Source organism: Acidobacteriota bacterium (genome assembly GCA_026707545.1).
Classification (GTDB): Bacteria; Acidobacteriota; Thermoanaerobaculia; order Multivoradales; family Multivoraceae; genus Multivorans.
On the sequence record JAPOWR010000002.1, the window covers coordinates 115,343 to 173,013 of the forward strand.

Below are 57,671 nucleotides of genomic sequence, written 5' to 3' on the forward strand. Positions count from 1 at the left end.
CCGAAGGAGAACGACAAGGACCTCGAGGAAGTGCCCGAGGAGGTCCGGAACGAGATGACCTTCCATCTCGTCGAGTCGATGGACGAGGTGCTGGAAGCCGTCTTCGACGGCCCTGTCCGCCGGGTGCCGGAGGTACCGGCCGACTTCCAGAAGCCGGCGGATGAGGCGCCGCCGGCGAACGTCGCCCACTGAAGCCGGGAGGAACAGGACCGTGAAGGTCCGCAGCGCGCGCTTCGTCGTTTCGGCCGTGCGGGCCGCCGACCTGCCCAGGGACGGTTTCCCTCAGATCGTCTTCGCCGGGCGGTCGAACGTCGGCAAGTCAAGCCTGATCAACCGGATGCTCGGGCGCAAGGACCTTGCGCGCACGAGTTCCAAGCCGGGGCGTACGAGGACGGTCAACTTCTTCCTGATCGACGAGTCGTGGTACGTGGTCGATCTGCCGGGCTACGGCTACGCGCGGGTTTCGAAGCGTGAGCGGGAGGCCTGGGGCCGGAGCGTGGAACGGTATCTACGGTCGGCTGCCGGTCTGGCCAGGGTGGTTCTGCTGGTGGATGGTAAGGTCGCCGGGACACCACTCGACTCCGAAGCGTACGCGTACCTTCGCAGTCTGAAGTTCGATCCCGTGGTCGCGGTGACCAAGATCGACCGCATTGGGCGCGGGGCTCGGGCGCGAACCCTTGCCGAGGTTGCAGAGCTGTTGGGAATGCCGTCCGCGGCGGCGCTGTTTCCCGTGTCGTCTCGAACTGGTGAGGGCGTGGCGCGGCTGCTCGGAGTGTTGCTGAACCCGGAGTTCAGCCCTGGTGGCACACCACAGAACCCAAGGACCTGAGAAGATGACGACGAACGGAGCCCGGGAAGCGACGAGTAGTGGTGGCGGCGCGCGGGCGGCTGTCAGCGCCGACCTGGCCTTCGACCTGAAGGCCCTCAAGGAGCTGAGCAACCGCGACCTTCTGAAGCTGGCGCGCGAGCTGGATGTGGTCGGGGCCGCCGGCCTGGCCAGGCAGGAGTTGAGCTTCAAGATCCTGGAGGCGCAGACGGAGAAGAGCGGGCTGCTCTTCGGCGAGGGCGTTCTCGAGTGCCTGAGCGACGGCTACGGGTTCCTGCGAGCCCCGGAGTACAGCTACCTGCCGGGACCGGATGACATCTACGTCTCCCGCAGCCAGATCCGGCGTTTCGACCTGCGCACCGGAGACACGGTTTCGGGGCAGGTGCGCCAGCCGAAGAACAAGGGCGAGCGCTACCTGGCCCTGATCAAGCTGGAGGCGGTGAACTTCGAGCACCCGGACGCGGTGCGCCAGAAGATCTTCTTCGACAACCTGACGCCCCTCTACCCGGAGGAGCGTCTGCGGCTCGAGGTGGAAGGCGACCTGTCGTCCCGGGTGACGGATCTGGTGGCGCCGATGGGCAAGGGCCAACGCGCCCTGATCGTGGCGCCGCCGCGGACCGGCAAGACGATGCTGCTGCAGTCCCTGGCGCGCTCGATCGCGACCAACCACCCGGAAGTCGTGCTGGTCGTCCTGCTGATCGACGAGCGGCCCGAGGAAGTGACGGACATGGAGCGTTCGGTGCGCGGCGAGGTCGTGTCGTCCACCTTCGACGAGCCCGCTTCGCGCCACACCCAGGTCGCCGAGATGGTGATCGAGAAGGCGAAGCGGCTGGTCGAGTACGGCAAGGACGTGGTCATCCTGCTCGACTCGATCACCCGACTGGCGCGCGCCTACAACACGGTGCAGCCACCGTCGGGCAAGGTGCTGTCGGGCGGCATCGACGCGAACGCGCTGCAGCGGCCGAAGCGGTTCTTCGGGGCCGCCCGGAACATCGAGGGCGGCGGCTCGCTGACGATCGTCGCGACCGCGTTGATCGACACCGGCAGCCGGATGGACGACGTGATCTTCGAAGAGTTCAAGGGCACCGGCAACTCCGAACTGCACCTGGACCGGAAACTGGTCGACAAGCGGATTTTCCCGGCCATCGACATCGACAAGTCGGGCACACGCAAGGAGGAGCTGCTCCTGTCGCCGGATGAACTGCAGCGGGTCTGGGTGCTGCGCAAGGTGCTGAACCCGTTACCGGTGGTCGAGAGCATGGAGGTCCTCCAGGAACGGCTCAAGAACACGCCCTCGAATGCCGATTTCCTGGCCGCCATGTCCAGGGGTGCCCGGGGAGCTCCGAACTGAGTTCGGCGCCCCGCCGGTCCCGCGTGGCCGTCCTGCCGACCGCGCCGTCGTCGGTGCTGGCGGACTACCACGAGCTACTGAACCTCGCGGGCTATCGCGAGGTCGTCGACCCTTACGTCGACACGGCGCTCAAGATCAACATCTCCTGGCACTTCTTCTATCCCGGCAGCTCCACGACGCCGTGGCAGCTGGAAGGGGTTGTGCGGGCGATGAAGAAGGACGGCTACGACCCGGATCTCATCCACGGCTGCCACAACCGGACCGTCGTGATCGACGCCCGATTGGGCGAACGGGAGAACAAGCAGATCGACGTCATCCGGGCCCACGGCCTGCGCAACATCCACCTCTACGAAGAGGGTGAGGAATGGCTGGACGTACGGGACGCCGTCGGCGACCTGACCGAGCGCTTCCTGTGCCTGAACGACGTGTACCCGCAGGGGTTCCACATTCCGGCGCGGTTCGTGGGCGAGAACATCATCCACCTGCCGACGGTCAAGACGCACGTCTTCACCACGACGACGGGCGCCATGAAGAACGCCTTCGGCGGCCTGCTGAACGAGCGCCGGCACTGGACTCATCCCGTGATCCACGAGACCCTGGTCGACCTGCTGATGATCCAGCAGCACATCCACCGGGGCGTGTTCGCGGCCATGGACGGGACGTTTACCGGCGACGGCCCGGGCCCGCGCTGCATGATCCCCCGCATCGGCAACGTCGTCCTTGCCAGCGCCGATCAGGTGGCCATCGATGCGGTGGCGGCGAAGCTGATGGGCTTCGATCCGCTGCGGATCCGCTACATCCGGCTGGCCCACGATCTGGGTCTGGGTTGCGGCGACCCGCGCGAGATCGAAGTCGTGGGCGATCCCGCGGTCGCGGACAGGAACTGGGGATTCGTGGGGCCCTTCCGCAAGATGACGTTCGCGGCAAGGATGCAGCACAAGATCTACTGGGGTCCCCTGCGGCGTCCGATCGAGTGGTCGCTGCGCACCTTTCTCGCGCCCTGGGCCTATCTGGCGAGCGTTCTGTACCACGACTCGTTCTGGTATCCGTACAAGGCGAAGAAGCAGATGGCCGAGGTCCTGGCGAGTCCCTGGGGCCGCCTGTTCGCCGGCTGGGAAAGGGCGAAGGCCGACGGGCGTGGCTACCCAAGGATCGAAGACCGGCCGGCCGCCGTCTTCCGCACCGGTTGGCGCGCTTTTGTGACGTCGCTCGGCGTTCTCTGGACCTGCCTGCGCGAGGCTCCTGAGGTGGCGGTGCGTCTGACAAGGCGTTCGGGCAGTACGGGCGTTCGCGGCTCGGGGTCCTGAGCCGGCGCGTCGCGTGATGGCCGAACGGCCCTGGAGGGACCGCGGCGCCGGGTCGATCGTCACGCTGGCCCTGGCCGCCGTCGTCTTCTACGCCGGTACCTTCCATCTCGGCGCGTCCGCCACAGCCCGGATCACCGCCTCGGCTCTGCTCCTGCTCCTCGCGTGCTGGGGAGCAACGGAGTTCCGTGACCCTCTCGGCTTGGCAACCGTTCGGGCGCCCTGGTGGCCGGCGCTGCCGGCGGCGCTCTGGCTTTCGGTTCTGGCCAGTTGGCTGTTGTCGCCGGTCGGACGCGCCGGAGAGTCGATCGTCGTCTTCCTGCTGCCCGCGGCCTGGGCGGCGGCGGGCATCGGCCGTCTGCTGCACCGGCCGGAAGCGCGGCGATGGGCTCTTGCAGGCTGCGCGGCGGTTGGCCTGGCCGCGTCGATCTGGGCCCTGATCCAGCAGCCCCTGCACGACCAGGGCCGGGCCGCGCTGCCGATCGGCCACCACAACCAGTTGGCCCTCCTGCTCGTTGCGCTGCTGCCGTCGGCCATCCTCGGGACGTGGCGCGTGCCATGGCCCGGCGGCGGCCGGCCGCGGCTTGTGGCGGCCGTCCTCGTGGGTGGGACCCTGCTCTGGACTCTGAGCGCGACGGGCTCCATGTCGGGCCTGCTTGCGCTGGCGCTTCAGGTCCTCGCGGTGGCGGGGTGGACCGCGTGGCGCCTGGCTACCCCGAGGTGGTTGGCGGGAGTTGGCACCCTGCTGGCTCTTGTGATCGCGCTGGCCCTCGTCGCGGCCTGGGCGGCTCCCCGGCACGAAGTCCCAGGCCCGGTCGAGCGCCTCGGAGCGGTGGTCCGCCTCGAGGATCCGTCATTGCTGTCGCGCCGAACCTACGCGGTTGCGGCGATGGACGGCTTCGCCGAGCGGCCCATCCTCGGATGGGGTCCCGGCTCGTCGAACTGGACACTCGCCAGTCACTGGCGGCCGGCCCCGGGCGTTCACCCACCCGGCGAGGTGATCACCGATGCGCACAGCCTGCTGGCGCAGGCGCCGTACGAGCTGGGGGCGCTCGGTTCGCTGCTGCTGCTCGGCGTGATCGTGCGCTACGGCCAGCGCCACCTGCGCGAACTCGTGCGGTCGGCGCGGCGGTCCGCGGGGTCCATCGGCGATCCGGAGCTTCTGGCGGCGGCGATGCTCGGTCTACTGGGTACGGGGATCTGCCTGGTGTTCGGCGTCTTTGCCGGTGTGCTGGCGGTGCCTGCGGCGCTGATTCTGAATCTGGGTCTGGCTTCGGCGGCGCGTGATGCCGGGACGGGAGCCGAGGGCATGCCCTCGGGCTGGCCGTGGCCCCGGGCCCGGGTTCTCGTGTTCCTGTGGTTGGCCGCCGCGCTTGGGTGGTCGCTGGAGCGGGCCTGGGCGGCGAGAGCCTACGAACGCGCGATCGGAGCGGCAGGCTCCTCGGGCGGCGTGGTGGCCGAGGCCGCAGCAGGCGATCCGTCGACCCTCCGCCTTCAGGAGGCGGTAGCGGCGGATCCTCGGTTTCCCCTCTACCGCGTGCGCCTGGATCCATGGGCGGCGGCCACGGCCGCCGACGGGCTGGCGCCGCTCTGGCTGCTGGCCGGCACAGTCGACGGCGAGGACCTGGAGCGGAGACGGGAAGCGTTGGAGCGGGCCTGCGATCTCGATCCGCTGGCCGCGCTCGCGCCGTTCGAGCTGATGCGCCTGGAGCGCGGGGCGGGGAGTGCCGCCGGGGAGCCGCGAGTGGCCGAGCGGGCCGCGCGGGCGATCCTCGCCGAGCCGTTGCTTCTGGCCGCCGTCGCCTTCGAGGGAGACCCCGATCTGCGGGCCGAGGTCCATCGCGGGATCAGGGCCTGGCCGGGCCTGCCGCCGGGCTGGTCCGAGTCGTTCGAGGAGCTATGGCTTCTGTTGGACTGGTCGAACGGCGCCGAGGGTCCGTCGCGTGACGTGCTTTCCATCGACGCGGACCGCCGCGCAGCGGTCTCGTTCAGCCTGTTCGCCTTCCGTCGGCCGCCGTGGCCGCTCTCGATCGGCGCCGTGCCGCTCCGGAGCCATCGCCTGGAGACGATCACCGCCCATGATCTACCTGCCGTGACCAGATTGCCGCAGACGGCGCCGGAGCCCTTCTGGATCGGACGCTGCGGGGTGGGCGAGTAGCGGCGGGTATCAGCCACAGGCCCGTGACGGGCGCATGGACTGGTTCTCGTGTCGCGCCGATGCTGCTAGCCGGGGTTCAGGCGACGCCGGTTGCTTCGGCGCCGGCAGCCGCCACCTGATTACGGCCGGCGCGCTTGACCTGGTACATCGCATTGTCGGCCGACTGCAACAGGCGGGTCACCGCCCGTTCCCGGGCCGCTGTCTCGCCGTGGCCTCCAGCAGGCCCGGGCCGCGACGAGGCGGCTCCGATCGAGCAGGTGACATGGACCAGCGGGCGACGGCGGGGCGGCTCGCCGCCGGCCAGGATGGTGGCGGCCAGGGTGGCCCGGAGGCTCTCAGCATGGCGAAGGGACCGATCCAGGTCGGCGCCGGGAAGGACGACCACGAACTCGTCGCCGCCGTAGCGGGCGGCGAAGCCCCCGGCCTGCCGAGCGGCATCGCCTATGAGTCGGCCGACCTGGCTCAGGATGCGGCTACCGGTCACGTGGCCGTGCCGGTCGTTTACGCGCTTGAAGTGGTCCAGGTCGATGAACAGCAGACCGATGCGGTCGCCGCCGCGTTCCGTCGCCGCGATGGCGTCGGTGAGCGCGCCGTGCAACGCGCGGTCGTCGAGCAGGCCGGTCAGGCTGTCGCGGCGCGCGTCGTCGGCGCCCCGCATGTCAGTGACTTCGCGGAGAGCGGCGGCGGCCCGTGCTGCGAGTTCGTCAGGGGCCGTCATCGGCGATTCGTTCCAGGCGAGCCGGAACACTCTTGTGCCACGGCGTGCCGGCGATGGGATCGCGGGCCGAGGTGCTGGTCAGTTCGTTCGGCGGTACGCCGTCAAGCGTGCGCCGTCCCCCTTCGTCGGGGTAGTCGAGCCCGAGGCCGTTCGGAAGCGAGATGTGCCCGTCCTGCATGCGGCCGCTGATCGTGGCGAGGACCTGGGTGGAGCCCTGCGAAGTCACCAGCCGGACCCGGTCGCCGTCCGCGATCTCGAGTGCCGCCGCGTCGTTGGGCGAGAGGGCGAGCGCTTCCTCGAGGGCTCTCCGGCGCCACAGGGGATCGCGGTAGATCGTGTTCGCCGTGTAGGAGCGCCGCTCGCCGGCGGACAGCACGAGCGGGAACGCCTCGCTGGTGATGGCGGGGCCGTCGGTGGCGGCAAGACCATCGACCGCGTCGAACAGCTCCGGAATCGCGAGCTGGAGCCGACCGGTCGCCGTTTGGACGCGTTCCCAACTGACCTCGGGCGGGTCGACGGAGAACACGAGGCCCTGAGGGCTGTCGATGATGGCGTCGAACAGGGCGTCGCCCAGTTCATGGTCGTCGCCTTCGATGCCGGCTCGCCGCACGGAGTCGGCGAAGCGACGAGCGCAGATCTGGGCAGCGCTCCACAGGGCAGCCCCGGACCTGGCGCTCTCGGGCAGGGTCTCGCCCAGGGTCCGGTAGAGGAGGGCGGGCGCTGTTCCGGCGAGTTCGGGTTTCTCCCGCATGGCCGCCTTGAACGTCTCCCCGAACCTGGCTCGTCCACCCTCGCGCAGAGCGGCGCGGAGCTTCTCGATCTGCCCGGCCGAGAAGCCGCCGAGAGCCTCGGTGAGCCGGCAGTGGATCTCCGGCTCCGGCAGCGGCCCCGCCTTGTCCGTTGCGGGCGGCGGCAGCAGAGCCCGTCGCAGGAAGAAGGCGTTCTCCGGGAACTCGAAGTTGAAGAACACCGCCTCCGCCTTCTCGTACTGCGTGGTCGCCGGCAGCACGTAGTCGGCGAGCCTGGCGGTCTCGGTCATCGCGACATCGATCACGACGACGCACTCGAGCGCCCGCAGAGCCGCGCGCATCTTTCGGCTCTCGGCCAGCGAGTGGACCGGGTTGGCGCTCTCGATGAGCATGGCCCGGAAGCGCTTCGGGTGATTCGTGAGGATCTCGTCGGCGATCCGGTTGCAGGGCACGAGCCCCGCGATCACAGGCGCTCCGGTCACCGGGGTCGTTCGCGGGCCGGATGAGCGTGCCGCGGTGATCGGCACGAGCGTGGTGGAGACGTTGTGCGCCCCCTCCTTGCCGAAGTTCCCGGTCAGCATCCAGAGCAGGCGCTGGAGGTAGCTCACCAGGGTCGAGTTGCGGTTCATCTGGACGCCGAGATCCTCGAAGACGGAGACGCTCGACGCCCTGGCGATGCGGCGCACGGCTTCGCGCACGAGGTCTTCGGGGACGCCGCAGGCGGAGCACGCGGCGCGGATGTCGACCTGTTCGAGATGGGGGCGTACTTCCTCGAAACCGTCCGTGCACCGGGCGACGAAGTCGCTGTCTTCAAGGCCTTCCTCGAGCAGGACGCCGAGCATCGCCGCAAGCAGCCAGGCGTCGGTGCCCGGCTTCACCTGGAGGAAGATGTCGGCCAGGTCCGCGGTCTCGGAGCGCCGGACGTCAATGACGATCAGGCAGCGTTCCGGGTCCTTCGCGAGTTCGCGCAGCGTGACCCGGGCGCGTGGTATGCCGTGCGACTGCCACGGGTTCTTGCCCAGGAAGACACCGACTTCACAGCGGTGAAAGTCGCCGCGCGAGTGAGCGCCGACCATCTGGCCGGCGACCCACATCTCGCCCGTCTTCTCCTGGGCCAGTGCGTTCGAGCGGTACACGGAGCCGAGAGTGCGCAGGGTGGAGCGGGCGTAGAACCCGGGAAGGTGATTCCCCTGGCCACCGCCTCCGTAGTAGAAGATCGACTCGCCGCCGAAGTGCTCCCGCACTTCGGAGAGGCGGGCCGCGATTCCGCTGATCGCGGTGTCCCAGTCGACTTCCTCGAAGCTGCCGTCGGCTCGCCGGCGCATCGGCGACAACAGGCGGTCGCGGCTGTTCTGGTAGTGGTTCAGACGTCCCGCCTTCTGGCAGACATAGCCCTTGGAAACGGGGTTTGCCCGATCACCCCGTATGCGAGCGAACTGCCGTCCGTCGTCCCCGCCCAACTGCACCTCGATGCCGCAGTTGGACTCGCAGAGGATGCACGCGGTCGGTTCCCACGGAGAGGAATCCGCGGGGCGTTTCCGGAGGTCTTCTCCTGACTTCATGCCGGCTCCTGTTCTCCCATCGGACACCAGGGGCGCAGACGGGTCGCGGCGCCGAGCTTAGCCGTCCGGCCGCCCGAGGGGCTGCTACCGTGCATGCCGTTGAGCCGCGTTCCCCCGCTTCAGAGGGCCCTGGGCCAGCACCATCTTCGGCATCCTGGGCCCGCGATTGCTGCCGTCGACTTCCTGGACGTCGCCGGCCGCCGGGTGATCGAGATCGGCGCGGGAGGCGGGGCGCTCACCCGCCTGCTGCTCGAACGCGGCGCGAGCCGGGTCATCGCGTGCGAGCTCGACCTGCTCTGGACGCTGGAGTTGCGTCGCCGCATCGCGGATCCGCGCCTGGCGCCGGTCACGGCCGACGGCTGCGATCTGCGCTATGAGAGGACGCCCGCCTCGACCCGGGTCGCGGGCAACCTGCCCTACAACGTGGCGACCCGGATCATTCTCGCCGTCCTCGAACGGGCGGCGGTCGGCGCCCGCGCGGCGTTCTTGGTGCAGCGGGAGGTGGCCGACCGGCTGACCGCGTCACCGGGCGACTCCGAGTACGGGGGATTGAGCGTTATGGTGGCCGCCCGGGCGTCGGCTCGGCGGCTGGCGATCGTTCGGCCGGGCAGCTTCGTGCCGCCTCCGGCCGTGACGAGCGCCTTCGTGGGTTTCGAGCGCACCGCGCCTCCGGTCGACGAGGCGGAGTGGTCCGGGTTTGCGAACTTCGTGCGCACGGCCTTCGGGCAGCGGCGCAAGACGCTCGTCAACAACTTCCGGCCGAGCGTGGGCCGCGCGGCAGCCGAGGCGGCGCTGTCGGCGCTCGACCTGCCGTCCACCGCGCGGGCGGAGAGCCTTGGCGTGTCCGAGTTCGTCGCGCTGTTCCGCGAGCTCCGGCCAGGGAGCTAGCCGCATATAGTCATATTTCACTTGATCGGCTACAATCGGTAGCCCGTGCAAGTTCCCTCCATCACTGGTTGCAGGGGGCGCCGGTGATCCGCTCGGACGATGGCGCTCGCCGTCTTGGCTTGCGCGGGCTGCCGGCCGGCAAGGGCGTCGAACTGATCGGCCTGCTCCTCCTCGCCATTGGCGCGCTCCTGTTGCTCAGCCTCTTGAGCTACCAGCCGAGCGACGCCAGCTTCCTGCGGAGTGGCGCGGATACGGGCGACACCGAGAACCTGATCGGTCCGGTCGGAGCCGAGGTTGCCGCGGCGGGCTACGGAGTCCTGGGACTCGCGGTCGTGGCCGTGGCCCTGGCGGTTCTCGGCCTGGGCTACCGGCTCGTACGGTCGCGAGGCAGTTTCCCGTCGCTGCTGCAGGGCGCTGGCGTCGTCGTCGCAGTGGCCGCTTTGCCGACCCTGATCGATCTCGCCGTCGGCGACGTGCAGCTCCGCGGCGAGGCCCTGGGTGCCGGCGGTCTGGTGGGACGAACGATCTCCGGCGGTCTTCAGAGTCAACTGGGAGCCATCGGCGCCACGGTGATCGCGCTGTTCGCGCTTCTCTTCGGCATCGCGTTGACGATGCGAGGCACGTTCGAGGAGTGGCTGGTCCGGGTCGCTGGCCAGCTGAAGGGACCGGTCGCGTTCTTCGCGAGCAAGCTGGGGCGCAGGCGCAAGACCGCTCGGAAGAAGAAGGCAGGCAAGCGCGTCAGGGAGACCGCTGCCGAGCCGGTCGTCGACTCGCCGCTGCAGGAGCTCCAGCTCCGCAGGTCGGCCCCCCAGAAGGAGGTCAATGTCGCAAGGCCAGCGGCAGCGGCCGCTCCGGTGGCGGCGCCGGGGGCAAATCCGCCCGCATCCGCCGTAGCGGGATCGGCGGATGACGCGGACGGACGGGCTGCCGCCGGCCCCGAACTGCCACCGATCGACCTGCTGTACCGCGACGAAGTCAACTCCGAGGTCGACGAGGACGGGGTCCGCAAGCTCGGCGAACTGATCTGTGCCCGTTGCGCCGAGTTCGGTGTGGAGGGGACGATCGAGGGCATCAGCCCGGGTCCGGTGATTACCGTCTTCGAGTTCCAGCCGGCGCCCGGGATCAAGGTTGCGCAGATCATCAATCTGCAGGACGACCTGGCCCTCTCGTTGAAGGCGGAGGCGATTCGGATCGATCGAATGCCTGGCCGCTCCACGCTCGGCATCGAGGTGCCGAACACCCGGCGCACGGTCATCCCGCTGGGCAGCCTGCTGGACGCACCCGAGTTCCGGGAGAGCAAGTCGCCGCTGACGATGGCGCTGGGACGGACCCTGCGGGGCGAGCCGTACTACGCCGATCTGACGAAGATGCCGCACCTGCTTGTTGCGGGCGCCACGGGCGCCGGCAAGAGCGTCGGCCTGCAGGGGATGCTGACTTCGATCCTGTACAAGGTGAGAAGCGATGAGGTCCAGTTCATCCTGATCGATCCGAAGCGGATCGAACTGGGGGTCTACGCGGACATTCCCCACCTCAAGACCGCTGTCGTCGTGGAGCCGAAGCAGGCTGCGAACGCCTTGCGCTGGGCGGTGGGGGAGATGGAGCGTCGCTACCGGCTCCTGGCCGAGGTCCATGTCCGCTCGATCGCGTTCTACAACGAGGCAATCTCGGATCCGGAAGTTGCCCGGCGCCTGCGGTTGCGGGACGAAGAGGCGGCCGAGCCGTTGGCAGCGCGCGACTTCGAGCCGCTTCCCTACTACGTGATCGTGATCGACGAGCTGGCCGACCTGATGATGGTGGCGTCGTCCGAGGTCGAAACCTCGATCGCTCGCCTGGCCCAGATGGCCCGGGCCGTCGGAATCCATCTCATTGTCGCCACCCAGCGCCCATCGGTCGACGTGCTGACCGGGACGATCAAGGCGAACTTCCCCTGCCGGATCTCCTACGCGGCCGCCACGCGGCACGACTCGCGCACGATCCTCGATCAGGTCGGAGCGGAGAAGCTGCTGGGCAAGGGCGACATGCTATTCATGCCTCCCGGCAGCGGCCGGACGATCCGCCTGCACGGCGCCTACGTCACCGAGCAGGAGACGGCGGCCCTGGTTCGCTGGCTCAAGCGCCAGGGTCAGCCAAACCTGGATCCGGCGGTGCTGGAACCGCCGGCGGAAGATCGGTCCGCCGCGGGGAGCGAGCATGGAGGCGGAGACGTGCTGTACGACGAGGCGGCGCGCCTGGTCGTCGCGGAACGGATGGGGTCGGCGAGTTTCCTCCAGCGCCGGATGAGGGTCGGCTTCTCCCGCGCATCCCGCCTGGTCGACCTGATGGAGCAGGATGGAATCCTCGGTCCGGCCCAGGGCAGCAAGCCGAGAGAGGTCCTGGTGCCGCCGGACTTCTTCGAAGAGATCGAGCAGTCGCAGATCGCTTTCGAATAGCGCGGCCCGGGGGTTTCATCGGCGGGTCGCGTAGTCTCCCGGGTGTTGTGTCCGCACCCCGAAGACTCAGCCGGATCGCATTCTTCGGCACACCTGAGTTCGCGGTCCCGGCCCTTGATGCCCTGGAGGCGGCCGGCCGCCGGCCGATCCTCGTCGTGAGCCAACCGCCGCGCCGGGCGGGTCGCGGCGGCCGTGTGGCGCAGCCGCCCGTGGCCCGCTGGGCGCTCGAGAGAGGCGTCGACCTGCTGCAGCCGAAGGGTGTGCGCGGGGACGACTTCCTCGGCCGGCTACGCGACCTTGTGCTGGACCTTGCCGTCGTTGCGGCGTACGGTCGGATCTTCCCCCGCTCCTTGCTCGAACTGCCCGCGGGCGGCTGTGTGAACATCCATGCATCGCTGCTGCCGGCCTGGCGCGGCGCGGCGCCGATTCAGGCCGCGATAGCCGCCGGACAGAAGGAGACTGGTGTGACCACGATGGTCATGGAAGAAGGCCTGGACAGCGGACCGATCCTGCTTCAGGAAGCAACCCGAATCGGCCCGGAAGAGACCGCCGGTGAGCTGTCACCACGACTGGCCGCGATGGGTGCCCGGCTGATCGTCAGCACGCTCGAGGCGCTTCAGGCCGGGACCGTCGAACCGCGGCCGCAGTGTGACGAGGCCTCGACCTATGCCCCGATGCTCCGTTCCAAGGACGGCATCGTGGACTGGAGCAGGCAATCGCGAGAAGTCGCGTGGCGCGTGCGCGCCTACGAGCCGTGGCCCGGGTCGCGTAGCTGGCTTCGCGGCGAGGCTGTTCGGATCGCCCGGTCGCGGCCGCTGGCATTTTGCGCCGGAGCGGAGGGGCGAACCGGTCTGGATCGGCCGGGTACCTTCCTGGGTTGCCGGAGAGTAGAGGGGTTTGGGCGGGCACCGGTGGTCCGGTGCGGTGGTTCGTCGGCGCTGGCACTGCTTCGGGTGCAACGGCCGGGCGGCCGACGGATCAGCGGCCTCGATCTGGTCAACGGGCTGCGTCTCGCCGTGGGCGAGCGCTTCGGAACGGCGGAGTGACCCGCCGGCGCGCCATCCGGAACCTGGATTCCCGCGGCGGGTGGCGCCGGCGGGACACGGCGATGACGGCCCATGCCAAAGTGCGGGCGTCGGCGGCCTTCGTGCTGGAGCGGACCCTGGACTCGAGGGCGCCGGTGTCGACGTTCCTGGACGGCGCGCTCGAGCGCTGCGATCCGCGCGACCACGCGTTGCTGCGCGAACTGGTGCTTGGGACACTGCGCTGGCTGCGCTTCATCGACCATGTCCTGGTCGCGGCCGCGCAGCGGCCTCTCCACCGCATTCAGCGGGCCTTGCTGGCGCCGCTGCGGATCGGCGCGTACCAGCTCTTCTTCCTCGACCGGGTGCCACCGCATGCGGCGGTCAATGAGGCGGTCGAGCAGGCGGGAAGCCGCACTCACGCGGGCGGCGCCAGCTTCGTCAACGGCGTGCTTCGACGGATTGCGCGTTCGCCGCGCCGCGACGACTGGCCGGCCGAACCCGGTGACCTGACGACGCGGCTGGGAATCCGCCACTCCCACCCGGACCTGCTGGTCGAACGCTGGTTGGGCATCTACGGCGAGGAGCGAACGGTCGCCCTGCTTGGCGCCAACAACCTTCCCAAGCCGCTGCACCTGCTGGCGTTCCGGGATCGCGGCGGACGTGCGCTACTGGCGGAGCAGTTGATCGACGACGACGTGGGTGTCGAGCCGTCGGTCCTGGCGCCCCACTGCGTCACGGTCCGTTGGGGGAATCCGCTAACGACGGACGCCTACCGGCAGGGCGGCTTCTACGTGCAGGACGAGGCAAGTCAGTTGGCTGCGATCGTGCCGCCGCCGGTGCCCGGCGAGAGGGTACTGGACGTGGCCGCGGCGCCGGGGGGCAAGACGTTCGCGGTCCTGGCGGAGCAGCCGGACGTTCAGAGCATTGCCGCCGATGTGTCCCTTGGACGCCTGGTGACGATGAGACGGAACGCCGGCCGCCTGAAGCTCCGGCCCCGGCTTCTGGCCGCTGACAGCCTTGCCCTTCCCTTCGGTCCAGTCTTCGACCGGGTCGTCGTCGACCTGCCCTGCAGTGGAACCGGTACGCTGCGCAAACATCCCGAACTGAAGTGGCGGATCAGCGCCGCTGAGATCGAGCGGCTCTCGGCGGAGGGTCTGGCCATGATTCGAGGCGCTTCCGAGTGCGTTCGCCCCGGAGGTCTGCTGGTGGTCATCAGCTGTTCCATCGAGCCGGAGGAGAACGAGGCGGTGGCCGCGGCTTTCCTGGAGTCCCGGATCGACTTTCGTCGGCGGGATCTCCTGGTCGACCTCCGGCCCCCGGCGCAGGAGCACGTCGCTGGCCCCGGGCTGTGGCGTCTCCTGCCGGCCGCGGATCATGACGGCTTCACGGTGCAGGTGCTCGAGCGCGGGGACGATTGAAGGGCTGCAGTTCCCCCTTCCGGAAGGCGGCGTCATCCGTACACCGTGGGACGAGACATAGCCATAGGTTCAAGTGGACATTGACAAAGAGGGTCTTTCTGGCCTAGATTTTCCGGGTGGTCGGGAGTTGGCCGAAAAACTCCCGAGCATACCGGAAGTTCCACCCAAAGACTCGAAGGAGCACACTAGATGGCCGGAAAGGCAGACATCGTAGAAGCCGTCGCCGATGGCGCGGGTTTGAGCAAGAAGCAGGCGGCGGATGCCGTCCAGTCCCTGATCGACAGCATCTCCAGCCACCTGCAGAACGGTGATCGTGTGCAACTGCCCGGTTTGGGGAGTTTCTCGGTTTCGCACCGTGCCGGCCGCATGGGCCGCAACCCGAAGACCGGCGAGTCGATCCAGATCGCCGCGAGCAACGGCGTTCGCTTCAAGGTCAGCCGTCCCCTCAAGGACGCCCTAAACTAGGCACTCTCACCGCACGAGGCGGTAGAAGCGGGCGAGACGCGCTGGCTGGACGCCGGCTGCGAACAGCAGCCAGATCAGCCAGTTCGTCGCCACCGTCCGGATGACGCCGCGTTCGATGAATCGGCGTGACGAGGTCAGGGCACGTCTCGAGATGATCGAGATCGATCCTTGCCGGCGGAGCCGGCGGATGAAGTCCAGGTCTTCGAGGATCGGAAGGTCGGTGAACCCCCCACAGCCCGCATAGGCCGCCGCAGTGGCGAATTGCGCCTGGTCGCCGAGCGGCATGCGCAGTCGTTTCGTGCGAAAGTCGACCAGGCGGCGCCCAAGGCGCAGGAGCCGCGGCGCGGCTTCGAAGTCGACCAGGAATCCGCCGCCGATGGCGTTGCCGCCGACCGCACGTTCGATCTCGGTTCGGGCTGATGCCGGGAGGCGGGTGTCGGCGTGGAGGAACAGCAGCACCTGGGCGCCACGATCGATGGCCAGGGCGGCACCGGTGTGAAGCTGCAGACCGCGGCCCGGTCGTGACGCGGCTGCCACGGTGGCGCCGGCCCGGCGCGCCAGCTCCAGCGTGCGATCGCGGCTGCCGCCGTCGACGACGATCAGATCGTCGCAGTGATGGCGGGCGGCGGCGACCGCAGCCTGCACCGTACCCTCTTCCTCGAGCACCGGCATCACGATCGCAAGGCGCATTCCTGCGGTAGGTTACCGGCGCGGGGCTTCCTCGCACAGCAGTGCACAGGCATGAGTTCCGACACCTCCTTCAGCCACCTCGATCGCCGCGGCCGCGCGGCCATGGTCGATGTCTCGGCCAAGGAGGTCACTCGTCGGGTCGCGGAAGCATCCTGCCGCGTTCTGCTGTCGGCCGACACCGTTGAGCGGCTGGATCGGTTGCCCAAGGGCGACGCTTTGACGGTGGCGCGGGTGGCTGGAGTGCAGGCCGCCAAGAGCACGTCCACCTGGGTACCCCTGGCTCATCCGCTGCCTCTGGACCAGGTGGAGGTGGAGATCGAACCTGGGGAGAGCGGCGTGACGATCCGGAGCCGAGTGGTGGTCACCGCCCGCACCGGCGCCGAGATGGAGGCGCTGACCGCCTGTGCGGCCGCGGCGCTCGCTCTCTACGACATGGTCAAGTCGGTCGAACGCGGCGCCGTCGTCACGGATCTGTTGCTGGAGGCGAAAAGTGGCGGCCGGAGCGGCGAGTATCGCCGCGGCCGCTGAAGCGGAGGGTAGTGATCCGTTTCGGCCTCGACCGCCTGCTCGACGACGCGGGACGTCTGAAGGGGCGCCGCTACGTCCTGCTTTGCCACCAGGCATCGTTGAGCCGTGACGGCGTTCACGCGCATCTGGCTCTCGGGACCGTCGAACGGCCAGTGGCCCTGCTGGGGCCGGAGCACGGCTTCTACGGAGTCGAACAGGACATGGTGGCCGCAAGCGACCAGCGGGATCCGTGGACGGGATGTTCGGTCGTCTCGCTCTACGGGGACGAGGCGGCGAGTCTGCGACCGCGGTCTTCCGTCTTCGAAGGTGGTGATCTGCTGGTGATCGACCTCCAGGATGTCGGCGCGCGCTACTACACCTTCGCGGCGACCGCGGTGTGGGCGGCCGAAGCGGCGCTCGCGGCCGGCTGCGAGGTGTGGATCCTGGACCGTCCGAATCCCCTGGGGGGCCGGAAAGTCGAGGGCAACCTGCTGGACCTCGATTTCGCTTCCTTCGTGGGCGCCTTTCGCATGCCACAGCGCCACGGGTTGACGCTGGCGGAGATCGTCCTTCTGGAAGCGCGGCGCCGCGGCTGGAACACCACGTCGCTCGCCGTCTTCGAGGTCGAGGGTTGGCGGCGGGACGAGACGTGGCGGGACACGGGCTGGCCGTGGGCGGCTCCATCACCGAACATGCCGACACCGGACACAGCCGCCGTGTATCCGGGGCTGTGCCTGTTTGAAGCGACGGCGGTGTCCGAGGGCCGTGGCACGACGCGGCCGTTCCACCTGCTCGGATTGCCCGGCGCCGACGCGCCGGCACTGGCCCGCCACTGCCGGGACCGCCTTGACGCGGCCGGACAGGCCGGCGTTACCGTGGTCCCCGCCATGTTCAGACCGCAGTTCCAGAAGCATGCGGGAAGGGTCTGTGCCGGCGTGGAACTGCGGGTGGTCGATGGAGAAGCCCTTGAGCCTGTGCGTCTCGGGTTCGAACTCCTTCTCGCCTTTCGCGACGTGCTGGGGCCTGCCTTCGACTGGCGCGCCGAACCGTACGAGTTCGTGTCGGATACGCCGGCCGTCGACCTGCTCGCCGGTACCGACCGTTTCCGGCTAGCGCTCGAGGCGCCGGATGCGCTGGAACGCTGGTTCGCGAGCTGGCGTGATGATGAGAAGGAGTTCCGCGCGGAGCGCGAACCGGTCTTGCTGTACTCCTGAAGCACTGCCACAATCCGGCTGGCGGCGGGTCGCTCCCGGTCCGGCCGCTTGTAGTTGAGTCTTGCCGACCCGAGCACGAACCGAGGTGCAGCCGATGCCGCGGATCCTGATTGCCGACTCCCTGGCGCCGGCCGGTGTCGAGTTGCTGCGCGAAAACGCGGAGGTGGACCAGCTTCGAGACGAGGACCGTCCACGGCTCGCCTCATTGATCGCGGACTACGACGCGGTCATCGTGCGCAGCGGCACCGAGATCACACGGGAGGTTCTCGAGGGAGGGGAGCGTCTCAAGGTAGTGGGCCGTGCAGGTGTGGGCGTCGACAACATCGACATCGCAGCCGCCACGCAGCGCGGCGTGCTGGTGATCAACGCACCGACCGCGAACTCGCTTTCCGCCACCGAGCACACCTTCGCCCTGCTACTGGCGCTGGCGCGGCGGATTCCGTCAGCGGACGCCTCGCTCAAGGCGGAGCGCTGGGAGCGCAAGAACCACGTCGGCAGCGAGTTGCAGGGAAAGGTGCTCGGCGTGATCGGCTTCGGCCAGATCGGGCAGCGGGTGGCCACCCGGGCGCGGGCTTTCGAAATGGAAGTGCTCGCCTACGACCCGTTCCTGCAGGCGGAGGTCGCGCGGCGCCTCGATGTCGAACCGGTGACTCTTGACGATCTGCTCGCGGGGTCGGACTTCATCACCTTCCACACGCCGTTGACGGACCAGACCAGGAACATGCTCGACGAGTCGCGCATCGCCCTGATGAAGGACGGCGCCGTCGTGATCAATGTCGGGCGCGGCGGCGTCGTCGACGGCGAGGCTCTGCTGGCGGCGCTCGAGTCCGGCAAGCTCGCGGGCGCCGGTCTGGATGTGTTCCCCGTGGAACCGCCATCGGACTACCGGCTGGCCGCCCATCCGAAAGTGGTGGCCACGCCCCACATCGGCGCCCAGACGACCGAGGCGCAGGAGCGCATCGCTACCGAGACGGCCCGCATGGTGCTCGCCGCGCTCCGCGGCTCGCTCGCGGTGTCGGCGGTGAATCTGCCGTTCCGATCATCCGGATCTCGGGGTGAACCCTTCCTGCGGCTGGGCGAGCAGCTCGGCCGGCTGGCCGCGGTCGCGCTTGGGGGCAGCCTGCGGCGGGTCCAGGTCGATCTCTGGGGCATCGACGCCGAACTGCGCAAGTCGGTCGCCGTGGCGGCGCTCAAGGGTGCCCTGATTCCGTCCTGCGGCGAGGGCGTCAACTACGTCAACGCGGAGCGAACGGCCGCCGACCGCCGCGTAGAACTCGTGCAGGCCACGCACAGCGACCAGGCCGCGTACGCCCACTTGGTCCGGGTCCGGGCGGTCGGCGCCGAGCCGCCGACCGGAGCCTGGATGGCCGACGGCGTGGCCGAGGCTTCGGGCACGACCTACCGCCACGGCGAGATCCACGGCGATCTGCGAGTCGTTTCCTTCGCCGGCTTCCAGCTCGAGTTCCAGCCCCGCGGCCTGCTGCTGTTCCTGCGCAACCGCGACGTGCCAGGCTTCGTCGGCCGGTTGGGCACTCTGCTCGGCGACGCCGGAATCAACATCGCCGACATCCACCTGTCCCGGGAGCCGGACGGTGACGCCATCGCCGTGTTGCGGCTCGACCAGGTCCCGGACGACGCCTGCATGGATGCGCTGCTGGCGGTGGACGAGGTGATCGCGGTCGACCTGGTCGACCTCACCTGAACGGGCCGGCCCGACCCTCGTCAGCCCGAAAGAAAGGCGGCGATGCCGGCGTCTTTCAGGCGCTGCAGCACGGCGTCGGCCGCTTGCCTGCGTTTACGCTCGATCTGGACGCGGTGCACTCCTCGTCCTCTTGTGATCTTCACGTTGTCGAGGTCGAGTTCGCGGCGGAGGCGTCGGGCCAGCGCCACGGCACTGCTGCGCTTACTGAAGGCGCCGGCCTGGATGGTGAAGCCGCGCTCGCGGTCCCCGTTCGCCCTGCTCGCGCGGCCGCCGGGGGCGGGATAGGAGATCGGTAGTTGACGCCTTTTCGGTGCCAACCGCACGACCTTGATGCGGACGTTCGCCAGGCCCTGACCGAACATCTCGAGCTGTCTGGCGGCTCCGACGGAGAGGTCGATGATCCGGCCCTTGATGAAGGGACCGCGGACGTTGATCGGGACCCTCAGCTTCTTGCCATTGTCCTGGTTCTTGACCAGCACGACCGTTCCCAGCGGCAACTGCTTGTGCGCGGCCGAGATGCGGTTCATGTCGTAGGTCTCACCGCTTGCGGTGGGGCGGCCATGGAACTTGGCGCCGTACCAGGACGCCAGTCCTTCCTGCGTGGTTCCGCGGTTCGGTGATTCGAGGCGGGTGGTCGAGGCGCAGCCGACTAGCGCGCCGGCGGCGAGGACCGCGGCAAGCGCGGCTGCGAGCAGGCGGCGGGTGCCGTCCTCGGGACGCGAGCGCGGCCGGTACATCGGGTTCGCTACACCCGCGGCGCCTCGACCGCCGCGGCCCGGTGCCGAGCCAGTGCCGGTTCCACGGCTTCGGCGAGGAAATCGTCGACCTGCTGCGCTGAACGACCGGTGAAGGAGTCCGCGTCGATGAGGGATTCGAGTTCGTCGCGTCCGAGACCGAACGACGAGTCGGCCGCGATCAGGTCGATCAACGGGTTCGGTTCTCCCGCGGAAACCCGCGCGTACGCCTCGAGACTGTGCCGGCGAATGCGTTCGTGCAGTTCCTGACGGTCGCCGCCGCGCAGCGACGCTTCCATCAGGAAGGTCTCGGTGGCCATGAACGGAAGCTCTCGCCTCACCCGGGCCGCCGTGGCTGCTTCATTGACCCGCAGCCCCTGGGCGATGTTCGCAGCCAGAAGCAACACGGCATCGACGGTCAGAAAGCAGTCGGTCAGCACGAGGCGGCGGTTCGCCGAGTCGTCGAGGCTGCGCTCGAGCCACTGAGTGCCGGCGTTCAGCGCCCCGTGTAGTGAGTCGCTCATCACCCGCCGCGACAGCGAGCACATGCGCTCGGCCCGCACCGGGTTGCGCTTGTACGCCATCGCCGAGGAACCGACCTGGTTTTCGTCGAACGGCTCGGACAGTTCACCAACACCCTGTAACAGTCGCAGGTCGCTGCCGAACTTGTGGCAGCTCTCCGCGGTTCCGGACAGCGTGTGCAGAACCTGACTGTCCTGCTTGCGCGGGTAGGTCTGGCCGGTGATCCGCCAACTCGCCTCGAAGCCGAGCGCCGAGGCCACCCGGGCGTCGAGTTCGCGGACCTTGCCGTGGTCTCCGCCGAACAGAGTCAGGAAGGAGGCCTGGGTGCCCGTCGTGCCCTTGGCGCCCCGGCAGCGCAGCCGGTCGCGGCGGTTCGCGACTTCCTCGAGGTCGGTCAGGAAGTCCTGGAGCCAGAGACACGAGCGCTTGCCCAACGTGGTCAACTGGGCCGACTGGAAATGGGTGTAGGCGAGTGCGGTCGTGCTCCGCTCCCGGCGCGCGAAGCTGGCCAGCTCGGCCACCGTGGCCGCCAGCCGTCCCGCAACCAGGTCGAGAGCATCCCGGACGATCAGAGCGTCGGTGTTGTCGGTGATGAACGCCGACGTCGCGCCGAGATGCAGGATGCTGCCGGCGTCGCCGCTGACCTCGGCGAAGTGCCGCAGATGGGCCACCACGTCGTGGCGTGTCTCCCGTTCCAGCGTGGCTACTCGCTCCAGGTCGAGTTCGTCTGCATGCTCGCGCAGCGCGGTAAGCTGTCCTTCGCTGATCGGCAGACCCAGCGCGGCCTGGTTCTCGGCCAAACAGATCCAGAGCCGCCGCCAGGTCCGGAACCGGTGCCGGGCCGAGAACAGCCGCGCCATCTCGGCACTCGCGTAGCGCTCGTGAAGCGGATTCTGCGGTGCTTCCCTGGCTTCGGCCATGCGCGCAGTCTACCAGCGTAAGTTGTTGGCGAACCTACGCTTATCCCATGTTTCCGCTCCTCTACGCGCGATCGAGGAGGCGGAGCATGAGGGCCTTCTGGGTGTGCATGCGATTCTCGGCCTGGTCGAAGACGCGGCTCTGGGGGCCGTCGACGACGGAGGCGGTGACTTCTTCGCCCCGGTGGCAGGGCAGGCAGTGGAGGTAGATCGCGTCGCTCTTGGCCCGGGCCATCAGATCGGCGTCGACGGTGTAGCCCTCGAAGTCCGCGAGGCGCTGCTTTCGTTCCTTCTCCTGCCCCATCGAGGTCCAGACGTCGCTGTAGACGGCGTCCGCGCCGGCGGCGGCGGCGTGCGGGTCGGTTCCGGTTTCGATCCCGGCGCCAGTGTCGGTGGCGAGCGCGCCCGCGAGTTCGAGGTACTTGTCCGCTACTTCGTAGCCCGGCGGTGAGGCGATGGAGAAGTCGAGGCCGGCACGGGCGCAGGCGATCATCAATGAATGGGCGACGTTGTTGCCGTCGCCGATGTAGGCGACCCGGCGGCCGCGCAGGTCACCGAACTCCTGGCGGACGGTCATCAGGTCGGCGAGTGCCTGGCAGGGGTGCAGTTCGTCGGTCAACCCGTTGATCACGGGAATCGTGGCGTGTTCTGCCATCTTGACCACGGTGCTGTGCTCGAAGGTACGCAGCATGAGGAGATCCACGTAACGGGACAGGACGCGGGCGGTGTCGGCGATCGTTTCCCCGCGGCCGATCTGCAGATCGCGCGCCGACAGGAAGATCGCCTGACCTCCGAGTTGCCCCATGCCCACCTCGAAGCTCACTCGGGTCCGCGTGGACGACTTCTCGAAGTAGAGGCCAATCGACTTGCCGTGGAGCGTGCTTCGATGCGCATCGGGCCTTGCCTGGAGTCCCAGGGACAGATCGAGGATCGACTCGAGTTGGCCCTCCTCGAGATCGGCGATCGAGAGAAGGTGTGCGGGCATGTGAGGCATTCCTCCGTTGGGCCGGATGGTGTGGGGCGGGCTACACTGCCTGTCCCTTGGCTCTTTCGGCGCGAATAATACACCACTATGGCGCACGATTATTCATGTCGTGTTCGGGCGCCGACAGGTGAGTGGCGGAGCTTTCAGCCAGGGACCGTGGGTGCTGGTCACCGGCAACGAGAACAAGCGGCGCGAGGCGGAGCGGATCGTCGGCCGCCGGCTGGAGACAGCGGCGATCGACCTGCCGGAGATCCAGTCCGGCGACCTCATCCAGGTGCTGCGGTTCAAGGCGGAGGCTGCGTGGCAGCGGCTCGAGCGGCCGGTCGTTGTCGAGGAGACCGGTCTGGAACTGGCCTGCATGAACGGCTTTCCGGGGCCGCTGGTCAAGTGGATGTTGGAGGCGGTGGGTGACGAGGGCATCGCGAACGTGGCCATTCGGGCCGGTGATCCCCGGGTGGTCGCGCGATGTGCCCTCATGCTCAGGAATGGCGACCAGGAAGTGATCGCCGAGGGCACGACGGCCGGCAAACTCGTGCTGCCGCCGCGAGGAGGGGGCGGCTTCGGCTGGGACCCGGTGTTCGAGCCGGATGGACTCGAACGGACCTACGCGGAGTTAGGCGATGAGGTCAAGGACCGGATTGGCCACCGAGGCCGTGCCTGGCGCCAGTTCCTGCGGGCGCTCGATGGCCCGGAAGAGGCTGATCATGAGCGCTGAGCCTGACGCTTCAAGGCTGAGTGCACAGCCTCGACGTGGGCGCGGAGTTCAGCCAGGTTTCCGGTGTTCTCGATCACGAAGTCCGCGGCCGCGCGACGGTCTTCGGATCGGGCCTGCGCCTCCATCCGCGCAGCCGCCTGGTCGCGGTCCAGACCGCGTCGGACAGCTCGGTCCAGGCGAAGGGCGGCCGGTGCCTCGACGGTGACCACGGCGTCGTACCGTCCACGACCGCCGGTCTCGGCCAGCAGCGGCACTTCGAAGACGACGACTGCGCCGTCGCCGGCTGAGTCCAGGATCTCCAGGTAGCGCTGCCCGACCAGTGGATGGATCGCCTGCTCGAGGCGCTTGCGGCTGGCCGGGTCGGCGAAGACGGCCCTGCCCAGTGCGTCCTTGTCGACGGAGCCGTCGGCCCGGAGCATTTGCGGCCCAAAGAGGTCGGCAACCGCTTGGGCTCCGGGCTGGCCGGAGCGATAGAGCTCGGCGACCAGGGCGTCGGCGTCGGTGACCACGCAGCCCAACTCCGCCAGCATCGCGCCGACAGTCGACTTGCCGCTGGCGATGCCGCCGGTGAGCCCAACCCGTAGAGCAGTCATGGTGAGACGAGAATACGCCGCAGGGAGCTCGGATGGGACCGTCGCTCACCTTGACAAGGTCTGGTTGGGACTCTACGATCCCCGTTCCTCTGCGCGAGGGGCTTCGGTAGGAGTATGCCCACTCCTTACGTCTTGCTGCGCGCAACGGAGGGCTGGCATCCCAAAACAAGGCCGGCCGGACAGGGTAGGAACACGAATGACCGCAATAGCCAGAGCAAGGACGGCGAACCCGACCTACAGCCCCAAGGTGGGCGAGATCGAGCGCCGCTGGTACGTGGTGGACGCGGAAGGCGCGACGCTCGGACGTCTGGCTACGCGGGTGGCGCGCATCCTGACGGGCAAGAACAAGCCCACATACGCTCGCCACATCGATGTCGGTGACTTCGTGGTGGTTGTCAACGCCGAGAAGGCGGTTCTCACCGGCGGCAAGGACGACAAGAAGATCTACTACCGCCACAGCGGACAGCCCGGAAAGCTCAAGTCGGAGACTGCCGGCCGCCTGCGCGGGCGCCGGCCGACCAGGCTCGTGGAACTGGCGGTGCGGGGGATGCTGCCCAAGAACCGCCTGGGCCGCAGGCAACTGAGGAAGCTCAAGGTCTATGCCGGAGCGGAACATCCGCATGCGGCACAGCAGCCGGAACCGATCGCGATCGAGGGGAGTCCGAGTTGACGGAAGCGAGTTACGGAACGGGCCGCCGCAAGACGGCCACGGCGCGCGTCTTCCTGCGCCCGGGAAGCGGCGAGATGACGGTCAACGGCATGGGAATGGACGACTACTTCAGCAGCGAAGTGCTGAAGATGATCGTCCGCCAGCCCCTGCAGGTGGCCGAGAAGGAGGGCGATGTCGACATCTCGTGCACGGTCCGCGGAGGCGGCAGTTCGGGCCAGGCAGGCGCCATCCGGCACGGCCTCTCGCGTGCGCTGGTGGACTTCGATCCGGAGCTCCGCGAACCGCTCAAGGCGGCCGGGTTCATGACCCGGGATCCGCGGCGCAAGGAACGCAAGAAGTACGGTCAGAAGGGTGCGCGCGCCCGCTTCCAGTTCAGCAAGAGATAGCGGGGACAGGTTCTTGGCTCACGTCACGATGAAGGAGATGCTGGAGGCCGGCGTCCACTTCGGTCATCAGACGAGGCGCTGGAATCCGAAGATGCGCAGCTACATCTTCGGCCGGCGCAACGGCATCTACATCATCGATCTTCAGCAGACCCTGCAGCGGTTCCGCGAGGCCGCGGAGTACGTCGAGCACATGGCCCGCATGGGGCGCCGTCTGCTGTTCGTCGGCACGAAGCGACAGGCGCAACAGGCGGTCGAGGAGGAGGCGCGGCGCTGCGGCCAGTTCTACGTCACCCATCGGTGGCTTGGCGGCACGCTGACCAACTTCGTCACCATCCGCGCCTCGGTCGAGCGCCTTCAGGATACGGAGAAGAAGCTCGCCGACGAGGAGAGCCTCCTGACCAAGAAGGAACGCCTCCGGCTCGAGCGCGAGCGGGACAAGATGGTCCGCAACCTGGATGGCATCCGGGACATGGAACGGCTCCCGGACGCGCTCTTCGTCGTCGATCCGCGGCGTGAGCACATTGCAATCGCGGAGGCGAACAAGTTGAACATCCCGGTCGTGGCGATCGTGGATACGAACTGCGATCCGGAACTCGTGGACCACGTGATTCCGGGCAACGACGACGCCATCCGCACGATTCGCCTGTTTGCCGGCCGAATAGCCGACTCCTACATCGAGGGCGCCGCCGCCTGGAGCAAGGGCGACGAGGGGGAAGCGGAAACGGCGGTCGCCGTCGAGGCTGACGGCGAAGCGGAGGAGCCGGTGGAGAGTTCGGATCCGGAAGGGCCGTCCGAACCCGTCGAGCCTGTCGAGGTGGCAGCGGAGCCTGTCGAGTCGGCAGCCGAGCCCGCCGAGCCAGTCGAGTCAGCCGCCGAGCCAGTCGAGTCAGCCGCCGAGCCAGTCGAGTCAGCCGCCGAGCCAGTCGAGGCAACCGCCGAGCCAGCCGAACCGGCAACCGATGTGGCGGAGCCCGCAGCGGCCGGCGGCAGCGCCTGAGCCAACCGGCAGTTTCGTGGTGAAGCGCCGACGATTCTTCGTCCGGCGAAGCGGTGACAAGGGCGCCGGCACTCAGTTGAAGTTCGAGTCCGGGGCGACTGGAGCCCCTTAGGGAGAAGGAAGCGATGAGCAAGGCAGTGACAGTCGCGATGGTCAAGGAGCTCCGCGAGCGGACCGGCGCGGGCATGATGGACTGCAAGAACGCCCTGGTCGAGACCGGCGGCGACGTCGAGGCGGCTCTCGACGCGCTGCGCAAGAAGGGACTGGCCTCCGCGGCCAAGAAGGCGGGCCGCGCGACGAGTGACGGTCTCGTGGTCTCCTACATCCACGCCGGCGGCAAGATCGGCGTGCTGCTCGAGATCAACTGCGAGACGGACTTCGTGGCCCGCACGGACGACTTCCAGCAGTTGGCGCACGATCTGTCGCTTCATGTGGCCGCCAGCCAGCCCCGGTTCATCGGTCGCGATGAGGTGACTGCGGACGTCCTGGAACGGGAGAAGAGGATCCACCGGGAACAGGCCATCGAGTCGGGCAAGCCCGAACACATCATCGAGCGGATCGTCGAAGGCCGAATGTCGAAGTTCTTCGGCGAGAACTGCCTTCTGGAACAGCCGTTCGTCAAGGACACGGACCGGAAGGTCGAGGACGTGCTGAAGGAGGCGATCGCTAAGCTGGGCGAGAACATGCGCATCTGCCGTTTCGCCAGGTTCCAGCTCGGCGGCGACTCGACCGTGGCCGCGGCCGTCTCTCCGGCTGAAGGTTCGTCCTGATCGTCGGATGACAGCCGCCGCTTCCGAGCCGGCCTACCGCCGCATCCTGCTCAAGCTGTCGGGGGAAGCCCTGATGGGCGACAAGCCGTTCGGCATCGATGAGGCCGTGGTGGCCAGGATTGCCGGTCAGATCCGGGATGTCTTCGAGCTTGGCGTGGAGATCGGCATCGTCGTCGGAGGGGGCAACGTGATCCGGGGCCTGGCCGCGAGCCATCGCGGCGTCGAGCGGGCGACGGGCGACTACATGGGCATGCTGGCGACGGTGATCAACAGTCTGGCGATGCAGGACGCGTTGGAGAAGACCGACGTTCCGACCCGGGTGCAGACGGCGCTGGAAATGAAGAGCGTCGCCGAGCCGTTCATTCGTCGCCGGGCGATCCGGCACTTGGAGAAGGGTCGCGTCGTGATCTTCGGCGCCGGCACCGGCAACCCATACCTGACGACGGACACCGCCGCGGCGCTCCGCGCCAATGAGATCCAGGCCGAGATTCTGCTCAAGGCAACCCAGGTCGATGGCGTCTATAGCGCCGACCCGCGCCGGGACGCCGGGGCGAAGCGCCTGCCCGAAGTGACCTATCAGGAGGTCCTGGAACGCAACCTGGGCATCATGGACGCGGCCGCGATCAGCCTGTGCCGTGAGAACGACCTGCCGATCGCCGTGTTCGACCTGGGCACCCCGGGCAACATCCGGCGTGTGGTTCTGGGCGAGAGGGTCGGTTCGCTGGTCACGTGAGGGAACTCACGCTGTAGCGTTCAGCGGCGCAAGCTCCTAGAATCCGCCGTCTGGGGAGGCTGAGGTCATGCAGGAGCTTTTCTTGGAGATCGAGCTCAAGATGAGGGATGGCGTCGACCACCTTCACGAGGAGCTGAAGACGCTACGGACCGGTCGGGCGTCGACGGCGCTGCTCGATGGAGTGACGGTCGAGTACTACGGTACGCCGACGCCGCTCAATCAGCTAGCCAGCCTGTCCGTCGCCGACGCCACCCTGCTCGTGGCGCAGCCGTTCGACCCGACCCAGATCGCGGCGATCGAACGCGCGATCCTGGTGGCCGACCTGGGCCTGAATCCCTCCAACGACGGCAGGATCGTTCGCATCCCGGTACCTCCGCTCACGCAGGAGCGGCGCCAGGAAATGGTGAAGCGCGCCCACGAGATTGCCGAGCGCTTCCGCAACTCGGTGCGGGGTGTCCGGCGTGAGGGCAACGACCGCCTGAAACAGATGGAGAAGGCCAAGGAGATCTCTCAGGACGACGAGCGGCGAGGCTTCGACGAGATGCAGAAGCTCCATGACCACTACATCGGTCTGGTGAACCAGGCTCTGGCGAACAAGGAGAAGGACATCCTCGAGGTATAGCCGTCACCGCCGGCGCCGACGGCGCCGGGACCGGTCCGCCTTCGAGGAGTACCGTGACCATCCACGCCATCGTCCCTGCTGCCGGAGAGGGCAGACGGTTCGGTGGCGGTCGGCCGAAGCAGTTCTCGCTGCTCCTCGACCGTCCGGTACTGGCGTGGACGGTCGAGCGGGTTGCCTCCGTCCCCATGGTCGACCGCGTGGTCGTGGCGGCCCCGGCCGGGAAAGTTCGCGAGACGCAGGAGATGCTGGCGGCGGAAGTCACGTCACGGCCAGGTCTCGACGTCACCGCAGTGGAGGGGGGCGCGCGCCGGCAGGACTCCGTCGCCGCCGCGCTCGCGGCGGCGGCCGCGGATCCGTCCGACTGGGTTGCCGTTCACGACGGCGCGCGGCCCTGTCTGAGCGCGCCGGACCTCGAGGCCGTCGTCCGGGCGGCGGCGGAGAGCGGCGGGGCCGGTGCGGTCCTCGGACGCCCGGTCAGCGACACTCTGAAGACCGTCACGGCCGGCCGGCTCGGTGCGACGGTCGATCGGGCCAGCCTCTTTCGGGCCGAGACCCCCCAGGTCTTTCGCGCCGCGGCTCTGGCGGCCGCGCTCGACCGGGCGGCCGCGCAGGAAACCGAGGTGAGCGACGAGAGCAGCCTCTTCGAGCCCGGTTCGGTCGCCGCCGTCGTGGCGTCCCGGCCCAACCCGAAGCTCACCGACCCCTCGGATCGCGCCACGATCGAGGCGTTGCTGCGGTCGCGGCGGAAGGCTGACGAGGTCGTCGCCAGGGCCGTCGGCCACGGCTACGACGTCCACCGGCTGCGGCCGGGGCGGCCCCTGATCCTCGGTGGGCAGCGGATTCCGCACGAACTCGGTCTCGACGGTCACAGCGATGCGGACGTCGTGCTCCATGCGATCGGCGACGCGCTGCTCGGCGCTGCGGGGCTCGGCGATCTGGGAGTCCACTTTCCGCCGTCGGACGATGCCTGGCGCGGGGCCGACAGCTCGGACCTGCTGCGCCGGATCGTGGGTCGGGTGCGGGAGAACGGGTTCGAGGTCAGGAACTGCGACGTGACGCTGGTCGCCGAGCGGCCGCGCATGGCGCCCTACCGCGCGGCGATCGAGGACCACGTCGCGCGGCTGCTCGGGCTGGACGCCGGGCGAATGAACTTCAAGGCGACGACCCATGAGGGACTCGGACCCCTGGGGCGAGGCGAGGGCATGGCGGCCGAGGCCGTCGTGCTGCTCGAACGGCGGCTCAGATGAGCGGGCCGGAAGGTCGTGGGCCTTCTCGCGAGTCCGTCGCCCGCTGGCGGCTCGGCTTCCAGCCGGTTCGCGAGGTTCTACGCAGCCACCCGCACGACGTCGTCGAAGTCGTTATCGGGAGGACGCCGGGGGAGCGGCGGCGGACGATCGAGGATCTCTGCGCGAGGCACGGCGTGCCGGTTCGAAGCGTCAGCGGCTCCGACCTGCGGTCACGGCTCGGGGCCGTGGGGGTCGACCAGGCGGCGGCGCGCGGCTTCGCGGCCTGCCTGGCGCCCCGGAAGCGAGGTGGAACGCCGCTCGCTCCGGCCGACCCGGAACTCCTGGTGCTGGTCGAGGACGTTCAGGATCCGCGGAACCTGGGCGCCCTGCTACGGGTGTGCGAGGGTGCCGGCGTCGGTCGCGTCCTGATCCGCGATCGCGGTTCGGCGCCGCTCTCGGCGGCAGTGGCCGGTACCGCGGCGGGCGCGGTCGATTGGCTGGATGTCGAGCGGATCGTGAACAGCGCCCGGGAGATCGAGCGGCTCAAGCGGGACGGCTTCTGGGTGTATGGCGCCGATGCCGGCGGCGTCTCTCCGTGGACCGTCGACCTGAGCGGCCCGATCGTGCTCTGCATCGGCGGCGAAGCCCGCGGTTTGCGCCGCCGGACGAAGAGTCTCTGCGATGGCCTTCTCGGCCTGCCGATGCGGGGCCATGTAGAGTCCCTGAACCTCTCCACGGCCGCGGCGGCGCTGCTCTACGAGGCGGTGCGCCAGCGTCTTGTCAGGCCGGAGGGCCTGGCGTAGACTCCGGCGTCGCCGTGGCGCCAAGCGCCTCGCAAGCGAGGGCCGGCATAGCTCAGTGGTAGAGCAACTGCCTTGTAAGCAGTAGGTCCTCGGTTCGAATCCGGGTGCCGGCTCCATGGGGAAGTTGCCGGAGGCGTGGCCGAGCGGTCAAAGGCAACAGACTGTAAATCTGTCGGGCAAAGCCCTACGGTGGTTCGAATCCATCCGCCTCCACCACTTCCTCCCCTCGCGGGTGCGCGGGAGTAACTCAGGGGTAGAGTCACAGCCTTCCAAGCTGTTGGTCGCGGGTTCGAATCCCGTCTCCCGCTCCACGCCGCGCGGAGCGCCGGCGTGGTGCGGGAGACGGGAATCGGCGTGCATCGCTCGCTGCGAGCGATGCGGGCCAGCGAATCCGTTATGCGTGCTCAGGACGCGCGGAGCGCGCGAGGAAACGCGTCTCGGCTAGCGAATCCCGTCTCCCGTTGCTGACGCCGTAGCACCGCCGGCTGTCGGTGAGTGTCGGTGCGCCGGCCTTCTGGCCGGCAACGCTCTGGCTGGGCGGCTGGTCGCGTGCGAGGATGCTGTCGATGCCAACTGGAAGTCTCCCGGGCAGGTTCGTCGCCTTCGCTTCGCTTCTTGCCGTCGCGTCGCCGATCGCTGCCCAGTCGGGCCTTGCTGGACCTCAATCCTCCATCCATGTGTACCAGCACGACGACAATGACTTCGAGCGCTACATCTACCTTCGCGACCCTGAAACGGGCCGCTTGCCCTACCAGACGGAGTTCGCCCAGCGGTTCCGGTTGCCGCGAGGAGGGACGGTCCGGTACGTCGAGGTGTGCGTCCAGAAGCCGCGGGACGCGCTGCCCGAGGACGACTTGCTGGTCTACATCGTGAGGATCTACTCGGACGGCGGGAACGTGCCCGGCGAAACCGTCCTAAACGACGTCGCTCAGTTCAGTTGGATGACTCACGTTCCGGCTGGCTACCGCGTCTGTCACAAAGTGCCGGTTGGCGTGGGGCCATCCTCTCCAAGTGGCTTCAAAGTGAACGCCGGCCCGGTGTGGGTCGGCCTTGCGTGGGGGGACGATCCGGCCGTTGAACAGAACCTTCAGGAACTCGCGGTTGACGAGGACAACTCCGGTGGACGGCGTGCGTTTCGCGTAATCCACGACGAAGGAGGTGATTGGGAAGCTTGGCAAGCCGACACGGATTCAGGGGCTTACGCCATTCGCGTGGCGGTCGAACACTCCGACCCCGAGCCAGAGCCCGACCCCGATCCACCGCCGCTCCAGGCCGGATTCGAAGTGGACGGCGCGGCGTGCGACGCCGAACTGTGCCGGGTCGTGACCGGTGAGGCCGTGCGCCTGGTGGACACGAGTACCGGAACGGTGCGTTCGAGGACCTGGGAGTTCGGTGACGGAACCACGTCGCGGTTGCCGACGGTAGAGCAGTCCTGGTCGACGCCGGGCTTCTTCGAGGTGACGCTGTCGGTGAGCAACGCGACGGCGGTGTCGACGGCGTCCCGGAAGTTCCTGGTGGAGGCTGCGGAGCCGCGGGGTACATGCGCGGCGGACGCGGAGACGCGGTGTTTACACGATTCGCGGTACGCGGTGACCGTGGAGTGGCGGAAGTCGGATGGCGAGACGGGTGCGGGCCGCGTGGTGCACGAGGGAACAAACGACTCGGGTCTGTTCTCGTTCTTCAGCCGGGAGAACTGGGAAGTGCTGATCAAGGTGCTCGACGGCTGCGCGGTGAACGGCCATGTGTGGGTGTACGGCGCCTCGACGACCGACCTCGGCTATGTGCTCCGGGTCACCGACACGGTGACCGGAAGGGTCAGGGAGTACCGGAACAATCCGGGGCTGCCGGCTCCCGGGATCACCGACACGACGGCGTTCGAGGACAGTTGCAAAGCCATGTGAGCTGGCGGCGCCAAGCTCTCTCAGGCTCCATGTCTAGCGCCAGTCCTCATCTCACTGGCTGACAACTAGACCGGCGGTGACCGGCTACTCCGCAGCCACCACCGCCGTCGCCTCCACCTCGATCAGTAGCGACGGGAACACCAGCCCCGTCACTCCGACCCAGGTAGCCGCTCGCGGTGGATCGAGTTGCAGCACCTTGGCCTGGGCGCGGCCGACGGTCTGGACCTTCTCCGGGTCGATGTCCTTGATGAAGACAGTCGTCTTGACGATGTCCTCGGCGCTCGCGCCGGCCTGTTCGACGCGCTTGACGACGTTGGTGAAGGCAATCTCGGCCTGCTCGGCGAGGGTGGCTGCGGGCGCGTCCGCTCCGTCGGCCAAACCGACCTGGCCGGAGATGCGGATCGTGGTGACGCCGTTGGCGGTCGTCTTGGCGATGTGGGAGAAGCCCTGCTGGGTGCCCAGGAACTCAGTCTTCAAGTCTTGTGCCTCCGCAATACCCGTAGCGAGCAGGAGCAGACCGAGAAAGAAGGCGAGAGGGAGCGGTTGTCTCTTCATTCTCGGGCTCCTGGAGTCGTGACGGGTGGTCTTGTGAAGTTAGCGGTCGAGCGTTGGGGTGCGTACGATAGCGCGCTGGTACGCTGCCGGCGGAGGTTCCGCTGATGAAGTGTGGTCGTTCGGTCCTTGGCCTGATGGCGTTGTCCGCCTCGGTGATCATGTTTCTGCCTGCTCCCGGACGCGGCAGTGAGGCCCACTGGGTGACGTACCCGGGCGGCGACGGTCCAGGCGCCGGCCTCAAGGTCGTCCTGATCGCCGGCGACGAGGAGTACCGCTCCGAGGAAGCGATGCCGATGCTGGGCAAGCTGCTGTCGGTTCGGCATGGGTTCGAGTGCACGGTCCTGTTCTCGATCGACGCGGAAACCGGAGCGATCGATCCGGAGGAGCAGACGAACATCCCGGGTCTCGAAGCGCTCAGCGACGCCGACCTGATGGTGATCGCCACGCGGTTTCGCGAGCTGCCCGACGAGCAGATGAAGCACCTCGTCGACTACGTCGAATCGGGGCGTCCGATCGTGGGCTTGCGGACGGCTACCCACGCCTTCTCGTACCAGCGGAACCTGGACAGCCCCTACGCGCACTGGAGCTTCCGCAGCGAGTCCTGGCCTGGCGGTTTTGGCCAGCAGGTGCTCGGCGACACGTGGATCAACCACCACGGTCGTCACGGCCAGGAAAGTACGCGCGGCGTGGTCGCTCAGGGCGCGGCTGACCATCCGATCCTGCGCGGCGTCGACGACGTCTGGGGACCGACCGACGTCTACGGGCTCAGGAACCTGGGCGACGATGCGAACGTCCTGCTGCTCGGGGCCGTACTCGCCGGCATGTCGCCCGACGATCCGCCGGTCGAGGGGGAGAAGAACGACCCGATGGTCCCGATTGCGTGGACCCGGTCCTACACCGGCGCCGGCGGCAAGGCGGCGCGCGTCTTCACGACGACGATGGGCGCTTCTACGGACTTCGAGAGCGAAGGACTCCGACGCTTGCTCGTGAACGCCGTGTACTGGGGGCTCGGCATGGAGGAGCGGATCCCGGAGCGCAGCGATGCCCGGGTCGTCGGCGCGTACGAGCCGACCGAGTTCGGCTTCGGCAGCCACGCCGTGGGCGTCATGCCGTCGGTCCACGCGCTGCCGTAGCGCAACCGAACCGGGCTCATCGAGCACCGCCATCGACGGGATCCTGTGCGAAGGCTTCTCTCGCGAGTACAGGCGAAAGATCGTAGAGGAACTCACGCTGCCACCACGGAGCTCCGGTGCGTGGTTCGCTGAACGCGTAGTCGTAGAGGCGGAGTCGCACGTAGCGCGGGGGCTCCGCCGGGCGCGCAGCTTCGCCGAGCAGCCACAGAACCGCCGGTTCGCCCTCGAACAGCCGCTCGACGAAGGAACCCAGCCAGTCCGCTCCGGCCGGGTCCAGGGCCGCGAACCACATCTGCCAGTCGAGCCGCGGCATGTGCGGGAACGCGGCGCGGGGCGGACGGTTGAGGTCGCCGGGCTTGAACCGGAAGGCGAGTTCGCTCCAGGCCGCGCCGTCGGCGCTCGTCTCCACGACGATCTCCGGGCGCGACGTCGTCATCGCACGGAAGAGCCCGTAGCCGTTGATCGAGCGGAAGGGCGCGATGACCCCGAGCAGGGGAGCGGCGGGATCGACGAGGACCCGGCCGATGAAGTCCGCCGTGGCTGCCGCTGCCGGCGGGGTACCGGGTCCGCGCGGGAGGGAGCGGGTGAGCTCGCGCATGGAGGTCAGCAGACTCAGGAGGAGGATCACCGTCGCTACGGCCCAACGGACGCGGATCCCGGGCTTGACCTGCGGGCGACCGCCGCCCCCGGCAGCGGCGGCCTGCAGCCCCGATGTCCGCCTCCACCCGCCTACGGTCCCCGCGCCCAACCAGGACAGGCACAACACCGCGGTGAGCAGATTGAAGAACCCGTAGTTGCCGGTGGCCGCGATCAGAAACTGGAGCAGGAGCAGCACTCCCATTCCGGGCAGCCTCAGGCGCCGGAAGAAGACGAACCACGGTGCCGCCAGCTCGACCGCGAACATGACCAGCACCGACAGACGATGGAACCACTCCGGGAGGTGATGCGCGTACCAGCTCGCCGCCACGGGCAGCGGCTGGGTGAAGTAGTGGACGTCGAGCGCGGTCAGTTGCCACCAGGTGGAGTCCATGCTGAGCAGCTTGACGGCGCCCGAGAGGAACATCAGCTTGACCACCAGGAGCCGGAAGAGCCACATCCCCGGTCGGGCGGCCGCGGGACTCGGCGCAGCCTGGAACGCGGCGCGAACGGCCGCCGTGAGTCGCCGCGGTTCGGCGCCGGCCGGAGCGTCGTCGGGTCCCCGGAACGGCCATCCCAGGGGCGCCAGCACGACGGCGCACAGGGTCGCCTCCAGCAGCAGCGTGTCCCACTGGAAGGCGAGAAAGGTCTGGCCGCCCCAGACCAGTGACAGGTAGCAGATCCAGAGGGCAGCGAAGACCGGTGCGGTCACCAGGCCGGCGATGGCCAGCAGCGACAGAAGGACGCCGGCCGCGCAGAGCGCGTGGAGCGCGGCGTCGCCGGAACCCAACCAGAGCAGTGACGGGACGTTGACGAACCGGTCGAGCGCCCCGGCGCCGAGCACCCGTTCGAGGTAGACGAAGAAGTCCCGTGCAGGGAGAATGCCCCGCGATCCGACCAGGCCGTCGATCTGGACCCATAGGGAGACGAAGGCAACCAGGTGGACTCCGGCCAGGAGTCGCAGAAGCAGTCGCGGCACGGCATCTATCCTGCCCGAGGCGGTGGCATACTGCGGCGCCTGACGACGGACCGATCCGGCTGAGGGGAAGCACGATGGAGATGGAGACCTTCGATCTGGAGCGGCAGCAGTCGCTCTGGGAACACCGCGTCGACATCAATCTGAGCGAGAGCGGCGTCGAACCGCTGACGCTGGCCGGCCTGGCGGCGCTGGGGCTCGATCTGGACGGACTGCACTCGATGCCGCTCGAGTACATCCAGTCGAACGGCACGCCGGAACTGCGCGCGCAGCTCGCCGGGCACTACGCGGGGGCGACGATTGAGAATCTGCTGGTGACCACCGGCTCGGCCGAGGCGAACTACGTGGCCGTGCAGGTGCTGGTCGCACCGGGCGACGAAGTGGTCGCGATCGTGCCGAACTACCTGCAGGTAGGTCTGACGGCCCGTGGTCTCGGGGCGGTGGTGCGAGACATACCGCTGATCCCCGGCGCCGACGAATCGACCTGGTCGCTCGACTGGGACGCGTTCGAGGACGCGGTCGGCGAGCGGACGAAGCTCATCTACCTGAGTCATCCGAACAACCCGACCGGCCATGTGTTCACGCCGCCGGAACTCGATCGGATCGCCGCAGCCGCGGAACGGGTCGGCGCCTGGGTGCTGTCGGACGAGGTCTACCGCGGCGCCGTGCACGATCTTTTGCCCGGAGAGGAGACCCCCGGCATGTGGGGACGGGGTGAGCGCGTCGTCGCGGTCTCCAGCCTGTCCAAGGCATACGGCCTGCCTGGTGCTCGCCTGGGCTGGATGGCCGGTCCGCCCGAGTTCGTCGAGCGTTGTTGGGCGAGGCGGGACTTCACGACGATCGCCCCCGCGGCGCTTTCCGACCCGATCGCCCGTTTCGCAACCGAGCCGTCGAACCAGGAACGGCTGTTCGAACGGGCGCGGCGGATGATGCGCACCAACCGCGCGATCTTCCGCGACTGGACCGGCAGGCAGAACGGCGCGATCGGCTACCGCGAGCCGCGGGCCGGCGCCTACGGCTTCGTGCCACTGCTGGAGAACGGCCGTCCGGCCGACTGCGCCGCCTTCGCCGAACGGCTCCGCCGGAACCGCAGCGTCCTGCTGGTCGCGGGTCGCTGGGCCGGCATGCCGGGCTACCTGCGCTTCGGTCTGGGTGTCGAGCCCGAGGCCTTCGCGGAGGGCCTGCGCCGCGTCGAGCTGGAGCTCCGCAGCGCGAGCTAGAGTCGCTTCGTGAGCACCACCCGGCTTCGGCGCGCCGTCCACTTCGTTCCGGGCGGCAACGAGCGCATGCTGGCCAAGTCCCTGGGTCTCGAGGCCGACACGCTGATCCTCGATCTCGAGGACGCGGTGACGCCGGATCGCAAGGAGGACGTGCGCCGCGAGGTGGCCGGCTGGCTCAAGGCGACGGACTTCGGCCGCAAGGAGCGCGCCGTGCGGATCAACGACCTGATGACGCCCTGGGGTCGGGAGGACGTCGAGGTCACGATGGAGCATCCGCCGGACGCCTACGTCGTGCCCAAGGTCAGCGGCGTCGACGATGTGCTGCGGGTCGACCGGCTGGTCGCGCAACTGGAGCTTGCCCATGGCCACGACCTGGGCGGCATCGCCCTGATCCTGATCGCGACCGAGACCGCCGGCGGAGCCCTGAACCTCGCTCATCTGACCGCCACCAACCGCGTCTCGGCGCTGACCTGGGGCGCCGAGGACCTGTCCGTCTCGATCGGCGCGAGCCGGCGTCGTGACGAGCGCGGCGAGTACCTGGACGTCTTCCGCTACTGCCGGTCGATGACGCTGCTCGCGGCGCGAGCAGGAGGCGCCCAACCGATCGACAGTGTCTTCGTCGACATCGGCGACCTGGACGGCCTGCGGCTCGACTGCCAGCGGGCGGCGTGGATGGGCTTCGAGGGCAAGATGACGATTCATCCGAACCAGATCCCGATCGTCAACGAAGTCTTCACGCCGAGCGAGGCCGAGGTCGCGTCCGCCGCGGCACTGGTTGCCGCGTTCGCCGAGAACCAGGCTCAGGGCCGGATGGCCTTTCGCTACGAAGGCCAGATGGTCGACGCCCCGCACTTGCACCGCGCGGAACGAGTGCTCGACCGAGCCCGCCAGGCCGGTGCGATCAAGTAGGACGTGCCGGCGTTTGCCTCCAGAGTGACGTTTTGGTGTCGTTTCGGTGACAGAAGAGAGATCTTCTCCCTTCCGGTCTGGATCCGTAGTACGATCCGGCCCTTCAATTTCCAACCAGAGGAGCCTCGCTGTGAGTGCAACCGAATCCCGTATTCAAGAACTTGCCCGCCAACACCTCGACATCGGAAGAGACCTGGATCTCGATGCCGGTCTGCTTTCCTCCGACATCTCGTCGCTCGACGCGGTGGCTTTCGTGAAGAAGGTCGGAGAGGCGTTCGGCGTTGAGGTTCCCCCCGAGGAGGTTGCCAACTGGAAGAACCTGCGGGACTTCGCCGCGTTTCTCGATTCCAGCGCCGGTTGATCGCCGCCGGCGGCGGGGCCTGCCTCGATCCTCGAGTCGGTTAGGCGGGCTCCGCGCCGAGCCCTTCCCGGTGTCGAGTCGCACGATTCACAGGTCCGGTCGGGTCACGGTCGTGTACGTCGACCTCGGGCCTTGTCCCTCCCGGGAGCGAGAGGCCCTGACATGGCTTGACGGACCGGAGCAGGCCCGGCTGCGCCAGTTCGCGCGGTCCGGGCCGCGACGCGAGTTCACTCTCTGCCGCGCGGCGCTTCGAGCGTTGCTTTGCCGGGAACTCGACTGCGGCAACGAAGAGCTCTCCTTCGGTGCCTCCGATCATGGCAAGCCCTTCGCGCTGGTCGGAAGTCTCCCCGCGCCCGTCTCCTTCAACGTCAGCCATAGCGGCCGGCATGGCCTGATCGCGATCGCGCCACGGGGGCGCATCGGCGTGGATGTGGAAGACCGGAAAGCGCGGCGCGACATGGACAACGACATCCGCCTCCTCTTCGCCCCCGGGGAGCAGGCGGGACTCGCTTCCGCAGAAGGAAGCAGCAAGGCCGACCTGTTCTACAGCCTCTGGACCATGAAGGAAGCGCTGGTCAAGGCGGCCGGCGTCGGCCTGAGGATCGACACGACGAGCTTCGAGATTCCCCCGGCGATGAGTCGAGGCGCGACCAGTTGTCTCGTGCGCCTTCCCGTAACGCCCGCGGTCAGGTGGCGGCTGGAGAACCTCGGCAACCGAAGCTACGCCGCGGCGCTCGCCGTCGAGGACCTGTCGGCGGACGCCGCGGACGGCGGCGAGGCGCAGTTCGCATAGGCGAGAACGGAAGCGGTAGCCCGTTGACTGTCTGGGAAGTACCCGAGCCCCTTGCCGTGGACGAGGTGCGGCTCGACGAGGAGACGGTCACGACGGTACGCCGGCATGGCCGGCCGGACTCGGCGCTCCGTCTGGTTCTGAGTCATGGCAACGGCCTCGCCATCGACGCCTACTATCCGTTCTGGTCGCTCCTGGCGGACGAGTTCGACCTGATCGTCTACGACGTCAGAAGCCACGGCTGGAACGCCGTTGGTGAGCAGACGAACCACAACATTCCGGCGATGATCCACGATCATGACGTCCTCGCCGGGGCCATCGCGGAGCGCTATGGGGACAAACCGACTGTCGGCGTCTTCCATTCGCTGACGACGATTGTCGCCATTCTCTCGTTTTCCGATCCGTACTCGGCTCTGGTTCTCTTCGATCCGCCCTTCTGCAAGCCCGCCGCGAGTGAGGCCGAGTTCGACGACGCCGCCGACCGCGCGACGGCGCTGACCCGGCGCCGGGCAGTCCGCTTCCAGTCCGAAGAGGAGTTCTCGGACCTGCTCCGGTACTCCCCGGTGTGTGCCCGGGTGCTGCCGGGCGTGCGGGAACTCGTCGCAAGTAGCACCCTCAGGAGGGCTGAGGACGGCGAAGGCTATGAGCTCCGCTGTCCGCGGGAGTTCGAAGCGCAGGTCTCGGAGTACGTGAGGAGTTTTGCCCCGCTGCTGGACCTGAGCCTGCTCTCCTGCCCGACGAAGGTCATCGGGGCCGATCCGACGCTGCCGTACGCGTACCTGCCGAGCTTCGATCTCGCGCACATCCGGAACGTGGACTACGACTTCATTGCGGACTCGACCCACTTCCTGCAATTGGAGAAGCCGGAGGAATGCGTTGCCATGCTCCGGGCTTTCCTGGGTCAGACCGGGCTGCTGGGAGGGTCCACCCAGTGACGCCTGCGCTCGAAGGGATAGCCGGGCAGCGAGATCCGGCGGCGCGTCTCGCCGGCGAAGAGGCCCGCGAAGGACATCGGTAGCCCGGCCTCGTAGGCGGCGGCCGCGGCTTCGAGGAAGCCGCCGCCGGGGTGGCTCTCCGCGTCGTCGCCGGACGGCGGCCGCAGGCTCGCGAGCACGAGCGGGGCGCTGTTGGTTGCTTCGTCGCCGGCGGCTTCGGCGTCGGATGCGGGCCAGACTTCGGCGATCGCCGGAGCCACGGATGGTCCCGGGCTGACTTCCAGCACGACTTCGACTCCGCGGTCCGCCAGGGTCGCGGCACTTGCTTCCGGTGCGGCGGACTCGGCATCCCGCTGGAGCCAGAAAGAGGGGTCCAGCGCCTCGTTCGCCGCCAGCGGGCGACCGTCTGCGCCGCGGATCATCGTGAGGGAAGGGCGTTCGAGGACCACGGGTCTATCTGCTGCCGCCGACTCGCCCGCCGCGGCCGCCAGGCCGAGGCCGTCTTCCAGGCTGAAGATGCGAGCGGCCTGGGCCGCGGCGAACTCACCTGCGCCGAACCCGACGACGACACTCGGCCGGATTCCGATGCTCGACCAGAGGGCGGTCAGCGCGCATTCGAGCGCGTAGATGGCCGGACAGGCCCAGGCCGGGTCGTCGAGATCGCCCGCGGCGTCCGTTCGCCCGAACATGATCTCCAGGAGCGATTCGCCCCGTTGCTTCCGGAGCACTTCGTCGCAGCGGTCGAGAACGGCCCGAACCACCGGCTCCATTCGGTAGAGCGCTTCTCCCATGCCGGTCCACTGGCTCTCCCGGCCGGCGTAGACGAGGGCGACATTCGTCGCTGCTCGCGGCTCCGGTCCGCCGTTCGCTTCGGAGAGCGCCCGGAGACCAGAGGCGAGCGATGCACCGTCCCGGAACACGAGCGCGGCGCGGTGCGCGAAGTGACTGCGGCCGGTGCCGGCGGTCCACGCCAGATCGGACAGGAGCGGACCCGCGGCGCTGCCGTCGGACTCGAGGGCGCCGCCACGTCCGTCGACCCAGCCGAGGAAGCGGCCGGCGAGCGACCGCAAGGCGGTCTCCGACTTCGCGGAGAGCGGCAGGATGCGGGCCTGGCGTTCGCCCGGCTCGGAGTCGCCATCCGGCGCGGCGTAGCCCTCCACGACGACGTGCACGTTCGTCCCGGAGAACCCGAAGGCACTGACTCCGGCGCGAGCCGGACGGCCGTTCGCTGGCGGCCAGTGCGTTCGTTCGGACGTGACCCGCACGGGCAGGCGGTCCCAGTCCACGCCCGGGTTCGGCGTCTCGAAGTGCAGGTGCTTCGGAATGACTCCGTGGCGCATGGCGAGAACGACCTTGATGAGTCCCGCGATGCCCGCGGCCGATTCGAGGTGTCCCATGTTCGTCTTCGCCGTCCCGATCAGCAGCGGACGCTCGGCGTCCCGCTGGCGGCCGTAGACGGCGGCGGCGGCCTGCACCTCGATCGAGTCGCCGATCTCGGATCCGCCGCCGTGGGCCTCCAGGTAGTCGACATCGGCCGGTGCGATGCCGGCGCGGGACAGCGCCTCCTCGATGACCTGTTCCTGGGCGGGACCGCTCGGCATCGTCATTCCCGCGGCGGTGCCGTTGTGGTTGACGGCGGAGCCCCTGATCACTGCCCAGATTCGATCGCCGGCGGCCACCGCTTCGCCCAACCGCTTGAGGAGGACGACGCCGCACCCCTCGCCGCGAACGTAGCCCTCCGCCGAAGCGTCGAACGTGGCGCAACGTCCGGTCGACGTCAGCAGGCCGTGCTCGAGCAGGAGTTTGCTGAAGTTGGGAGAGAAGATCGCGTTGACGCCGCCGGCCAGGGCCAGGTCCACCTCGCCGCGCTCCAGCCCCGTGGCCGCGGCGTGGACCGCCGCGAGCGAGGCCGCGCACTGCAACTGGAAGGGCAGGGCAGGGCCCATCAGACCGAGCGTGTAGGCGACCCGTCCCACGGTGGTGCTGGACATCGTGCCGACGGAACCGCCGTCCGAGCCGCTCGCGATCATCAGGTCCCGGTACTCGCTCGCGTTCAGCCCGGCGAACACGCCGGTGCGGCTGCCCCTGAGATCTTCCGGATCGATCCCGGCATCCTCCAGGGCCTGCCAACTCGTCTCCAGCAGCATCCGCTGCTGCGGGTCCATCGCCTCCGCCGCGATCGGCCGGAGGCCGAAGAACCTGGCGTCGAACAGTTCGAGACCCCCGACATAGCCGCCCCAGCGATAGGCCGGGTGCTCGGCCTCGGGATCGCCGACGCGGTCGAGCCAGTAGTCGACCCCGGTGCGTCCCTCCGTGACCAGATCGGCGCCCGCCAGGAGCTGCTCCCAGTAGGTCGCCACATCCGGCGCGCCGGGGAAGCGGCAGGCCATGCCGACGATGGCGATGCCCTCCTGGTCCGTTTCGGTCGTCTGACGGCGGGGCTGTGCGACAGGCTTCTCGGGAACGCGGGGCGCGCCGGTGAGGCTTTCGATCTCGCCTGCCAGGTGGCCAGCGAGTTCCGCCGTGCTGGGGTAATCGAAGACGATCGTGTTGGACGTCGTGTACTCGCCGGCGAAGGCGCGGTTCAGCCGGTTCCGCAGCTCCACCGCCATCAGCGAGTCCATGCCCACGTCGAAGAAGCCGACGGTCGCCGAGGGCGGTGACGGGAGGTGCAGCACGGACTGCAGCTCCTGCTGGATGAAGGCCTCCAGCAGATTCCGTTTCTCTTCCGACGGCGCCTCCCGCAGTTGTGCCATCAGGCCGCTGGAGGCGGCCGGCTCCTCGGTCTGCCGGCGCCGGACCTTCCTCGTCGCAAGCAGCTCGTCGAAGAACGGCGGCGGTGTCCCGAACTCTTCGGCGACGATGGACCAGTCGGTCGCGGTGACCATGGGCGCGGTCACGTCCTGCCTGACCAGCCGGTCCAGCGCCTCGATGCCCTGTTCGGGAGTGATCCACTCCGCGGCGGTGTGGTCGAAACGTCTCCTGATCCTCTCCCTCTGCTCTTCCGCTTCCCCGATTCCCGACCAGGCTCCCCAGGCGATCGACTGGCCGGGAAGACCCAGAGCGCGCCGGTGGGCGGCGAGCTGGTCGAGGAAGGCGTTGGCGGCGGAGTGATTCGACTGCCCGGGGTTGCCGACCACGCCGATTCCGCTGGAGAACAGGACGAACAGGTCGAGCTCTCTGCTCCTGGTGGCCTGGTGGAGGTGCCAGGCGCCGAGGACCTTCGGCCACAGCACCTGCTCGAAGCGGTCCCAGGTCTGGTTCTCGATGACGCCGTCCGAGAGGACGCCGACGCTGTGGATGACGCCTCCGAGCGGCTTCGGACCTTCATCGATTCGGGCGAGCAACGCGTCGATGGCGGCGAAGTCCGTGACGTCGGCGATCTCCACTCGCACGTCCGCGCCGGCTTCGCGCAGCTCGCGGATGACCGCTTCGGCCTCCGGGTCAGGATTCCGACGGCCGTTGAGAACGACGGCGCCGGCGCCCTGCTCGACCAGCCAGCTGGCGACCGCGCAGCCGATCCCTCCGAGGCCGCCGGTGACGAGATAGGCGCGATCCGGCCGGAGACCACCCCTGGCGAGCGGCGGCATGCGGAGAACGTTCTTGCCGATGTGCCGGGCGGCGCGCATGGCGTCCATCGCCGATTCGATCTCGCAGAGCGGCCAGACCGTGTGCGGCAGAGGGGACAGTTCGCCGGCCGCGAGGCGATCCATGATCCGGGCGAGGGAGGCGCCGGCGCGCACCGGATCGGTCCGCTTCAGTTCATCCACGTCGAGGACGGAGTACACGACATCGGGACGCGACGCCGACATCTCCTGTTCGCTCCAGATGCCCCGCTTCCCGATCTCGACGAAGCGGCCGCCGGTGCCCAGACAGGCGAGGCTCGCTTCGATGAAGCCCTCGCTGGTCAGGCTGTTCAGCACGACGTGGACGCCCTCGCCGTCCGTCGCCCGCAGGATCTCGTCGCCGAACGCGGTCTGACGGCTGTCGAACACGTGGGCAACGCCGAGGGAGCGGAGGAAGGACTGCTTGGCGGCGCTGGCGGTCGCGAAGACCTCGGCGCCGGCGGCCTGAGCCAGTTGAATCGCGGCGAGGCCGACGCCGCCGGCCCCCGCGTGGATCAGCACGCGCTCGCCGGCCTGAAGATCCGCCGTCCGGAACGCGAGCTCGGCGGTGACGAAGCAGATGGGCACGGTCGCGAGGGCGGACGTGGAGTGCCCGGCGGGAGCGGGCGCGACGAGCGCCGCATGGGTGACGATCTCCGGGGTGAAGGAACCGAATCCCATCCCGGCCACCAGGTCGCCGGTCGCGAGGCCTTCGACCTCTTCGCCGGTCTCCACGACGCGGCCGACCAGTTCGCGGCCGATCTCGCCTCCGGTGGACACCGCGCCGATGCTCATCAGCGCGTCGACGAAGTTGAGGCCCATCGCCTCGACGGCGACCCGGACTTCGCCGGGTGCGAGATCGGGCCGGGGCCGGGGCTTCGCCCGGAGGGTGGTCAGGCCGGCCTCCGGATCCTCGGGGCCGACGACCCAGTCCGGGTCCTCCGGCAGGGCGAGACCCGAGTCGTCGGCGCCGGGCCGGATCAGGCGCGCGGCCCGGCGGACGCCTCCCCGGTGGGCGATGAGGGTCTCGGAATCGGCGAACAGGAGGTCCTGGGCGAGTTGCGAAGCCGCCGGCGTTTCCGCTGAGGGGTCGAGGTCGATCAGTCTCGGCTGAAGGTGGGACGCCTCCCAGGACATCGTCTTTCCGAAGCCCCAGAGGGCGGCGCCGGCGAGTTCGCCGGACGTTCTTTGGAGGAGGTCCTGCTCGAGGACCTGCGCGCCGCGGGTCACGAACCAGACACCCGCCGTCGGGCCGACGCCGGCGTCGATAGCGCCCTGCGCGAGAGCCAGCGCGGTGGACGCGGCTTGGGTTACGTCCTCCGCCATCTCCTCCGTGGTCGCCGACGCTCCATGTCCGTCCAGGGCCAGGAGGTGGACGAAGCCCCGGAGCGGCGGCTCCTCGGGCAAGCCCTCCAGCAGGGATCGCCAGGCTTCGCGGTCCGTGAGTTCGAGGCCTGCCGTCGTGACACCGGGAACCTCGGCCGGGGGAGCCGCGGCTTCGCCTTCCGCGCGGACCAGAAGAACCGTCTGGTCGCGGGAGGCCAGCTCGGCGGCGAGTCGCTCCGCCGTGCCGGCGCCATCCGCGGCGACGATCCAGGCGCCGGGCGCCGGGGCGACCTCGGCGGGACCCCGGGCGAGGATGACGCTCGAACCGAGGTGTTCGTCGGTGTCCGGATCGCGGGTTCCCAGGAACTCCACGTCCGAGAAGCCGGCGTCAGCCAGTGCCCGGCGCCACTCGTCCGGCCTGGCGAAGGCATGCTCCGCCCGATAGGTGTCGGCGAAGCGCCACCATCCGTCCAGGAGCCCGAAGGTCAGGTCCTGCCAGGTGCGGTGGCGCAGACCTTCGAGGGCGACCAGTTGACCCGACGGGGCGAGCATATGGCGGCAGTGGGACAGCGTCTCGCCCAGGTCCCGGGTTGCGTGGAGCACGTTCGCTGCGATGACCAGGTCGTAAGCGTGAGCGTCGAAGCCCTGTGCCGCCGGATCCGCCTCGATGTCCAGGCGCCGGTACTCGATCGGCGCGCCGGTCGCGGCGAAGCGTTCTTCGGCCTGCGAGAAGAAGCCCGCCGAGATGTCGGTGAACGTGTAGTCCATCCGGTCGGCAGGCAGGCGCGGAAGAACCGCCTCGGTGGCGGACCCGGTCCCCGCCCCGACTTCCAGTATCCGCAGCCGGCGGTCCTCCGGCAGGCCCGCGACGGCCGCCTCGACCGCGTCTCCGAGCATCCGGTTCGCGGAGCGGTTGGCCGGCGCCTGGAGGTACACGCCCGCCGCGCCGGGCCCTTCGTCGCTGAACATCAGCGTCATCGGATCCGTGCTTCCCTGGAGCACCCCGGCGAGAGCCGGGCCGCAGCGGCAGAGCAGGCCGAGTTCGTTGGAGCCGTGGGGGTGCTTGTCCCGAAGCCTCTCGGCGAGAGTCTCGGGGTCCGCCAGGGCTTCGTCCGGGAGCGGGTCGCCGGCTCCGACCGTCACGACATAGCCTCCGTCGGAGGGGCTCAGGATGCCCGCCTCGGACAGGATGGCCAGGAGCCGGCGGAAAAGGCGACCGTGTTCATCGACGACGTTCAGTTCGCGGCGAAGATCCTCGGGGGAGACCTCCGCCTCTGCCCGGCGCTGCCATCCCAATCCCTCGAGCGCCGAGAGGACGTAGGCCTGGGACAGCCGCTCGAGGTCCCGGAGCAGGGTGACCCGGTCCGCCGCTTCGACATCGCGATCCGCCAGGTGCTCGGCGAGGGTGCGCGACTGGTCGGCGACCATCGCCGGGCTGCTCAGGAAGTCCGCGGCCGGCAGGCTTCCGTCCAACGGCTGCTCCCGCCAGGCGACCTCGTACAGGAGATCCTTCATCCCGGCCCTGGCCGAGAGGAGGGCGCCGCGGGTGGCGCGCTTGACCGTGAATCCGAACAGGCCGCCGAGAGGGGCGCCGTCCGTGGAGTAGAACCGGACGTCCCCCGTCACGACCTCGGGCGGCTCGGAAGATGCGGTGTCCTCTCCGTTCCGCGCGGCGGATGTCCTCACGGTTGCGTGGCAGAGGAGCCTGGTCGGCATCGGTCCCGCCACCCACAGCCTCTGCCAGCCGAACGGCATGTACACCGCACCCTGCTCGGAAACGGTGTGGTGGCGGGCCAGCGACAGGACCTGGAAGCAGCCGTCCAGCAGCAGGGGATGCAGTTCCATCCCCGTCGCGTCGACCGAGTCGTTGAGCGCGAGTATGGCCAGGGACTCACCCTCCGTTGCCCAGGCGGACTCGATCGTGTGGTAGGACGGGCCGAGGTAGATGCCGGTCGCGGACCGCATCGCGTAGAACTCGACCGGATCCTGGGGCGTCAACTCGGCCTTGAGCGCTTCCACGTCGAGCGGCGGAAGCGGTTCGACGTCCGGCCTTCCCGAGGAGAGTCGACCCCCGGCGTGAAGGGTCCAGCCCTCCTCGCCCTCTCCCTTCGTGAAGATCTCGAAGGGGCGTTCCGCGAGGTCGTCCGAGCCGTCCAGAACGAACTGCAGGGTGCGGCCTCCGCCGCCCGCTCCGCTTTCGGGATCCTCCTCGTCGAGCATCAGCGGGCTGTAGATCTGCAGTTCGTCCACGACCGCCGGGCCGTCGCCATGGCTCAGCGCCACCGAGACCGCCATGCCGCCGTGGAGCCCGCCGGGGACGACCACCTGCTCGTAAACCAGGTGATCCAGCAGCCACGCGGGATCGGAGGCGAACACTTCCGTCTCGAACATGACCTCGCCGCGGGGCGATTCGTGGCGGACGCCGAGCAGCGGATGTCCGTCGGCCTTGTGACGGCGCTTCGATGTCCGGACCCAGTGCTGGATCCGCTGGAACGGATAGCCCGGCAGGGTGATCCGTCGCCGCGCCTCGCCGGCGAACAGGCCCTCGAACTCGATGTCGAGGCCCGCCTCCCAGGCGCCGGCGACGGCCTCGGTGAAGCCGCCGCTGGTGTCGATGGGCGGCTCCTCGGCGTCGCGGGGCGGACGCCGCAGACTGGCGAGAACCGGCGGGGATCCCGCCGGCGCCGACGCGGGCCAGATCATCGAGACGACGGGCCCCAGGACGGCGTGGGGGCCGATCTCCACGACCGCATCGACTCCCATCTCCGCCAGGGTCTCGACGCTGGCCCGAAACGCCACCGGCTCGCGGGCGTGGCGACGCCAGTACGCGGCGTCCATCCGGTCGTCCGGGTCGAGCAAGCGGCCGGTGATGTTGCTGACCAGGGGGACGGAGGGAGCCGGAGGCGAGGGCGCGATCTCGTTGACGGCGGCTTCCAGCTCGTCCAGGGCGGGTTCGATCAGGGCGCTGTGGTACGCGGGACTCCGGCGCAGCCGGTGCGTCTTGACGCCCTCGGCTTCGAAGCGGCCGAGCACGGCGTCGAGTTCGGCGGCCGGCCCGCTCACCACCTGCTGCGCCCCATTGTCGACGGCAACCGAGAGGTCCGCGTCGTTCGAGCCGGCGTTGTGCTCGGTTACCGTTTCGGCGACGCGGGAGGCGGGGGCGAAGACGGCGGCCATTGCGCCGTCGGCGCGCGTGGCGCCCATCAACGTGCCGCGCGCGGCGGCGTAGCGAAGACCCTGCTCGAGGGTGAAGCCGCCCGCGGCCCGCGCCGCGGCGATCTCGCCCAGGCTGTGGCCGACGACGACGGTGGGCCGGACGCCCAGGCTCTCCCAAAGCGCGACCAGCGCGCACTCCAGGGAGTAGATGGCGGGCTGGGTCCAGGTCGGTTCGTCGAGCAGGCCGTCGGTCCCGTTCTCTCCGAACATGACGTCCAGCAGCGAGACCTCGCGATCCTCGGAGAGCAGCCGGTCACAGCGGTCGAGCACCGAGCGGAACACGGGCTCTCGTTCGTACAGGGCCCTGCCCATTCCGGGCCATTGACTGGCCTGGCCGGTGAAGACGAAGGCCACCTTCTGCGCTGCGCGGGGTGGGTCGCCATCCTGGCCAGCGGCCAGGTCCTCGAGTTGCTGCCGGAGCTGGGCGCTGGCTCCCGGGTCGCTGAAGACGAGGCCGGCCCGGTGCGCGAAGTGGCTCCTCCCGACCGCGGCCGTCCAGGCCAGGTCGGAGAGTTCCGGGTGCGTCTGTTCGTCGAGCCAGGACAGGTAGCGTCCGGCCGTTTCGCGAAGGGCCTCGGGCGACCGGGCCGAGAGCGGCAGGAAGCGGGTTTCGCGAAGCGCCGGTTCCTCGCCCGGCTCCGTTCGGCCGTTGACGGGCAGGCGGAGGCCAGTCGGAAAGGACGCACGGGCGGCGCCGGCCTCGGCCTCCAGCTCGTCGTAGCCCTGCACCAGCACGTGGCCGTTGGTTCCCGACCAGCCGAACGAGTTGACGCCGGCCAGACGGGGCCGACCGGCGTGGAGGGGCCAGTCCGTCATCCCGTCGGTGACGCGGACGGGCAGGCGGTCCCAGTCGATGTTGGGGTTCGGGTTGCTGAAGTTCAGGTGACGGGGAATGACCCCGTGCCTCATCGCCAGGACGGCCTTGATCAGGCCGGCGACGCCGGCGGCGGGTCCGAGATGTCCGATGTTCGTCTTGACGGAACCGACCAGCAGGGGGTGTTCCGCGTCGCGCTCGCGTCCGTAGACGGCCGCCGCCGCGTTCAGCTCGATGGGATCGCCGACGATGGTGCCGGTGCCGTGGGTCTCCAGGTAGTCGACGTCGGAGGGGGAGGCGCCGGCACGCTTCAGGGCCTCCTCCATCGCCTTCTCCTGGGAGGGAGCGCTGGGCACGGTCAAGCCCTGGCTGGCGCCGTCCTGGTTGACCGCCGAGCCGGGAATGACGGCCCAGATCCGGTCACCGTCCGCCTTGGCGTCGCTGAGGCGCTTGAGGACGATCAGGCCGCAGCCCTCGCCGGAGACGAAACCGTCGGCGGCCGCGTCGAAGGTCCAGCACTGGCCCGTGGGCGACAGCATTCCCGCGTTGGCGCGCAGCTCGAGCGGCCGTCCGGCGAACTGGGCGTGGACGCCGCCGGCCAGAACCAGGTCCGCCTCGCCGCGCTGGAGCCCGGCCACGGCCTGGTGGATGGCGACCAGCGAGGATGAGCAGGCGGTGTCGATCGCCATCGACGGCCCTTCGAGGCCGAGAACGAAGGAGACCCGGCCGATGGCCGTGTTCAGCGCGTTGCCGGTGGCGGCGTAGAGCCCGGCCGCGGCCTCGCTCGTGCCGGGATCCGAGATCGCCATGTCCCGGTAGTCCATGATGCTGATGCCGGCATAGACGCCGGTGCGGCTGCCCTTGAGGCTCCCGGGGTCGATGGCCGCGTCCTCGAGGGCCCACCAGCTCACCTCCAGCATCATGCGCTGCTGGGGATCGAGCATCTGCGCCTCGATCGGTGAGATGCGGAAGAACTCCGCGTCGAACAGATCGAGGTCCTCGACGTACGCCCCGAATCGGATGGCCTCGTTGCTGGCGGCGAACTGGGGGAACTGCCGCCCCGGGCGCCCGATGACGGAGCCGGGCGGGCCCTCCACGACCGCGTTCTCGGCGGCCAGGAGCTGTCTCCAGTAGCCGGCGAGGTCCTTGCTGCCGGGGAAGCGGCAGGCCATGCCGATGATCGCTACCGGCTCTTCGCGGGGCGGGCCGTCCGGAGAACCTGGGTGGTGGGTGTTCGACATTGAGCGGCCTCCAGTCGCGTGGAGGACACTCTATTCACCTGGAGGGTCGCAATCTAGGAGCTTGCGTCGCGCGCGCCGGTTGCGCGAGGCGTTTCAGTCGGCCGTTCGCGCGCCGGCATTCAGCAGGTAGCGGTACAGCTTCGCCGTGAGCTTCGGGTCGCTCTCCTCGAGCAGCCGCAGGGCGGAAGCGGTCAGCGTCGCTGTCGTGCAGGGCTCGTCGGCGACGACCGCGGCCGCCGCTGTCGGGGCGGCGACGGGCGCCCGGGGCTCGACCGCGTCGCCCGGCCCCAGTTGGCGGCTGCGCGCGCCGGCTGCGTCGAACACGGAGGCCCGTCCGGCGGTGATCAGCTGGAGCGTGTCGTTCGACTCGCCGGCGGCAAGGAGAGTTTCGCCCTCGGCGTGCTCCCGGGTGTCCAGCCAGTCCCGGAGATCGCCGACCAGCTCCTCGAAGAGGACCTGCCGGTCGAGGTGACGCTCCATGTCGGCGCCCACGGTCTCCAGCAGGGAAGGCTCTCCGCCTTCCGCGTCGTCGGGCGGCTCGTAGGAGGAGATCAGCACGTCCTCGCAGTGTTCCAGCGCCTGATCGTCATCCGGAGCGAAGACGACGCTGCCGAACACCGGCGGCGGCAGGTTCCGCTGCAGCTCCTTTTCGAGCGTGGCGGGGGCCCTGCTCATGACCACCCGGGTGCCGGCGCGGCGAGCGGCCAGGATGAAGCGGCACATGGCGCTGACGGTCGAGAAGTCGAGGCCGGATACAGCCTTGAAGTCGAGCACGATGCACACAGGCCTGGGCTCTTCGCCGAGTGACCCCTGGAGCCGGTCCGCCAGCGGATAGCCGGCGCCGAAGAAGATGTAGCCCCGAAGCCTGTAGCCCCGGACCCGCGACCCCTCGGCCCGCAGGATCGCCCGGTCCGGTATCGGGCGGACGCGATGGCTTCGCTCGTCCCGCAGGGAGAAGGTTGCGTCGACGACGTCGACCCGACTCAGGCGCACGACGAAGAAGAGGATCGTGATCAGCATGCCGATGGCGACGCCTTCGAGGAATCCCAGGGCCAGGATCGTCACGAAGATCACCAGGATGATCGCGTAGTCGCTCAGCGGCAGGCGCTTGCGGACCTTCAGCAGCCACTGGTCGAGCAGTGCCACGCCCGTGAACAGCAGGACCCCGCCCATGAGCGGCACGGGCACGAGTGTGAGCAGGACGTCGCCGAAGATCAGCGGCGAGGCGGTCACCACCGCCACCGCGATGCTGGTCGACTTGAGGCCGGCGCCGAGCATCAGGTTGCGAAGAGAGGTCGGAACGACGTACGTGCCGGGCGGCGCGCCGCCGAGACCGGCCGCCAGGCTTCCGAGTCCGACGGCGCCGAACTCCCGGTTCCAGTCCAACTCGCGACCGGACGCCAGCTCGATGCCGCCGATGTACAGGGCGGTGCAGAGCAGGGTCACCAGGATGAGTACGAGGATGTTCGGAATCTGAGGGCCGACCGCGCTCCAGTCGATGCGCGCCGCATCGTCGAGTGCCATGGGAGGCCACAGGTCCGATCCCGAGATGCCCGCGAACAGGAGGCCCCTGTCCTGCGCCTCCTGGGTCGAGACACCGAAGCGCGCCATGCCGAAGTGCAGGAGGCCCGTGCCGGCGATGAAGCTCCCCGGCATCAGCAGGGGGCTGGGCCAGCGGCGGCTGGCGAAGTACAGGCCGAGGCCGTAGGCGACGCCGACGCCCCAGTTCGTGACGACGAGCGGATCGAACAGCGATGCGAGCGCTTCGGCCTCGAGCCGCACGCCCATGAGCCTCAGAGCCACGACGCAGGCGAGTCCGCCCGTGCCCGCGACGAAGCCGGACGAAACGGGGTAGGGAAAGAAACGCACGAGGTTGGCGAGGCGGAAGCGCTCGATGAGGAGAGCGCAGGCCGCCGTCGCGACCGAACCCACAACGATGATCGCGACCATGGTTGGCAGCAGCTCGTCACGGGTAGCGGTGAGCGAACCGCCGATCACCCCGAGGGCGATCATCGTCGCCATCGTGGGCCCGGCGGCGGCGCCCGCAAAGCCGCTTCTGAGCCCGGTCACCACGCAGGCGGCGGCGGTGCCGAACAGGATCAGCCCGATGCCCTGGGACAGGTAGGGCGCGAGCTGTCCCGAGAAGGCCAGGCTCACAAGGGCCACCTCGCCGATGATCAGACTGATGCCGGAGACGAATCCGACCGTGAGCACGGTGAACGCCTTTCGGAGTGCCGCATTCGACGCAAGGCCGGCCTGCAGCCCTCTCCCGGGGGGTTCTCCAGTCATCTCGCGCGCACTTCCCTCCGCAGACTACCCAACTGGAAGGACCGTGCGCGCGCACCGGCTGGACAGCTTCGGGACGTCGCGTCAGAGTTCGTGGCTTGAGGGGAAGATCGCAGAGGAAACTGGCGGCGTGGGCCGCGTTGGTGCCAGTCGCCGGCGTTGGACTAACTGGCTGTGGTCCGCGCGCAACGCCAGTTGAAGTAGTCGATCTGGTCGAGGAGTTCCGGTACGCCGAGGTCAGACGGGAGCGGCCGCAGATCGACCTGGGAACCCCCTCAGCGGCTGCTGCCCTGGTCGGTGGCTGGTCCTGGAACGAAACCGATCCCCGGGGGGCCACGTTCGTATGGGCAGTCGGGCCGCGTTCCGAGGTCGGTGTGTTTCTGGCGTGGGCGCGGGAACTGGAGGTCCGAATGCGGTGCCGCGCGTTTCGCTATCCGGGGGCGCAGGCGCAGATCGTGGGCGTCTTCTGGGACGACGTGGAGGTCGCGTCTCTGGAGTTCGATGCCGGCTTCACGGAGGGCGGATTCGTCGTGCCGGCGGAACGGGCGACTCCAGGCAGTCACCGGCTCGCCCTGGTCCCGGCGTACTTCGGGCGGCCTGAGGGGAGCGGAGACGCCGTCCAGGCGCCTAGGCACTCCCGGAAGCTGTCGTTTGCCTGCGACTGGATTGCGCTCGGGGATGGCCCAGTGGCCGGCGAAGCGCGCGGCGAAGGCGACACGCTCTGGATCCCGGCGGCCAGCGAGGTTTCCTTCTTCCTGGAACCGGAGAACGAGCTCGAGTTGCAGTGGGAGGGCGTCGCTCCTCGGGGCATCAGCAGCCTCGACATCGTGTGGGAGTTCGAGGGTACGGCGCCAGTGACGGGGTCCATCACCTCGGAGTCCACTCCGCCGCTGCGCCTGCCGCTGCCGCCGGCGGGTGAGCAGGTGGCGCACACGGCCGACGGCGACGGGTTCGCGCCCGTTCAACCGGCGCGGCTCGTGCTGCGCGCCGCCGGGGGAGGTGCGGATTCCGGTGAGGAGGAGGCAGGCATCGTTCTGCGGCGGCCGCGGCTGACCGCCGACGCGCGGATTTTGCGGCTGCCGGATCGAAACGCCGGGCGAGCGCCTATGGAAGCGCCGGCGGCGTCGGAGCCCTCTTCGCGTGCGGGCGAACGACCGCCCGAGTCGATCCTGCTCTGGATCGTCGACACGCTGCGGGTCGACCGGCTCGGTCTGTACGGTCACGACCGGCCGGCATCGCCGAACTTCGACGCCCTGGCGGAACGCTCGACCGTGTTCGAACACGCGGTCGCGCAGTCGTCGTGGACGCGGCCGGCCGTCGCCACGCTGCTGACCGGAGTGGGGCCCGAACGCCATGGCATCCGGGAACTGGACCACGGCCTGGAGGAGTCCTTCGCCACCCTGCCGGAGCGGCTGCGGGAACTCGGATACGCCACGGCGGGCTTCTCCGCGAACGCGAACGTGACCGGCGGCACCGGGTTCGGGCAGGGTTTCGATCGTTTCGAGTACGAAGCGGTCGACGTGGACGAACTCGCGGAGCGGGCGCTCGTCTGGCTGGACGAGCTGACGGCCCGCTCTCCGGAGCAGCCGTTCTTCTTGATGATCCTGGGCGTCGAGCCGCACGCCGCATTCGCGCCGGCGGAACCGTTCCGCAGCCGGTTGGCGGCGGCAGTGGACGATCCCGAACTGGGTTCGACAGCGCACATGAGGGCGCTCGCCAGCAAGGACGTTCCGTCGACGCCGGCGACGGTGGAGAAGCTGTTCCTCCTCTACGACGCGGAGATCGCCTGGAACGATCACGTCTTCGGGGAACTACGACGCGCATTGGACCAGCGGAGCCGGAACCCTCTCGTCGCGGTCATCGCGGACCACGGCGAAGCCTTCGAGGAGCGGGGCGTCTTCGGCCACGCCTGGGATCTCCATCGGGAGGTGCTCGACATCCCGTTCCTGATCCACCGGCCGGGCCAGACGGAGGGCCGGCGCGTGGCGCTGCCGGTGCAGCAGGCGGATCTGCTGCCGACCCTGATGGAGATCGCCGGCGGCGAGCCGGGGGCGGGGATCGAAGGCGACAGCCTGGTGCCCCTGCTTGGTCCCGAGCCGGCCGCGGCTGCGGATTGGTCCGAGGGCCTCTCCGACCGGCTCATCCTCTCGACGATGGATACCTTCCGCCGTCCCGCCGCCTCGCTCGTGCGCGGTCGCTACAAGCTGATCGAGCTGCGCCGTCCCGGACATGCACCGAGCCGGCAACTGTTCGACCGGGTGGAAGATCCGGAAGAGCACCGCGATCTGGCCGGCGAACGGCCGATCCTGGCTGGTCGTATGGCCCGGTTGCTGCGTGAGGAGTTGGAACTCTCGCGACGCGGCGCGGTCCCGGCGCCGGAAGTCGAGTTGGACGAGGACACCCGCCGCGGGCTCCAGGCGCTCGGCTACATCGAGTAGACCGTTGTTATAGTGCTTTCCCGCGTGAACAGGCTCCCTGTTGGCACCGGTGCCGCACTGGCGGTCGCCTCTCTCCTCTCCGCCGCCGTTGCGGCGGCGCAGCCGGCCGACCCGCCACTCGACGTGCTGATGCGCGCCACCGACGACGCGATGCGGGGCGACTCCAGCGAGAGCCGGATCACGATGCGGATCAAGACGGAGCGCTGGCAGCGTGAGTTGCGTCTTCACGTCGTCTCGGAGGGCACTGAGACGGCTCTGGTGCGGATCGAAGCACCGGCGAAGGAGCGCGGCACGGCCACACTCAAGGTCGAACAGAACATCTGGAACTACCTGCCCAAGGTCGACCGGACGATCAAGGTGCCGGGGTCGATGATGCAGGCGGCGTGGATGGGCAGCCACTTCACGAACGACGACCTGGTCCACGAATCCCGCTACAGCGAGGACTTTGAGTGCGCCTACCGTGAACGGCCGGCGGACGGCTCCGGACATTGGCTGGTGCGCTGCATCCCGCTGCCGGATGCTCCGGTCGTGTGGGGCGCGATCGACGCCCGGTTCCGGGCGCAGGACATGCTGCTCGACCAGGCCGAGTACTTCGACGAGCGCGACCGTCTGGTGCGCACGATCCGTTACGAGGACTTCGGTCCGCTGGGCGGCAGGACGCTGCCGCGGCGGATGCGGGTGATTCCGGCGGACGATGCCGACGAGTTCACCGAGATCGTCTACGAGGAACACGCGTTCAACGTCGATCTGCCGGCGGGTACCTTCTCGCTGCGGTCCTTGCGGCAATAGCCAAAGGCACGACCGGATGAAGATCCTCCGCATGGCCTGGCGCAACCTGTGGCGGAACGGTCGCCGCACGCTGGTCACGGTCGGTGCGATGACCCTGGCCTTGTGGGCGATGGTGCTCTACACGTCGCTCATGCAGGGGATGCTGGGCAGCATGGAGAGCACCCTGCTCGACGTGGAGCTGGGCGACTTCCAGATCCACGCCGACGGCTACCGTGAGCGGCCTTCCATCTGGGAGCGGATCGAGGATCCGGACGCCGTGCTCGAGGCGCTGGACAAGACCGGGTTGCGGTCGAGTGCTCGCTTGCTCGGCGGCGCCCTGGTCGCTTCGGGCGACGCGTCGACCGGGGCGTTGCTCAAGGGGCTCAGACCCGACCGGGACGCGCAGGTGAGCGATGTCCACCAGCGCCTCGACCGGGGTGAGTGGCTGGATCCGGCCGATGCCTCCGGCGTGGTGCTCGGGTACAGGCTCGCACGGACGCTTGGAATTGACGTCGGCGACGAACTCATCGCGCTCAGCCAGGCGACCGACGGCAGCATGGCGAACGACCTGTTTCGGGTCCGGGGCGTGCTGCAGAGCCTGAGCGAGGAGACGGACCGCGCGACCGTGTTCCTCGTGGAGAACCAGTTCCGCAGCTTCTTTGCGCTCGAGGACGGAGCGCACCAGGTCATCATCCGCAGCGGGGAAGGACAGACCCTCGACGCTGCCGGGGAGATGGCCCAGGAGGCCATTGCGGCGAGCGCACCCGAGGCCGAGGTGAAGAGCTGGAGGGATCTCCTGCCGGGTCTCGCGAACATGTTCGATTCCGCTCAAGCCGCCGTCCAGGTCGTGGCCTTCGTGGTCTACGTCGTGATCGCGATCATGATCCTGAACGCGATGCTGATGGCGGTCTTCGAGCGGATCCGCGAGTTCGGCGTGCTGAAGGCGATCGGCGTTTCGCCGCGACGGGTGCTGGCGCTCATCCTTACCGAGGGCGCTCTGCAGGCGGCGCTGGCGATCGCCATCGGGCTGGTGGCCAGCCTGCCCACGCTCTGGTTCGTCACCACACGGGGGATCGACGTCGGCCAACTGGGCGGAACCGCCATCATGGGCGTTTCGATGGACCGGATCTGGACGGGAGCGGTCAGCCCGGCGACGATCGCCGGGCCGGTCTTCATCCTGCTGTTCATCGTCGGGCTGGCGGTCCTGTTCCCGGCCTTCAAGGCGGCGCGGATCAGCCCGATCGAGGCGATCCATCACCAGTAACGGGGACCGCGTGAGGAGAGGGGAAGGAACATGAAGGGACCGAACGTCGCTACCCTGGCCTGGCGCAACCTGTGGCGAAACCGCCGGCGCACCCTGCTGACGATGGGCTCGATCGTCTTCGGCGTGTTCCTGGCGGTCGTGTTCACGGCGATGCAGGATCGCAACTGGAAGGACATGATCGATCTGGCCGCCCGCCTCGGCGGGGGCCACGTCAGCCTTCAGCATCCCGAGTACCTCGATACGCCGACGCTGACCCGCACCGTCGTCCGCGACGAGGTGGTGGACGCGGCGCTCGAGGGTGAGGCCCGTCACATCGCCCACGCCGTCGACCGGGTCATCGGACCGACAATGTTGGCCACGGCGGGCGAGAACTTCAGTGCCGCCTTCATCGCGTTCGACCCGGAGGCCGAGGACGAGACGACCCTGTCCATCCTGGAGGCGCTGGACCAGGGCTCGGCCCTTGAACCCGGCGACCGCGACGGGGTGATCCTGGGCCACAGGCTGGCCAGCAACCTGGGGATGGAACTGGGCGACAAGGTGGTCTACACCCTGACCGACAGGAACGGCGAGATCGTTAGCGGCCTTGCACGGTTGCGCGGAACATTGCGGACCAACGCGCCGACGGTCGACGGCGGTTTCTGCCTGCTGCCGATCGGCACGGTGCGCGACCTGCTCGGCTACGGAACGGACGAGGCGACGCTGGTCGCCGTCTTCCTGAAGGACCAGCGGAGGAGCGGCGGGATCGCCGGCCGGCTGGACCGGGAACTGGGCGAGTCGGTGGCGGCTCTTCCCTGGAACACGAGTCAGCCGCAACTGGCGGCGTTCATCGCGCTCAAGGTCGGCGGGGCGGTCGTCATGGAGATTCTGATCGCGGTGCTGGTCGCGGCGGGGATCTTCAACACCCTGTTCGTCAGCGTGATGGAGCGGCTGCGGGAGTTCGGGATCATGCTCGCGATCGGCTGGAGTCCGGGCCGGCTGTTCCGGCTGGTCATGATGGAGAGCGCCTGGCTGGCGGTCCTCGGTCTCGTCGGCGCCTTCCTGATCACGATCGGGCCCTACCTCTACCTGTCCTCGGCGGGCCTCGACCTGACCGCGTTCTATGGCGGCACGGTGGAGGTCGCCGGCGTCGGCCTGGACCCGGTCCTCAAGATCGGCATCTTCCCGCGCAACGCGGTGCTGATCTGCCTGTTCGCGGTCGTGGCAACCCTCGCTTCGGGCATCTATCCGGCCTGGCGCGCGGGCCGGGTGCAGCCCGTCGACACGATCAAGGTGGTGTGACATGGGGGAAGGACCGGTCATTTCGCTGCGCGACGTCACGAAGGTCTACCGTCAGGGCAGCGTCGACATCCACGCGCTGCGCGACCTCTCGATGGAGGTCCAGCCGGGCGAGTTCACCGTCATTTGCGGACCTTCCGGCTCCGGCAAGACGACCATGCTGAACCTGATCGGCGCGCTCGACGCGGCGACTTCGGGTTCGATCGTGCTCGAAGGCAGGGAACTCGGCGGCCTGAACAAGAAGGAACTCAGCGAGCTGCGCCGCGACCGGATCGGCTTCGTGTTCCAGGCCTACAACCTGATGCCGGTCCTGACCGCCTACGAGAACGCGGAGATGGTGCTC

The 57,671-nt window shown here is 68.9% G+C and carries 45 protein-coding genes and 3 tRNA genes (2 of these 48 running past the window's edge); 37 read left to right on the forward strand and 11 right to left on the reverse strand.

Translation table 11 applies throughout. From position 1 onward, the window contains the following. The 5 genes in view from lon to OXG83_12690 are tightly spaced (at most 23 nt apart) and all read left to right on the forward strand, a layout consistent with a single transcriptional unit that may run on beyond the window. Positions 1–192 carry the 3' portion of an endopeptidase La gene (gene lon, locus OXG83_12670; GenBank protein ID MCY3965884.1) on the forward strand. 2,289 nt of this gene lie to the left of the window's left edge, so the window shows 192 of its 2,481 coding nt (coding positions 2,290–2,481); its start codon lies beyond the left edge, outside the window; the stop codon is at positions 190–192. A gap of 19 nt (positions 193–211) precedes the next feature. Continuing rightward, positions 212–829, forward strand: a complete 618-nt coding sequence (gene yihA, locus OXG83_12675; GenBank protein MCY3965885.1) for a ribosome biogenesis GTP-binding protein YihA/YsxC — start codon at positions 212–214, stop codon at positions 827–829. A gap of 4 nt (positions 830–833) precedes the next feature. Further along, the gene (gene rho / locus OXG83_12680; GenBank protein MCY3965886.1) at positions 834–2,177 is read left to right on the forward strand and encodes a transcription termination factor Rho; all 1,344 of its coding nucleotides are present in this window, start codon (positions 834–836) and stop codon (positions 2,175–2,177) included. A 23-nt stretch (positions 2,178–2,200) separates the two neighbouring features. Further along, the gene (locus OXG83_12685; GenBank protein MCY3965887.1) at positions 2,201–3,484 is read left to right on the forward strand and encodes a DUF362 domain-containing protein; all 1,284 of its coding nucleotides are present in this window, start codon (positions 2,201–2,203) and stop codon (positions 3,482–3,484) included. A 16-nt stretch (positions 3,485–3,500) separates the two neighbouring features. After that, on the forward strand, positions 3,501–5,639 hold the full coding sequence (locus tag OXG83_12690; GenBank protein MCY3965888.1) for an O-antigen ligase family protein: 2,139 nt from the start codon (positions 3,501–3,503) through the stop codon (positions 5,637–5,639). Between the two features lie 76 nt (positions 5,640–5,715). Here the strand turns inward: OXG83_12690 and OXG83_12695 are convergent, their stop codons facing one another. Further along, the gene (locus OXG83_12695) at positions 5,716–6,357 is read right to left on the reverse strand and encodes a GGDEF domain-containing protein (protein ID MCY3965889.1); all 642 of its coding nucleotides are present in this window, start codon (positions 6,355–6,357) and stop codon (positions 5,716–5,718) included. Beyond that, positions 6,344–8,668 (reverse strand): molybdopterin-dependent oxidoreductase, encoded by a 2,325-nt coding sequence (locus tag OXG83_12700; GenBank protein ID MCY3965890.1) that lies wholly within the window; start codon positions 8,666–8,668, stop codon positions 6,344–6,346. Before OXG83_12700 ends, OXG83_12695 begins: the two co-directional genes overlap by 14 nt. A gap of 99 nt (positions 8,669–8,767) precedes the next feature. Between OXG83_12700 and rsmA the strand changes: the two genes are divergently transcribed. The 5 genes from rsmA to OXG83_12725 all read left to right on the forward strand — a co-directional run bounded on the left by rsmA (position 8,768) and on the right by OXG83_12725 (position 14,893). Then, entirely contained in the window at positions 8,768–9,556 is a 789-nt protein-coding gene (rsmA, locus tag OXG83_12705) for a 16S rRNA (adenine(1518)-N(6)/adenine(1519)-N(6))-dimethyltransferase RsmA (GenBank protein ID MCY3965891.1), read from the forward strand. Positions 9,557–9,639: 83 nt separating this feature from the next. After that, a complete protein-coding gene (locus tag OXG83_12710) occupies positions 9,640–11,985 on the forward strand; it encodes a DNA translocase FtsK 4TM domain-containing protein (protein ID MCY3965892.1) in 2,346 nt (781 codons plus the stop codon). A gap of 47 nt (positions 11,986–12,032) precedes the next feature. Further along, positions 12,033–13,031 (forward strand): methionyl-tRNA formyltransferase, encoded by a 999-nt coding sequence (fmt, locus tag OXG83_12715; GenBank protein MCY3965893.1) that lies wholly within the window; start codon positions 12,033–12,035, stop codon positions 13,029–13,031. Positions 13,032–13,093: 62 nt separating this feature from the next. Further along, a complete protein-coding gene (locus OXG83_12720; protein ID MCY3965894.1) occupies positions 13,094–14,428 on the forward strand; it encodes a hypothetical protein in 1,335 nt (444 codons plus the stop codon). Between the two features lie 189 nt (positions 14,429–14,617). Further along, positions 14,618–14,893 (forward strand): HU family DNA-binding protein, encoded by a 276-nt coding sequence (locus tag OXG83_12725; protein ID MCY3965895.1) that lies wholly within the window; start codon positions 14,618–14,620, stop codon positions 14,891–14,893. Positions 14,894–14,899: 6 nt separating this feature from the next. Here the strand turns inward: OXG83_12725 and OXG83_12730 are convergent, their stop codons facing one another. Continuing rightward, positions 14,900–15,583, reverse strand: a complete 684-nt coding sequence (locus OXG83_12730; protein MCY3965896.1) for a TIGR04283 family arsenosugar biosynthesis glycosyltransferase — start codon at positions 15,581–15,583, stop codon at positions 14,900–14,902. 51 nt (positions 15,584–15,634) lie between these two features. Here OXG83_12730 and moaC point away from each other — a divergent pair, with 51 nt between their 5' ends. From moaC to serA, 3 genes are all read left to right on the forward strand, one after another. Further along, positions 15,635–16,111 carry a cyclic pyranopterin monophosphate synthase MoaC gene (gene moaC, locus OXG83_12735; protein MCY3965897.1) on the forward strand — a complete coding sequence of 159 codons (477 nt, stop codon included), beginning with the start codon at positions 15,635–15,637 and terminating at the stop codon, positions 16,109–16,111. A gap of 11 nt (positions 16,112–16,122) precedes the next feature. Beyond that, complete coding sequence (locus tag OXG83_12740; GenBank protein ID MCY3965898.1) at positions 16,123–17,304, forward strand: DUF1343 domain-containing protein; 1,182 nt, start codon at positions 16,123–16,125, stop codon at positions 17,302–17,304. A 61-nt stretch (positions 17,305–17,365) separates the two neighbouring features. Next, the gene (gene serA / locus OXG83_12745; protein MCY3965899.1) at positions 17,366–19,006 is read left to right on the forward strand and encodes a phosphoglycerate dehydrogenase; all 1,641 of its coding nucleotides are present in this window, start codon (positions 17,366–17,368) and stop codon (positions 19,004–19,006) included. Positions 19,007–19,026: 20 nt separating this feature from the next. Here serA and OXG83_12750 read toward each other — a convergent pair whose 3' ends face one another. From OXG83_12750 to argF, 3 genes are all read right to left on the reverse strand, one after another. Further along, positions 19,027–19,743, reverse strand: coding sequence for a septal ring lytic transglycosylase RlpA family protein (locus OXG83_12750; GenBank protein ID MCY3965900.1), 717 nt, complete (start codon positions 19,741–19,743; stop codon positions 19,027–19,029). Between the two features lie 8 nt (positions 19,744–19,751). Then, positions 19,752–21,182, reverse strand: coding sequence for an adenylosuccinate lyase (gene purB, locus OXG83_12755; protein MCY3965901.1), 1,431 nt, complete (start codon positions 21,180–21,182; stop codon positions 19,752–19,754). Between the two features lie 61 nt (positions 21,183–21,243). Further along, a complete protein-coding gene (gene argF / locus OXG83_12760) occupies positions 21,244–22,164 on the reverse strand; it encodes an ornithine carbamoyltransferase (GenBank protein MCY3965902.1) in 921 nt (306 codons plus the stop codon). 127 nt (positions 22,165–22,291) lie between these two features. On the opposite strand from argF, the gene OXG83_12765 reads away from it, so the two are divergent. Continuing rightward, positions 22,292–22,879 (forward strand): non-canonical purine NTP pyrophosphatase, encoded by a 588-nt coding sequence (locus OXG83_12765; GenBank protein ID MCY3965903.1) that lies wholly within the window; start codon positions 22,292–22,294, stop codon positions 22,877–22,879. Here OXG83_12765 and coaE read toward each other — a convergent pair. Further along, on the reverse strand, positions 22,867–23,472 hold the full coding sequence (coaE, locus tag OXG83_12770; protein ID MCY3965904.1) for a dephospho-CoA kinase: 606 nt from the start codon (positions 23,470–23,472) through the stop codon (positions 22,867–22,869). The two genes, OXG83_12765 and coaE, sit on opposite strands and share 13 nt — an antisense overlap. Before the next feature lie 196 nt (positions 23,473–23,668). Here coaE and rplM point away from each other — a divergent pair, with 196 nt between their 5' ends. The 12 genes from rplM (at position 23,669) to OXG83_12830 (ending at position 31,580) form a co-directional block, all read left to right on the forward strand. Further along, positions 23,669–24,142, forward strand: a complete 474-nt coding sequence (gene rplM, locus OXG83_12775; GenBank protein ID MCY3965905.1) for a 50S ribosomal protein L13 — start codon at positions 23,669–23,671, stop codon at positions 24,140–24,142. After that, positions 24,139–24,528, forward strand: a complete 390-nt coding sequence (rpsI, locus tag OXG83_12780; protein ID MCY3965906.1) for a 30S ribosomal protein S9 — start codon at positions 24,139–24,141, stop codon at positions 24,526–24,528. The genes rplM and rpsI overlap by 4 nt, the downstream gene beginning before the upstream one ends. A 13-nt stretch (positions 24,529–24,541) precedes the next feature. Next, positions 24,542–25,525 (forward strand): 30S ribosomal protein S2, encoded by a 984-nt coding sequence (gene rpsB, locus OXG83_12785; protein MCY3965907.1) that lies wholly within the window; start codon positions 24,542–24,544, stop codon positions 25,523–25,525. Between the two features lie 125 nt (positions 25,526–25,650). Then, positions 25,651–26,295, forward strand: coding sequence for a translation elongation factor Ts (gene tsf / locus OXG83_12790; GenBank protein ID MCY3965908.1), 645 nt, complete (start codon positions 25,651–25,653; stop codon positions 26,293–26,295). A 7-nt stretch (positions 26,296–26,302) separates the two neighbouring features. Continuing rightward, positions 26,303–27,028 carry a UMP kinase gene (pyrH, locus tag OXG83_12795; protein ID MCY3965909.1) on the forward strand — a complete coding sequence of 242 codons (726 nt, stop codon included), beginning with the start codon at positions 26,303–26,305 and terminating at the stop codon, positions 27,026–27,028. 67 nt (positions 27,029–27,095) lie between these two features. Continuing rightward, positions 27,096–27,650: a ribosome recycling factor gene (frr, locus tag OXG83_12800; GenBank protein ID MCY3965910.1), complete on the forward strand. Its 555-nt coding sequence runs from the start codon at positions 27,096–27,098 to the stop codon at positions 27,648–27,650. A 53-nt stretch (positions 27,651–27,703) separates the two neighbouring features. Further along, positions 27,704–28,897 (forward strand): 2-C-methyl-D-erythritol 2,4-cyclodiphosphate synthase, encoded by a 1,194-nt coding sequence (gene ispF, locus OXG83_12805; GenBank protein MCY3965911.1) that lies wholly within the window; start codon positions 27,704–27,706, stop codon positions 28,895–28,897. Continuing rightward, on the forward strand, positions 28,894–29,679 hold the full coding sequence (locus OXG83_12810; protein ID MCY3965912.1) for an RNA methyltransferase: 786 nt from the start codon (positions 28,894–28,896) through the stop codon (positions 29,677–29,679). Before ispF ends, OXG83_12810 begins: the two co-directional genes overlap by 4 nt. 41 nt (positions 29,680–29,720) lie before the next feature. After that, positions 29,721–29,795, forward strand: a tRNA-Thr gene (locus OXG83_12815). A 13-nt stretch (positions 29,796–29,808) separates the two neighbouring features. Next, a tRNA-Tyr gene (locus OXG83_12820) sits at positions 29,809–29,895 on the forward strand. A gap of 20 nt (positions 29,896–29,915) precedes the next feature. After that, positions 29,916–29,990, forward strand: a tRNA-Gly gene (locus OXG83_12825). A 255-nt stretch (positions 29,991–30,245) separates the two neighbouring features. Next, positions 30,246–31,580: a PKD domain-containing protein gene (locus OXG83_12830; protein ID MCY3965913.1), complete on the forward strand. Its 1,335-nt coding sequence runs from the start codon at positions 30,246–30,248 to the stop codon at positions 31,578–31,580. An 84-nt stretch (positions 31,581–31,664) separates the two neighbouring features. Here OXG83_12830 and OXG83_12835 read toward each other — a convergent pair whose 3' ends face one another. Continuing rightward, positions 31,665–32,135 carry a RidA family protein gene (locus OXG83_12835; protein MCY3965914.1) on the reverse strand — a complete coding sequence of 157 codons (471 nt, stop codon included), beginning with the start codon at positions 32,133–32,135 and terminating at the stop codon, positions 31,665–31,667. Positions 32,136–32,239: 104 nt separating this feature from the next. On the opposite strand from OXG83_12835, the gene OXG83_12840 reads away from it, so the two are divergent. Then, positions 32,240–33,268 (forward strand): ThuA domain-containing protein, encoded by a 1,029-nt coding sequence (locus OXG83_12840; protein MCY3965915.1) that lies wholly within the window; start codon positions 32,240–32,242, stop codon positions 33,266–33,268. 16 nt (positions 33,269–33,284) lie between these two features. Here OXG83_12840 and OXG83_12845 read toward each other — a convergent pair whose 3' ends face one another. After that, a complete protein-coding gene (locus OXG83_12845; protein ID MCY3965916.1) occupies positions 33,285–34,883 on the reverse strand; it encodes a lipase maturation factor family protein in 1,599 nt (532 codons plus the stop codon). Positions 34,884–34,957: 74 nt separating this feature from the next. On the opposite strand from OXG83_12845, the gene OXG83_12850 reads away from it, so the two are divergent. The 5 genes from OXG83_12850 (at position 34,958) to OXG83_12870 (ending at position 39,095) form a co-directional block, all read left to right on the forward strand. Beyond that, on the forward strand, positions 34,958–36,100 hold the full coding sequence (locus OXG83_12850; protein ID MCY3965917.1) for an aminotransferase class I/II-fold pyridoxal phosphate-dependent enzyme: 1,143 nt from the start codon (positions 34,958–34,960) through the stop codon (positions 36,098–36,100). A 9-nt stretch (positions 36,101–36,109) separates the two neighbouring features. After that, a complete protein-coding gene (locus OXG83_12855; GenBank protein MCY3965918.1) occupies positions 36,110–37,009 on the forward strand; it encodes a CoA ester lyase in 900 nt (299 codons plus the stop codon). 130 nt (positions 37,010–37,139) lie between these two features. Further along, a complete protein-coding gene (locus tag OXG83_12860; protein ID MCY3965919.1) occupies positions 37,140–37,370 on the forward strand; it encodes an acyl carrier protein in 231 nt (76 codons plus the stop codon). Between the two features lie 70 nt (positions 37,371–37,440). Then, positions 37,441–38,163 (forward strand): 4'-phosphopantetheinyl transferase superfamily protein, encoded by a 723-nt coding sequence (locus OXG83_12865; protein MCY3965920.1) that lies wholly within the window; start codon positions 37,441–37,443, stop codon positions 38,161–38,163. A gap of 23 nt (positions 38,164–38,186) precedes the next feature. Then, positions 38,187–39,095, forward strand: a complete 909-nt coding sequence (locus OXG83_12870) for an alpha/beta hydrolase (GenBank protein MCY3965921.1) — start codon at positions 38,187–38,189, stop codon at positions 39,093–39,095. On the opposite strand, the gene OXG83_12875 is transcribed toward OXG83_12870, so the two are convergent. Together OXG83_12875 and OXG83_12880 are read right to left on the reverse strand one after the other, a co-directional pair. Beyond that, positions 39,062–49,297 (reverse strand): SDR family NAD(P)-dependent oxidoreductase, encoded by a 10,236-nt coding sequence (locus OXG83_12875; protein ID MCY3965922.1) that lies wholly within the window; start codon positions 49,295–49,297, stop codon positions 39,062–39,064. The two genes, OXG83_12870 and OXG83_12875, sit on opposite strands and share 34 nt — an antisense overlap. Before the next feature lie 93 nt (positions 49,298–49,390). After that, entirely contained in the window at positions 49,391–51,586 is a 2,196-nt protein-coding gene (locus tag OXG83_12880; GenBank protein MCY3965923.1) for a SulP family inorganic anion transporter, read from the reverse strand. 407 nt (positions 51,587–51,993) lie between these two features. Between OXG83_12880 and OXG83_12885 the strand changes: the two genes are divergently transcribed. The 5 genes in view from OXG83_12885 to OXG83_12905 are tightly spaced (at most 30 nt apart) and all read left to right on the forward strand, a layout consistent with a single transcriptional unit that may run on beyond the window. Next, the gene (locus tag OXG83_12885) at positions 51,994–54,021 is read left to right on the forward strand and encodes a sulfatase (GenBank protein MCY3965924.1); all 2,028 of its coding nucleotides are present in this window, start codon (positions 51,994–51,996) and stop codon (positions 54,019–54,021) included. A gap of 24 nt (positions 54,022–54,045) precedes the next feature. After that, the gene (locus OXG83_12890) at positions 54,046–54,810 is read left to right on the forward strand and encodes an outer membrane lipoprotein-sorting protein (protein MCY3965925.1); all 765 of its coding nucleotides are present in this window, start codon (positions 54,046–54,048) and stop codon (positions 54,808–54,810) included. A gap of 16 nt (positions 54,811–54,826) precedes the next feature. Beyond that, on the forward strand, positions 54,827–56,053 hold the full coding sequence (locus OXG83_12895; GenBank protein ID MCY3965926.1) for an ABC transporter permease: 1,227 nt from the start codon (positions 54,827–54,829) through the stop codon (positions 56,051–56,053). 30 nt (positions 56,054–56,083) lie between these two features. Continuing rightward, the gene (locus OXG83_12900) at positions 56,084–57,331 is read left to right on the forward strand and encodes an FtsX-like permease family protein (GenBank protein ID MCY3965927.1); all 1,248 of its coding nucleotides are present in this window, start codon (positions 56,084–56,086) and stop codon (positions 57,329–57,331) included. 1 nt (position 57,332) lies between these two features. Next, positions 57,333–57,671, forward strand: partial view of an ABC transporter ATP-binding protein gene (locus OXG83_12905; protein ID MCY3965928.1) — the 5' portion only. Its footprint extends 354 nt past the window's final position; 339 of the gene's 693 nt are visible here — the first part of the coding sequence; it begins with the start codon at positions 57,333–57,335; its stop codon lies beyond the right edge, outside the window.

Bases quoted from the DNA above. Each gene is read 5' to 3' on its own strand.
- rho (MCY3965886.1), top strand. From the start codon at position 834: ATGACGACGAACGGAGCCCGGGAAGCGACGAGTAGTGGTGGCGGCGCG.
- OXG83_12690 (MCY3965888.1), top strand. From the start codon at position 3,501: ATGGCCGAACGGCCCTGGAGGGACCGCGGCGCCGGGTCGATCGTCACG.
- OXG83_12695 (MCY3965889.1), bottom strand. From the start codon at position 6,357: ATGACGGCCCCTGACGAACTCGCAGCACGGGCCGCCGCCGCTCTCCGC.
- OXG83_12700 (MCY3965890.1), bottom strand. From the start codon at position 8,668: ATGAAGTCAGGAGAAGACCTCCGGAAACGCCCCGCGGATTCCTCTCCG.
- OXG83_12720 (MCY3965894.1), top strand. From the start codon at position 13,094: ATGACGGCCCATGCCAAAGTGCGGGCGTCGGCGGCCTTCGTGCTGGAG.
- OXG83_12725 (MCY3965895.1), top strand. From the start codon at position 14,618: ATGGCCGGAAAGGCAGACATCGTAGAAGCCGTCGCCGATGGCGCGGGT.
- OXG83_12730 (MCY3965896.1), bottom strand. From the start codon at position 15,583: ATGCGCCTTGCGATCGTGATGCCGGTGCTCGAGGAAGAGGGTACGGTG.
- moaC (MCY3965897.1), top strand. From the start codon at position 15,635: ATGAGTTCCGACACCTCCTTCAGCCACCTCGATCGCCGCGGCCGCGCG.
- OXG83_12750 (MCY3965900.1), bottom strand. From the start codon at position 19,743: ATGTACCGGCCGCGCTCGCGTCCCGAGGACGGCACCCGCCGCCTGCTC.
- purB (MCY3965901.1), bottom strand. From the start codon at position 21,182: ATGGCCGAAGCCAGGGAAGCACCGCAGAATCCGCTTCACGAGCGCTAC.
- argF (MCY3965902.1), bottom strand. From the start codon at position 22,164: ATGCCCGCACACCTTCTCTCGATCGCCGATCTCGAGGAGGGCCAACTC.
- coaE (MCY3965904.1), bottom strand. From the start codon at position 23,472: ATGACTGCTCTACGGGTTGGGCTCACCGGCGGCATCGCCAGCGGCAAG.
- rplM (MCY3965905.1), top strand. From the start codon at position 23,669: ATGACCGCAATAGCCAGAGCAAGGACGGCGAACCCGACCTACAGCCCC.
- tsf (MCY3965908.1), top strand. From the start codon at position 25,651: ATGAGCAAGGCAGTGACAGTCGCGATGGTCAAGGAGCTCCGCGAGCGG.
- pyrH (MCY3965909.1), top strand. From the start codon at position 26,303: ATGACAGCCGCCGCTTCCGAGCCGGCCTACCGCCGCATCCTGCTCAAG.
- frr (MCY3965910.1), top strand. From the start codon at position 27,096: ATGCAGGAGCTTTTCTTGGAGATCGAGCTCAAGATGAGGGATGGCGTC.
- OXG83_12810 (MCY3965912.1), top strand. From the start codon at position 28,894: ATGAGCGGGCCGGAAGGTCGTGGGCCTTCTCGCGAGTCCGTCGCCCGC.
- OXG83_12830 (MCY3965913.1), top strand. From the start codon at position 30,246: ATGCCAACTGGAAGTCTCCCGGGCAGGTTCGTCGCCTTCGCTTCGCTT.
- OXG83_12835 (MCY3965914.1), bottom strand. From the start codon at position 32,135: ATGAAGAGACAACCGCTCCCTCTCGCCTTCTTTCTCGGTCTGCTCCTG.
- OXG83_12840 (MCY3965915.1), top strand. From the start codon at position 32,240: ATGAAGTGTGGTCGTTCGGTCCTTGGCCTGATGGCGTTGTCCGCCTCG.
- OXG83_12850 (MCY3965917.1), top strand. From the start codon at position 34,958: ATGGAGATGGAGACCTTCGATCTGGAGCGGCAGCAGTCGCTCTGGGAA.
- OXG83_12875 (MCY3965922.1), bottom strand. From the start codon at position 49,297: ATGTCGAACACCCACCACCCAGGTTCTCCGGACGGCCCGCCCCGCGAA.
- OXG83_12880 (MCY3965923.1), bottom strand. From the start codon at position 51,586: ATGACTGGAGAACCCCCCGGGAGAGGGCTGCAGGCCGGCCTTGCGTCG.
- OXG83_12885 (MCY3965924.1), top strand. From the start codon at position 51,994: ATGCGGTGCCGCGCGTTTCGCTATCCGGGGGCGCAGGCGCAGATCGTG.
- OXG83_12895 (MCY3965926.1), top strand. From the start codon at position 54,827: ATGAAGATCCTCCGCATGGCCTGGCGCAACCTGTGGCGGAACGGTCGC.
- OXG83_12900 (MCY3965927.1), top strand. From the start codon at position 56,084: ATGAAGGGACCGAACGTCGCTACCCTGGCCTGGCGCAACCTGTGGCGA.